At 66.2% G+C, this 56,338-nt stretch carries 54 protein-coding genes (1 of these 54 cut by a window edge); 39 read left to right on the top strand and 15 right to left on the bottom strand.

All coding sequences use genetic code 11. The features are described 5' to 3' along the window. Positions 1-1,535: the 3' end of an ATP-binding protein gene (locus U5775_RS25850; RefSeq protein WP_322060950.1), read on the top strand. The gene continues 3,178 nt to the left of window position 1, outside the view; only the last 1,535 of its 4,713 coding nucleotides appear in the window; its start codon lies beyond the left edge, outside the window; it ends in the stop codon at positions 1,533-1,535. Between the two features lie 212 nt (positions 1,536-1,747). On the opposite strand, the gene U5775_RS25845 is transcribed toward U5775_RS25850, so the two are convergent. Next, complete coding sequence (locus tag U5775_RS25845) at positions 1,748-2,689, bottom strand: LysR family transcriptional regulator (protein ID WP_322060949.1); 942 nt, start codon at positions 2,687-2,689, stop codon at positions 1,748-1,750. Between the two features lie 244 nt (positions 2,690-2,933). Between U5775_RS25845 and U5775_RS25840 the strand changes: the two genes are divergently transcribed. From U5775_RS25840 to U5775_RS25825, 4 genes are all read left to right on the top strand, one after another. Further along, positions 2,934-3,167: a hypothetical protein gene (locus U5775_RS25840; protein ID WP_322060948.1), complete on the top strand. Its 234-nt coding sequence runs from the start codon at positions 2,934-2,936 to the stop codon at positions 3,165-3,167. Further along, a complete protein-coding gene (locus tag U5775_RS25835; protein WP_322060947.1) occupies positions 3,164-4,300 on the top strand; it encodes a porin in 1,137 nt (378 codons plus the stop codon). Before U5775_RS25840 ends, U5775_RS25835 begins: the two co-directional genes overlap by 4 nt. A 267-nt stretch (positions 4,301-4,567) precedes the next feature. Further along, entirely contained in the window at positions 4,568-5,002 is a 435-nt protein-coding gene (locus U5775_RS25830; RefSeq protein ID WP_322060946.1) for a CHRD domain-containing protein, read from the top strand. A 61-nt stretch (positions 5,003-5,063) separates the two neighbouring features. After that, positions 5,064-6,098, top strand: coding sequence for an alpha/beta hydrolase (locus U5775_RS25825; protein WP_322060945.1), 1,035 nt, complete (start codon positions 5,064-5,066; stop codon positions 6,096-6,098). Here U5775_RS25825 and U5775_RS25820 read toward each other — a convergent pair. Next, positions 6,068-6,943 (bottom strand): EcsC family protein, encoded by an 876-nt coding sequence (locus U5775_RS25820; RefSeq protein ID WP_322060944.1) that lies wholly within the window; start codon positions 6,941-6,943, stop codon positions 6,068-6,070. The genes U5775_RS25825 and U5775_RS25820 overlap by 31 nt on opposite strands. Before the next feature lie 110 nt (positions 6,944-7,053). Between U5775_RS25820 and U5775_RS25815 the strand changes: the two genes are divergently transcribed. Together U5775_RS25815 and U5775_RS25810 are read left to right on the top strand one after the other, a co-directional pair. Then, complete coding sequence (locus U5775_RS25815; protein WP_322060943.1) at positions 7,054-8,649, top strand: MDR family MFS transporter; 1,596 nt, start codon at positions 7,054-7,056, stop codon at positions 8,647-8,649. Between the two features lie 124 nt (positions 8,650-8,773). Continuing rightward, complete coding sequence (locus tag U5775_RS25810) at positions 8,774-9,247, top strand: MarR family winged helix-turn-helix transcriptional regulator (protein ID WP_322060942.1); 474 nt, start codon at positions 8,774-8,776, stop codon at positions 9,245-9,247. Between the two features lie 108 nt (positions 9,248-9,355). Here U5775_RS25810 and U5775_RS25805 read toward each other — a convergent pair whose 3' ends face one another. Further along, a complete protein-coding gene (locus U5775_RS25805; RefSeq protein ID WP_322060941.1) occupies positions 9,356-10,663 on the bottom strand; it encodes an amino acid deaminase in 1,308 nt (435 codons plus the stop codon). A 180-nt stretch (positions 10,664-10,843) separates the two neighbouring features. Between U5775_RS25805 and U5775_RS25800 the strand changes: the two genes are divergently transcribed. The 3 genes from U5775_RS25800 (at position 10,844) to U5775_RS25790 (ending at position 13,844) form a co-directional block, all read left to right on the top strand. Next, positions 10,844-11,812 carry a MurR/RpiR family transcriptional regulator gene (locus U5775_RS25800; protein WP_322060940.1) on the top strand — a complete coding sequence of 323 codons (969 nt, stop codon included), beginning with the start codon at positions 10,844-10,846 and terminating at the stop codon, positions 11,810-11,812. 52 nt (positions 11,813-11,864) lie between these two features. Then, entirely contained in the window at positions 11,865-13,337 is a 1,473-nt protein-coding gene (locus U5775_RS25795) for a D-aminoacylase (protein ID WP_322060939.1), read from the top strand. 117 nt (positions 13,338-13,454) lie between these two features. Then, positions 13,455-13,844, top strand: coding sequence for a RidA family protein (locus tag U5775_RS25790; RefSeq protein WP_322060938.1), 390 nt, complete (start codon positions 13,455-13,457; stop codon positions 13,842-13,844). A gap of 78 nt (positions 13,845-13,922) precedes the next feature. Here the strand turns inward: U5775_RS25790 and U5775_RS25785 are convergent, their stop codons facing one another. Further along, positions 13,923-14,243, bottom strand: a complete 321-nt coding sequence (locus U5775_RS25785; protein WP_322060937.1) for a helix-turn-helix domain-containing protein — start codon at positions 14,241-14,243, stop codon at positions 13,923-13,925. Beyond that, positions 14,240-14,563 (bottom strand): type II toxin-antitoxin system RelE/ParE family toxin, encoded by a 324-nt coding sequence (locus U5775_RS25780; protein WP_415913652.1) that lies wholly within the window; start codon positions 14,561-14,563, stop codon positions 14,240-14,242. The genes U5775_RS25785 and U5775_RS25780 overlap by 4 nt, the downstream gene beginning before the upstream one ends. 507 nt (positions 14,564-15,070) lie before the next feature. Here U5775_RS25780 and U5775_RS25775 point away from each other — a divergent pair. The 11 genes from U5775_RS25775 (at position 15,071) to pyrF (ending at position 26,744) form a co-directional block, all read left to right on the top strand. Then, a complete protein-coding gene (locus U5775_RS25775) occupies positions 15,071-16,054 on the top strand; it encodes an IclR family transcriptional regulator (RefSeq protein WP_322060935.1) in 984 nt (327 codons plus the stop codon). Beyond that, the gene (locus U5775_RS25770) at positions 16,051-17,136 is read left to right on the top strand and encodes a 2-dehydro-3-deoxygalactonokinase (protein WP_322060934.1); all 1,086 of its coding nucleotides are present in this window, start codon (positions 16,051-16,053) and stop codon (positions 17,134-17,136) included. The genes U5775_RS25775 and U5775_RS25770 overlap by 4 nt, the downstream gene beginning before the upstream one ends. Before the next feature lie 74 nt (positions 17,137-17,210). Further along, the gene (locus U5775_RS25765) at positions 17,211-17,897 is read left to right on the top strand and encodes a 2-dehydro-3-deoxy-6-phosphogalactonate aldolase (RefSeq protein WP_322060933.1); all 687 of its coding nucleotides are present in this window, start codon (positions 17,211-17,213) and stop codon (positions 17,895-17,897) included. Further along, the gene (locus tag U5775_RS25760) at positions 17,894-18,685 is read left to right on the top strand and encodes an SDR family oxidoreductase (RefSeq protein WP_322060932.1); all 792 of its coding nucleotides are present in this window, start codon (positions 17,894-17,896) and stop codon (positions 18,683-18,685) included. Before U5775_RS25765 ends, U5775_RS25760 begins: the two co-directional genes overlap by 4 nt. A gap of 110 nt (positions 18,686-18,795) precedes the next feature. After that, positions 18,796-19,797 carry an arabinose ABC transporter substrate-binding protein gene (locus U5775_RS25755; protein WP_322060931.1) on the top strand — a complete coding sequence of 334 codons (1,002 nt, stop codon included), beginning with the start codon at positions 18,796-18,798 and terminating at the stop codon, positions 19,795-19,797. 139 nt (positions 19,798-19,936) lie between these two features. Then, complete coding sequence (gene araG, locus U5775_RS25750) at positions 19,937-21,448, top strand: L-arabinose ABC transporter ATP-binding protein AraG (RefSeq protein WP_322060930.1); 1,512 nt, start codon at positions 19,937-19,939, stop codon at positions 21,446-21,448. 23 nt (positions 21,449-21,471) lie between these two features. Then, a complete protein-coding gene (araH, locus tag U5775_RS25745; protein ID WP_322060929.1) occupies positions 21,472-22,509 on the top strand; it encodes an L-arabinose ABC transporter permease AraH in 1,038 nt (345 codons plus the stop codon). Between the two features lie 19 nt (positions 22,510-22,528). Further along, positions 22,529-23,353, top strand: coding sequence for an SDR family NAD(P)-dependent oxidoreductase (locus U5775_RS25740; RefSeq protein ID WP_322060928.1), 825 nt, complete (start codon positions 22,529-22,531; stop codon positions 23,351-23,353). Next, positions 23,350-24,264, top strand: a complete 915-nt coding sequence (locus U5775_RS25735) for an SMP-30/gluconolactonase/LRE family protein (protein ID WP_322060927.1) — start codon at positions 23,350-23,352, stop codon at positions 24,262-24,264. The genes U5775_RS25740 and U5775_RS25735 overlap by 4 nt, the downstream gene beginning before the upstream one ends. 322 nt (positions 24,265-24,586) lie before the next feature. Beyond that, positions 24,587-25,774: an aldose 1-epimerase gene (locus U5775_RS25730; protein ID WP_322060926.1), complete on the top strand. Its 1,188-nt coding sequence runs from the start codon at positions 24,587-24,589 to the stop codon at positions 25,772-25,774. Between the two features lie 154 nt (positions 25,775-25,928). Continuing rightward, positions 25,929-26,744 carry an orotidine-5'-phosphate decarboxylase gene (gene pyrF, locus U5775_RS25725; RefSeq protein ID WP_322060925.1) on the top strand — a complete coding sequence of 272 codons (816 nt, stop codon included), beginning with the start codon at positions 25,929-25,931 and terminating at the stop codon, positions 26,742-26,744. 474 nt (positions 26,745-27,218) lie between these two features. On the opposite strand, the gene U5775_RS25720 is transcribed toward pyrF, so the two are convergent. The 4 genes from U5775_RS25720 to thiL all read right to left on the bottom strand — a co-directional run bounded on the left by U5775_RS25720 (position 27,219) and on the right by thiL (position 30,156). Next, entirely contained in the window at positions 27,219-27,785 is a 567-nt protein-coding gene (locus tag U5775_RS25720; protein ID WP_322060924.1) for a cupin domain-containing protein, read from the bottom strand. Positions 27,786-27,883: 98 nt separating this feature from the next. Next, positions 27,884-28,384: a CinA family protein gene (locus tag U5775_RS25715; protein WP_322060923.1), complete on the bottom strand. Its 501-nt coding sequence runs from the start codon at positions 28,382-28,384 to the stop codon at positions 27,884-27,886. A gap of 112 nt (positions 28,385-28,496) precedes the next feature. Continuing rightward, the gene (locus U5775_RS25710) at positions 28,497-29,102 is read right to left on the bottom strand and encodes a phosphatidylglycerophosphatase A (protein WP_322060922.1); all 606 of its coding nucleotides are present in this window, start codon (positions 29,100-29,102) and stop codon (positions 28,497-28,499) included. Continuing rightward, the gene (thiL, locus tag U5775_RS25705) at positions 29,092-30,156 is read right to left on the bottom strand and encodes a thiamine-phosphate kinase (protein WP_322060921.1); all 1,065 of its coding nucleotides are present in this window, start codon (positions 30,154-30,156) and stop codon (positions 29,092-29,094) included. Before thiL ends, U5775_RS25710 begins: the two co-directional genes overlap by 11 nt. Before the next feature lie 185 nt (positions 30,157-30,341). Between thiL and U5775_RS25700 the strand changes: the two genes are divergently transcribed. From U5775_RS25700 to U5775_RS25690, 3 genes are all read left to right on the top strand, one after another. Next, positions 30,342-32,636 (top strand): NADP-dependent malic enzyme, encoded by a 2,295-nt coding sequence (locus U5775_RS25700; protein WP_322060920.1) that lies wholly within the window; start codon positions 30,342-30,344, stop codon positions 32,634-32,636. A gap of 470 nt (positions 32,637-33,106) precedes the next feature. Continuing rightward, complete coding sequence (locus U5775_RS25695; protein WP_322060919.1) at positions 33,107-33,451, top strand: ribonuclease; 345 nt, start codon at positions 33,107-33,109, stop codon at positions 33,449-33,451. Positions 33,452-33,467: 16 nt separating this feature from the next. Then, positions 33,468-34,025, top strand: coding sequence for a barstar family protein (locus tag U5775_RS25690; protein WP_322060918.1), 558 nt, complete (start codon positions 33,468-33,470; stop codon positions 34,023-34,025). Between the two features lie 149 nt (positions 34,026-34,174). On the opposite strand, the gene U5775_RS25685 is transcribed toward U5775_RS25690, so the two are convergent. Beyond that, entirely contained in the window at positions 34,175-34,915 is a 741-nt protein-coding gene (locus U5775_RS25685) for a 16S rRNA (uracil(1498)-N(3))-methyltransferase (RefSeq protein ID WP_322060917.1), read from the bottom strand. A 19-nt stretch (positions 34,916-34,934) separates the two neighbouring features. After that, positions 34,935-35,348: a VOC family protein gene (locus tag U5775_RS25680; RefSeq protein ID WP_322060916.1), complete on the bottom strand. Its 414-nt coding sequence runs from the start codon at positions 35,346-35,348 to the stop codon at positions 34,935-34,937. Positions 35,349-35,963: 615 nt separating this feature from the next. Here U5775_RS25680 and tkt point away from each other — a divergent pair. Together tkt and gap are read left to right on the top strand one after the other, a co-directional pair. Beyond that, a complete protein-coding gene (tkt, locus tag U5775_RS25675) occupies positions 35,964-38,000 on the top strand; it encodes a transketolase (protein WP_322060915.1) in 2,037 nt (678 codons plus the stop codon). 150 nt (positions 38,001-38,150) lie between these two features. Further along, positions 38,151-39,161 (top strand): type I glyceraldehyde-3-phosphate dehydrogenase, encoded by a 1,011-nt coding sequence (gene gap, locus U5775_RS25670; RefSeq protein WP_322060914.1) that lies wholly within the window; start codon positions 38,151-38,153, stop codon positions 39,159-39,161. 77 nt (positions 39,162-39,238) lie between these two features. On the opposite strand, the gene U5775_RS25665 is transcribed toward gap, so the two are convergent. Continuing rightward, positions 39,239-39,979, bottom strand: a complete 741-nt coding sequence (locus U5775_RS25665) for a FadR/GntR family transcriptional regulator (RefSeq protein ID WP_322060913.1) — start codon at positions 39,977-39,979, stop codon at positions 39,239-39,241. A gap of 253 nt (positions 39,980-40,232) precedes the next feature. Here U5775_RS25665 and U5775_RS25660 point away from each other — a divergent pair, with 253 nt between their 5' ends. The 3 genes from U5775_RS25660 (at position 40,233) to U5775_RS25650 (ending at position 43,243) form a co-directional block, all read left to right on the top strand. Then, a complete protein-coding gene (locus tag U5775_RS25660; protein WP_322060912.1) occupies positions 40,233-41,579 on the top strand; it encodes a C4-dicarboxylate transporter DctA in 1,347 nt (448 codons plus the stop codon). 108 nt (positions 41,580-41,687) lie between these two features. Next, on the top strand, positions 41,688-42,707 hold the full coding sequence (alc, locus tag U5775_RS25655) for an allantoicase (protein WP_322060911.1): 1,020 nt from the start codon (positions 41,688-41,690) through the stop codon (positions 42,705-42,707). Positions 42,708-42,721: 14 nt separating this feature from the next. Beyond that, a complete protein-coding gene (locus U5775_RS25650) occupies positions 42,722-43,243 on the top strand; it encodes an ureidoglycolate lyase (protein ID WP_322060910.1) in 522 nt (173 codons plus the stop codon). Positions 43,244-43,383: 140 nt separating this feature from the next. Here the strand turns inward: U5775_RS25650 and fur are convergent, their stop codons facing one another. Then, the gene (gene fur / locus U5775_RS25645; protein ID WP_028216204.1) at positions 43,384-43,812 is read right to left on the bottom strand and encodes a ferric iron uptake transcriptional regulator; all 429 of its coding nucleotides are present in this window, start codon (positions 43,810-43,812) and stop codon (positions 43,384-43,386) included. Positions 43,813-43,947: 135 nt separating this feature from the next. On the opposite strand from fur, the gene bamE reads away from it, so the two are divergent. Beyond that, positions 43,948-44,874 carry an outer membrane protein assembly factor BamE gene (gene bamE / locus U5775_RS25640; protein ID WP_322060909.1) on the top strand — a complete coding sequence of 309 codons (927 nt, stop codon included), beginning with the start codon at positions 43,948-43,950 and terminating at the stop codon, positions 44,872-44,874. A gap of 51 nt (positions 44,875-44,925) precedes the next feature. Here the strand turns inward: bamE and U5775_RS25635 are convergent, their stop codons facing one another. Next, positions 44,926-45,120, bottom strand: a complete 195-nt coding sequence (locus U5775_RS25635) for a hypothetical protein (protein WP_322060908.1) — start codon at positions 45,118-45,120, stop codon at positions 44,926-44,928. A 105-nt stretch (positions 45,121-45,225) separates the two neighbouring features. On the opposite strand from U5775_RS25635, the gene dapB reads away from it, so the two are divergent. From dapB to U5775_RS25595, 8 genes are all read left to right on the top strand, one after another. Then, complete coding sequence (gene dapB, locus U5775_RS25630; protein ID WP_322060907.1) at positions 45,226-46,023, top strand: 4-hydroxy-tetrahydrodipicolinate reductase; 798 nt, start codon at positions 45,226-45,228, stop codon at positions 46,021-46,023. A gap of 98 nt (positions 46,024-46,121) precedes the next feature. Then, complete coding sequence (locus U5775_RS25625; protein ID WP_322060906.1) at positions 46,122-46,856, top strand: MotA/TolQ/ExbB proton channel family protein; 735 nt, start codon at positions 46,122-46,124, stop codon at positions 46,854-46,856. Positions 46,857-46,906: 50 nt separating this feature from the next. Continuing rightward, positions 46,907-47,341 (top strand): biopolymer transporter ExbD, encoded by a 435-nt coding sequence (locus U5775_RS25620; protein WP_322060905.1) that lies wholly within the window; start codon positions 46,907-46,909, stop codon positions 47,339-47,341. A 245-nt stretch (positions 47,342-47,586) separates the two neighbouring features. Beyond that, on the top strand, positions 47,587-50,181 hold the full coding sequence (gene leuS, locus U5775_RS25615; protein WP_322060904.1) for a leucine--tRNA ligase: 2,595 nt from the start codon (positions 47,587-47,589) through the stop codon (positions 50,179-50,181). A gap of 85 nt (positions 50,182-50,266) precedes the next feature. Further along, a complete protein-coding gene (gene lptE / locus U5775_RS25610) occupies positions 50,267-50,818 on the top strand; it encodes an LPS assembly lipoprotein LptE (RefSeq protein ID WP_322060903.1) in 552 nt (183 codons plus the stop codon). 33 nt (positions 50,819-50,851) lie between these two features. Next, positions 50,852-52,072 carry a DNA polymerase III subunit delta gene (gene holA / locus U5775_RS25605; protein ID WP_322060902.1) on the top strand — a complete coding sequence of 407 codons (1,221 nt, stop codon included), beginning with the start codon at positions 50,852-50,854 and terminating at the stop codon, positions 52,070-52,072. Positions 52,073-52,306: 234 nt separating this feature from the next. Beyond that, positions 52,307-53,578, top strand: a complete 1,272-nt coding sequence (locus U5775_RS25600; RefSeq protein WP_322060901.1) for a glutamate-5-semialdehyde dehydrogenase — start codon at positions 52,307-52,309, stop codon at positions 53,576-53,578. 122 nt (positions 53,579-53,700) lie between these two features. Further along, positions 53,701-54,117 carry a CopD family protein gene (locus tag U5775_RS25595; RefSeq protein WP_322060900.1) on the top strand — a complete coding sequence of 139 codons (417 nt, stop codon included), beginning with the start codon at positions 53,701-53,703 and terminating at the stop codon, positions 54,115-54,117. Positions 54,118-54,248: 131 nt separating this feature from the next. Here the strand turns inward: U5775_RS25595 and U5775_RS25590 are convergent, their stop codons facing one another. Then, entirely contained in the window at positions 54,249-54,695 is a 447-nt protein-coding gene (locus U5775_RS25590; protein WP_322060899.1) for a nuclear transport factor 2 family protein, read from the bottom strand. Positions 54,696-55,577: 882 nt separating this feature from the next. On the opposite strand from U5775_RS25590, the gene U5775_RS25585 reads away from it, so the two are divergent. Beyond that, the coding region (locus U5775_RS25585) for an ESPR-type extended signal peptide-containing protein (RefSeq protein WP_322060898.1) at positions 55,578-56,338 on the top strand (761 nt) is incomplete at its 3' end.

Raw genomic sequence — 56,338 nt, 5'->3', positions numbered from 1 at the left:
CGCGCCAGCGCGTCGCGATCACGGTGGCCGACACGGGCATCGGCATCGCACCCGAGGCGCAGGCCCAGTTGTTCGAGCCTTTCGTGCAGGCGGAGACGTCCACGACGCGGCGCTTCGGCGGCACGGGACTCGGCCTGACGATCAGCCGCAAGCTCGCGGCCTTGATGGGCGGCGCGCTCGAACTACGCAGCGAAGTCGGCAAAGGCACGCGTCTCACGCTGCATATCGAATTGCCGCTCGAAGCGCGGGCCGGTCACGCGAACGCCCTGCGCGGCAAGCGCGCGCTCGTGGTCTGCGACGATGCCCGCGTGGCTGGCGCGCTCATGCACTTCGGCGTGTCGCTCGGCATGAAGATGACGCGCCTGGAGTCCGGTCCGTCGTGCGTGCGGGCCGCGATGCGCACGCTGGCGGCGCACGGCGGCGTCGATCTCGTGTTCGTTGCCGAAGCGCTCGCGGGCGCGCTCGACGGGCATGGCGTGCCGGTCATCCGCCTGACCGAAAATCCCAAGCCGAGCGGCTACCGGGTCGTAGAGAGCGGCGTGCGCGTGAGCGTCAATCCGCTTTCGTGGCGCGGTCTGGGCGCGGCTTGTGCGATGGCGCTCACCGGTCTGCCCGCGGTCGCGGCGCGGCCCGCGTTTGCGACGGAAGCCGCGCTCGCGGCGCCCGATCGCGACAAGGAGCGCGCGGCGGGACGGCTGATTCTCGTCGCCGAGGATCACCCCGTGAATCAGGAGCTGATCCGCCATCAGCTCGCGCTGCTCGGCTTCGCGTGCGACGTGGTCGGCGACGGCGCGCAGGCGCTCGAGGCGCTGGCGAGGGAGCGTTATGGCTGCCTGATCACCGATTGTCATATGCCGAACGTATCGGGCTATGACCTCGCGCGGCGCGTGCGCGAAATCGAAGCGGCCGAGGCGCGCCAGAAGGGCAAGGCTACGGGCGCCGCGCCGCGCTTGCCGATTCTCGGCATTACGGCGAATACGGCGCCCGAAAATTTGCGGCTGTGCCGCGAGGCAGGTATGGACGAGTGTCTCATCAAGCCCACGCGCGTCGCGACGCTGCGTGATCAGCTCGCGCGCTGGTTCGGCGCGGAGAACGCGCTTCGCAGCGCGCAGGAGCCGGCGCTGCCGGGCCCGCGCGCCGGCGCCGCGGTGCGTAACGATGTGGCGCCGGACGACGCCGGCGAGGCGGGTGCGGGCGATCCGCTCGACCTCGCGCACATGATCCAGGTGTGGGGCAGCGAGGCGACGGTGAAGGCGCTGCTAGGGTCGTTCGTCAGTGCGATGCGCGACGATCTGGATGCGCTGCCGGAACTGCTGGACGAGATCGATATCGGACGCCTGCGCGAATGGCACCACCGGCTCGCGGGTGCGGTGGGCGTGCTGCATTATCCGGCACTGTTCGCGGTGCTCGAAACCTGGCGCAGTCATATGAACAGTCACACGCCGGAGCAATTGCGCGAGGAAGGGTTCGCGCTCATCCGCACCTGCCGTGCGATGCTCGACGGCATCGAGAAGCAGGCCGCGCTGCTGGCCTGAAGGTGAAGGGCGCGCGTTTTACACGTTCTTTTACGCGTTCCGTTTCGATGTACCGATGCCGAACGCGAAGCTGGCAGTTTTGCCAGAAATGCGCGGCAAAAAAAACGCGGCCGAAGCCGCGTTCAAGGTTGGAGACCCTTCGATGAAGAGTCACTTCTCGCAGAACGAAGCATAGTTCGCACGCCGCGAGAAATCGAGATAAAAACGATCAATTAACTATTACCGGATATACCGATAATCGTCTGGCGAGAAATATCCTGATTGCGGAACCAGTCGACCGTGAAATCGACGAACGAGCGCGTCTTCGCGGGCACATGGCGTCGGCCCGGATAGACCAGCGAGAGCTCTTTGTCGGCGTCGCGAATTTCATAATCGGCGAGCACGCGCACGAGCGCCCCCTGCGCCAGATCGGCGGCTACCTGGCTCGCCGGCAGGATCGTGATGCCCATGCCTGCGAGCGCCGCCTGACGCAGCATCACCGCGTTATTGACGGCATAGGCCGGCTCGATGCGCACGAGTTCGCGCACGCCCTCGGCGCTTGCGAAATGCCATTCGCTGCCGTGAATGTCGGCGGACGGCGCAAGCAACGTGTGCTGCGCGAGTTCGGCCGGATGCCCTGGCGCGCATTGCGCCTCGAGATAGGCCGGCGACGCCACCGCGACCGGCGCGACGGTAACGAGCGGACGGCGGATCAACGTGCCGCCGCTCACCTGGCGCGGCGCCACGATGCCCACGTCGAAGCCTTCTTCGATGAGGTCGACGGGGCGGTGCAGCAGCGTGAGCGCGAGCCGGACCTGTGAGAATGCGGCGAGATACTGCTTGAGCAGCGGCGTGAGGCCGTGCAGCGAGAACGACGCATGCGCCACGACGCGCAGTGTGCCCGAGGGCACCGACACGCCGTGTGCGATCTGCGTTTCGACGCGCTCCAGATCTTCGAGCATATGCCGGCACGCCTGCGCGTATGCACCTCCTGCTTCGGTCAACGAAATGCTGCGCGTATTGCGGTTGATGAGACGCGCATGAAGATGCGCCTCGAGCAGCGCGACATAGCGCGTGACGACGGCATTCGAGAGATTGAGGCTCGTGGCGGCGCGACCGAAGGAGCCGTGTTCGGCGACGCTCACGAACACGCGCATCGCCTGAAGCTGATTCATTGTTTTGGGCTGCATCGACATGGGACGGACGGGGTTTGCAGCGTTGGCGCGATGTTTGTTTGCGCACAGACAAGGCTCGGAGCAGGACTGCCGCGCGAGCGTTGCAGGATAGTACCGACAGGAGATAGCCCCTCGGAATGAGACTGTTCCTAAACCGCTGTTTGTCTCGAATTAATGGTGTTGCCTCACGGCAACGCTATATCGGGATAGTGCCCAGTCGTCGCGCTTGTGCGCGAATTTGAGATTGAGCGAACGCTTTGACGGTCAAGCGATTGCGGCGCAGGTCACGACAGTATTCGACTTCTTCGAAAAAGCTTTTGCCCTGGTGCGGGATGGCTGCTCTAAAAGTGATGCCCATAAACTTTGGCCTGCGTATCAATGCGGCGCCGGGTTTGCGGCGCTGAATGATCAAGCGAGCCGGCGCGATGCCGGCGGCGCCACTTTTGCCGAAAGGCTTTGCATCGAAGGAAGCATATGAAAAAGAGTCTGGCTATCGCGGCCGCAGTCACCGCGACATTTGCATCGGCGTCGTACGCGCAAAGCAGCGTGACGCTCTACGGTATCGTTGACGCCGGTATCACCTACACCACCAACATCGCCAGAATCGACGACAGTGGCAACGTGGTCGGCAACAATCGTTTCGGCATGACGAGCGGCAATGTCCAGGCGAGCCGTTGGGGCCTGCGCGGCGCTGAGGATCTGGGCGGCGGTCTGAAGGCGATCTTCACCCTCGAAAGCGGTTTCGACGTCACGAACGGCCAGCAGAATGGCGGCCTGTTCAACCGCCAATCGTACGTCGGCCTGACGCAAGACCAGTACGGTACGCTCACGTTTGGTCGCCAGTTCGACTCCGTGATCGACTACGTCGGCCCGCTCACCGCGGTCGGCACGTGGGGTGGCACCTACATGGCGCACGTGATGGACAACGACAACGGCAACGGCACGTTCTCGCTGAACAACGCGGTCAAGTACACGAGCCCGAACCTCTCGGGCTTCCAGTTCGGCGGTGCCTACGCGTTCTCGAACCAGGCTGGCGGGTTCGCCAACAACCGGGCGTACAGCGCCGGTATGGGTTACTCGAACTCCGGTCTGCGTCTGGGCCTGGCCTATTTGCAGGCACAGGGCATGAACAATAACCCGACCGGCGGTGCGGTGACGAACGACCAGTTCGGCGCGCGTCAGCGTGAGCGCGTGTGGGGCGGCGGTGCGAGCTACACCTGGGGCCCGGCAGTGGCCGGCGTGGTGTTCACGCAAACGCGTCTGTACGGTCTGAGCGACGGTTACTCACTGCGCTATAACAACATCGAAGCCAATGTGCACTACAACCTGACGCCGGCACTCGGCCTCGGCGCAATGTACACGTACACCAACTCCAACGGCTCGCTGCTCGCCGCCGAAGGTGGTGGCCGTACCGCGCACTGGAACCAGTTCGGTCTGCAAGCCGACTACTCGCTCTCGAAGCGTACCGACGTCTACCTCGAAGGCGTGGGCGTGTGGGGCGCAGGCCAGGCCGCAGTGGGCATGACCGAAGTGGGCTACACGTCGACGGGCGGTGTTTCGTCGTCGAAGAACCAGGGCATCATTACGACGGGTATCCGTCACCGCTTCTAATGACGCAGGCGGTCCGGCTTAAGGCCGGGCCGTGAAGCCCGTCAGGAAGCAATCAAGAAGTGAAGTAGTAGAAGGTAGTACTTGGGTTAAGAGCGCCGCTCGCGGCGCTCTTTTTTTCGTCCGTCACTTTTCTGTGCCGGATGGTTCCCCCGAGCTTTCGCTGCCGCGGGTAATGCCGCATCGGACGCTTTTATCGGATTTGCTCTAGCATGTGACGAGGCGGCTGTCGCCGGGTGGTACAGCACGTCACAACAAAGGAGAACTCCCATGAAAGCGCTTCGTCCGCTGCAGTTTGCTCTCGCTCTGTGTGTCCTCGCTTCTAGTGCCGCATTCGCCGACACTGTCGCGCTGAAGGCCGATCTCGAACCTTCCAGCGAAGTCCCGCCGCGCGTGAGCCAGGGGCACGGCATGCTCAATGCGACGTTCGATACGTCCACGAAATCGCTGAACTGGACCATCACTTACGAAGGCCTGTCGACTCCGGTGACGGCCGCGCATTTCCACGGCCCCGCGCCGGTTGGCCAGAACGCAGGTGTGCAAGTGCCGATTCCGAAGGGTGAACTCGCCAGTCCGATCAAGGGTTCCGCGACGCTCAACGAAAAGCAGGTCACCGATCTGATGGCCGGCCAGTGGTATTTCAACATTCATACGCAGCAGAACCCGTCGGGCGAGATTCGCGGACAGGTGCTGCCGGCGAATTGAGTACCCGGAGCGCCCGGAGCCCACGCCGGGTTGTGCGCCGCCGCGCGAGGAGCCATGCCTCATGAGTCTGCAAGGCAGGTTGATCTGCTGGTTCTTGCGCCGCCGCTTTCTTCCGGCGACGCGCGGCCCCGTCGATGTCGCACGCGTGCGCGCGCAAACCGAAAAGCGCGTGTGGCTGCCTCCCGTACCCAAGGGCTGGCAATTGCGCGAGCAATATCGCGCCGCTGGCGCTCCCGATGCGCCCGGCGCTCCACCGGGTGGCGAATGGCTCGTGCGCGAGGGCGGGGCGCCGCGCACGATCCTCTATCTGCATGGCGGCGGCTACTACTTCTGCTCGCCGAAGACGCACCGCGCCATCACGTTTGGCCTCGCCACGCGCGCCGAGGCCGACCTCTTCTCGCTCGACTATCGTCTTGCGCCCGAGCATCCGTTTCCTGCGGCGCTCGACGACGCGCTGGCCGCCTACCGGCGCCTGCTGGCCGACGGCGCGCGTGCGCAGTCGCTCGTGATCGCGGGCGATTCGGCCGGGGGCGGGCTTGCGCTGGCCACGCTCGTCGCGTTGCGTGACGCCGGCGATCCGCTGCCGGCCGGCGCGGTGCTCTATTCGCCGTGGACCGACCTCGCGGTCACGGGCGCATCGATTCGCGAAAACGACGGGCGCGACCCGATGTTTTGCGGCGACGTGTTCGCGCGCATTGCACCGCTCTATCTGGGCGACGCGAGCGCGACCGATCCCTATGTCTCTCCGCTTTACGCCGATTTCCATGGCTTGCCGCCGCTCTTCATGCTGGCGGGCAGCACCGAGACGTTGCTCGACGATACGCGTCGGGTCGCGGAGCGCGCGCGGGCGGCCGGCGTGAGCGTCGAATGCACGATAGGGCGCGATCTGCCGCACATCTGGCCGATTTATGCGCCATTCATGCCCGAGGCGCGGCGCGCGCTCGACGACTCCGCGCGCTTCGTGGAGCGTGTGACGATGGCCGACGACACCGCCCGCGCGCAGAAGTCCATCCACGGGCAAGCGGGGCCCGGGCCCGATGCACCGTCAAGCGCAGTTCAATCGGCTCAATCGAGCGCAACGTCGATCCCGTCATAGGCCGCGTGCACCGCGGCCTCGCCGTAGCGGCGCTCGAGCTTGCGCACGGTGAAATGGCCGTGCGCGACGTTCTGGAAGTGATCGATGAATACCGTGTTCACCATGGCGCCAAGCACCGCGCCGATGGCCGGAATCGACTTCGCGGCCACCTGCTCGCTCACCTGCACGGAAAAGCGCGTGGCCACGGTCTGCATGAGCTTGAGCAACGCGGTCGAACCGTGCGCGGCGAAACCCTTGGTCGCCATCTCCGACGACGCCTTCGAGACCGCCTGGGCAAGCGCGCCGCGCACGATGAAGTAGCCGAAGTCGGCTTCGTCGTCGTCGGCCGAGCGTCCGCCCATGCCGAATACGGTCAGGCATTGGAGCTGGACGTCGGCGCTCGTGAGGTCTTCGCCTTCGCTGCGCGCGATGTCGCAGATCGAGCGGAACATCAGCGTCGTCGTGACGGGCAGCTCGACCGGCAGCGCGAACAGGCCGAACGCGCCGCCCGCCGCGCCCGTCGTGGCGACCGCGAACTTGTGCAGCAGGTTGCTTGGCCTCGCGACCGGCTTCGCGCCGGGTTTCTGCTGTGCGCCGGCCACCGCCGTATCCCCGGCGGTCTCCAGCGCGTCTTCGCCCTGTTTGCCGAGCGTCTTGAGCGCAAGCTGCAGGCATTTGCGCAGCGCCGCCTGGGTGGCGTCGTTGACCTTGTCGTTCGCCACGGCGGGGAGCTTCGCGATCAGTTTCTCGACCGGCGCGCCCACGATCGCGGCGAGCTTCATGCCGAGCGGCGGCGTTTCCAGCTCATATTTCGCACGCTTGAGCGCGGCCAGATCGGCTTCGGAAAAATCGGAATATGGCCCCATAAATCTCCCGGGAAAACGGTGCGGCAAGCGCCGCTCGACGCCCAGTGTAGAGGATCGCCTCGTGCTATGATGTCGATTCTTTGACGCATCAATCATTGCAGGATCAAAAAATGGCCGTCCATACTGCCGCCCATCACTCAAGCGGGCAGGTGCTGCCGTTCCGGGAGTCGCTGATGGCGATGCTCGGCATCTCCTTTGTGACCATGCTGGTTGCGCTGGACCAGACTGTCGTCGGCACCGCGTTGCCGACCATCGTCGCTGAATTGCGCGGCTTCGAGCTCTACGCGTGGGTCGCCACGTCCTATCTGCTGACCTCGGTAATCACCGTCCCCATTTTCGGGCGCCTCGGCGACTACTACGGGCGCAAGCCGTTCGTGATTGCGTCGATCGTCGTGTTCACGGGCGCCTCGGTGCTGTGCGGCGCGGCCAACAGCATGATGTTCCTCGTGCTCGCGCGCGGCTTGCAGGGCATCGGCGGCGGCATGCTGGTGGGCACCGCGTTCGCCTGCATCCCCGATCTCTTTCCCGATTCGGTCGTGCGCCTCAAATGGCAGGTGCTGATGAGCTCGGCGTTCGGCATCGCCAATGCGGTAGGGCCTTCGCTCGGCGGCTTTCTCACGCAGTATTGCGGCTGGCGCTCGGTGTTCTACGTGAACCTGCCGGTCGGGCTGCTTTCGCTCGTCTTCGTCTGGCGCTATCTGCCGCACCTGCGCCACGTCACGCACAAGGAGCGCATGCGCCTCGACTGGCCCGGCGCGCTGCTCATCGCCGTGACGCTCGGCAGCCTGCAGTTGTTCGTCGAGCGGTTGCCGGAGCATGGCGTGACGTTTTCCGCGCTCGGTCTGCTCGCGCTGGCCGCCGCTGCCGGCTGGGCGCTGTGGCACTGGGAGCGGCGCTGCCCGCAGGCGATCCTGCCCGTCGACATGTTCCGCAACGCGAGCCTCAATGCGCTCTTCACGCTGGCGGTGCTGGGCGGCTTCACGATGTTCTCGCTGCTGTTCTATGCGCCGTTGCTGTTCCAGGGCGGCTTCGGCATGACGCCGAACGAGGCGGGCATGGTCATCACGCCGCTCGTGGTGTTCATCACGATCGGCAGCATCGCGAACGGGCGCATCGTTTCGCGCATTCGCAACCCGAACCGGATGCTCTACATCGGCAATTCGATGCTCGCGTTCGCGTGCTTCGCCGTTGCGCTCGCTTCGCACAACACGCCGCACACGCTGCTGATGGCGTTCATGATCGTGGGCGGCCTCGGGCTCGGCTTCGTGATGCCGAACCTCACCGTATTCGCGCAGCAGACCGCGGGCCGCGAGCATCTGGGCATCGCCACGGCGCTGCTGCAGTCGCTGCGCATGATCGGCGGGATGATCGGCACGGCGCTGACCGGCACGATGGTCACGCAGCTTTATACGAGCGGCGTGCAAAAGGCGCTGGACGCCGACCACGCGACGCACTGGTTCGCCCAGCTCTCCGATCCGCAGATTCTCATCAATCGCGATGCGCAGCACACGCTCGTTGGCGAACTCGTGAGGGCCGGGCACAATGGCGCGCCGTTGCTGGAAGCGGCGCGCGAGGCGCTGGTGGGCGCGATCCATCTGGGCATTGCGGTGGCCGCGACCATCGCGCTCGTGTCGATCTGGCAGACGCGGCGCGTGCCGCCCATCAAGCTGCAGCGCAAGGTCGAGCCCGTGATTCACGCCGATTGAGCGCGAGGGCCGCGGCAGCAGCCCGATAGATACGACGGGCGGAAAGCGGCGGAACGAGGAAGAAGAAGGCAGCGCGGCGCGCAAGGCCCGTTGCCAGAGACAGGAAGACAGGCAGGAACACAGCATGGAAACACAGGACCGCATCGCCATCGTCCAGCAGTTCGGACGCACTTATCGCGCGTTCATGTCGGCGTTCGAGGCGCAGGTGGGGCATCCGTTGCCGCGCTGGCGCATTCTGCTTGCGCTGCACGACCAGGACGGCGCGTCGTCGCAGAAGCGGCTCGTCGAGCGCCTGCGCGTGGACCCTGGCGCGCTCACGCGGCAACTGAAGCCGCTGGAGGCGCTCGGCTGGATCGCGCGCAGCGCCGACGCGCGCGACAACCGCATCACCAATGTCCAGCTCACGCGGGCGGGGCGCGAGGCCGTCGAGGCGGGCCTGCCGCGACGCAACGCGTTCCTGAACCAGACGATGTCGCTGCCCGACGACGCGCTCACGGCGCTTTCAGGGGCATTGCGGATGATGGAGGAGCGCATTGGCCTCGCGGTGGCCGCGCAAGCCGAAGCGGCCGCGAGCACGGAAGCGAAGGAAGGCGCGTAAGGAAACGCGCGTAAGGCGACCGAAAAAGAACGCCGATAAAAATACGGCCAGGCTGCAAGGGCCTGGCCGTCGTACATTCCCTCTGCCGTCTGTCGAACGGCCAAGCGATCAGAAGAACGTTTCGATCACTTCCGTCACGCGATACTGCCCGTCGACCATCAGCACCTGGCGCCACTTGTCGAAGGTGAGGCAGGGGTGCGAGATGTCGAAGCCGATCATGTCGCCGACCTTGATGTCCGCGCCGGCCGGGATCTGCAGATAGGCGTGCTGATCCATCATCTGGAAAATCTCCCAGCCCTCGCTTGCGGCGATCTCGCGCGGCTCGCTTTTGCCGCCATTGCTACTGTCACCACCGTCGCTCGAAGGGCGATAGTGGCGCGTCGGCTCCGGAAAGCCCGCGTCGAACGCGGCGTCGCGCTTGCCGAAACCGACGATCGCGCGGCCCGGCTCCGGAATCGACTGCACATAGGCCCAGAGCTGCAGCGCCGGCAGCAGCGCCACGCCCATCTCGCGCGCGACCGGATTGCGCGTGAGGATCTGCGACTGCGCCTGCTTGTAGACGCCCACGTCGTGCGTGAGGTAGCAGCCGGGGCGCAGTACCACGTCGATCGCGCCCGCCTGCGTGGCCTTCGCGAACTCCTCGGCCACCACGTCGTACCACGCCGATCCCGCGCCCGAGAGCAGCGCGGGCGAGCGCGAGAAGCGGCCCGCGGCGGCGAGTTCTTCGGTGACGTTGAGCGCGTCGCGCAGGAAGGTGCGCACCTCGCTTTCTTCCTTGAGGATGCCCTCGTAGATCTCCACGCCCGCGAGCTTGAGCGAGTCGGGATAGCACGCGATTGCGTCGAGCACGGCGCGGCGCGTGTCCGCGTCGCGCACGCCGGTACGCCCGCGCGGCACGCCCAGTTCGAGCAGCACCTGCAGCGTGCGCTTCGAGGCGCGGAAGAATTCGCCCAGTTGCTCGACGCCTTCCACCGAGTCCACGAGACAGAAGAATTCGAAGTCGGGGTCGCTCAGCAGCTCGGCGATGATCGCCATGTTCCGGCGGCCCACGAGCTGATTCGCCATCAGCACGCGCGAGATGCCGCCGCGATACGCGGCGCGCGTCTGATGCGCCGTGGCGAGCGTGATGCCCCACGCGCCCGTTTCGATCTGGCGGCGAAACAGCTGCGGCGCCATCGTGGTCTTGCCGTGCGGCGCGAGCTTCACGCCGTAGCGCGTGACGAAATCCTGCATCCACTTGAGGTTGTGCTCGACGCGGTCCGCGTAGAGCACGGCGGCCGGCAGGCTCACGTCCTCGGCGAGCAGATTCCATTCGAGGCGCGCTGCGTCGCCTAGCGGCACGCTCGCGCCCGGCAGGTTGCCGAGGCCCTTGCTGTTCGGGTCGATCGTCGCACTCTGATAGTTTGTAACTTTCATTTCCGTTCGCTCCATACTCTCCATTGCGCCTCTATACTGCGGACATGGCAGGCTCGGCGTTGACTCGGAGATAGTACACAAAGTACCATCTGTTCGGGAAATGTTATTTATTAACAAAGCTTCGCCGTTGGTTCATCCACCCGTTCACCCGCTTACTGCCCTGAGCCCTGCGCGCCCTTCATGAATTCCGCCGCCGAACCGGGACGTTTCGATATCGTTGCCCGCATCGCGCAATGCGTGCCGGATCTGCGTCCGGCCGAGCGCGACGTGGCCGCCCTGATTCTCGACGACCTCGCCGCCGCCGCGCGCGCGAGCATCGGCGAGCTGGCGCGGCGCGCGGGCGTGAGCGTGGCGTCGGTCACGCGCTTCGCGAAGGCGGTGGGCTGCCACGACGTGCGCGAGCTCAAGCTGCGGCTCGCCCAGGCCGCTGCCGTGGGCGAGCGCTTCTTGCGCGCGGCGCCGCAAGACGGCGGCGATGGCCCGCAGACCGGCAAGGGCAAGCGCGGCAAGCGCCGCGCTGAAAGCGCCTCGGTGCCTTCGGATGATGCGCTCGCCACGCGCGTCTACGACGAAATCCATGCCGCGCTCGCACGCAATCACGAGCTGCTGCGCCAGGCGCCGCTCGCCGAGGCCGCCGCCGCGCTGCGAGAGGCGCGCATGATCTACGTGTTCGGCATGGGCGGCGGCTCCAGCGCGCTCGCCGACGAAATGCGCTTTCGCCTCGTGCGGCTCGGCCGGCCCGTCGCGTCGTATCAGGACAGCCTGCTGCAGCGCATGGTCGCGAGCACGCTCTCGCCCGATTGCGTGGTCGTCGCGCTTTCGGTAACAGGTCGCGTGCCCGAGCTGCTCGATGCGTGCCGCATCGCGCGCGATTACGGCGCGAAGCTCGTCACGCTCACGGCGCCGGCGTCGCCGCTCGCCGCGCTCGCCGACTGGCTCGTGCCGATCGTCGCGAGCGAGACCGATTTCATTTACAAGCCTTCGTCATCGCGTTACGCGATGATGATGGCGCTCGACGTGCTCGTGACGGAGCTCGCGCTCGCGCAGCCCGAAGCGAGCCGCGAGTTGCTGCGCCGCATGAAGCTCACGCTCGACACGCATCGCGGGATTGCCGGGCGCGGCGGCGCGCGCCAACCGCTCGGCGATTGACAACTTTGGATGAGACCGGAGCATGCGTTCCGGATCGACAGGAGAACAAGCCATGCATTCGCATCCGGAAGCTGCCGACACCCTGATCATCGGCGCCACGCTCTACGACGGCACGGGCGCGCCGGGCGTCGAGCGCGACGTCGCGTTGCGCGACGGGCGCATCGCCGCCATCGGCAATCTGTCGAACTGGCTCGCGGAGGAAGTGATCGAGGCCAACGGGCGCGCGCTCGCGCCGGGCTTCATCGACGTTCATACGCACGACGACACGCACGTGATCCGCTCGCCGCAGATGCTGCCCAAGATCAGCCAGGGCGTGACGACGGTGGTCGTCGGCAATTGCGGGATCAGCGTTTCGCCGGTGTCGCTCAGGGGCGATCCGCCCGACCCGATGAATCTGCTCGGCGAGCGCGAGGCGTTCCAGTACCCGACCTTCGCGGCCTACGTGGACGCCGTGAACGGCGCGAAGCCCGCGGTGAACGTGGGCGCGCTGATCGGCCATACGGCGCTGCGCAACAACCACATGGACGATCTCAAGCGCGCCGCCACCGGCGACGAGATCGCGGCAATGCGCGCGCAGCTCGAAGAGGCGCTCGCGCATGGCGCGCTGGGGCTCTCCACGGGGCTCGCCTATGGCAACGCCTTTGCGGCGTCGACCGAGGAAGTCGCCTCGCTCGCCGAGCCGCTCGCCGCCGCCGGCGCGCTCTACACGACGCACATGCGCACCGAGTTCGACGCCATCCTCGAGGCCATGGAGGAGGCGTACCAGATCGGCAAGCACGCGCGCGTGCCGGTCGTCATTTCGCATCTGAAGTGCGCGGGCCCGTCGAACTGGGGGCGCAGCACGGAAGTGCTCGCGTCGCTCGAAGGCGCGCGCAAGTATCAGCCCGTGGGCTGCGACTGCTATCCGTACAGCCGCAGCTCGTCCACGCTCGACCTCAAGCAGGTGACGGGCGACATCGACATCACGATCACGTGGTCGACGCCGCATCCCGAGCAGGCGGGCAAGCTCATCAAGGACATCGCCGCCGAATGGGGCGTCTCGCAGCAGGAGGCGGGCAAGCGTCTGCAGCCGGCGGGCGCGGTCTATCACAACATGTCCGAGGACGACGTGCGCCGCATCCTCTCGCATCCCGCGACGATGGTGGGCTCGGACGGCCTGCCGAACGATCCGCTGCCGCATCCGCGCCTGTGGGGCGCGTTCCCGCGCGTGCTCGGCCATTACGCGCGCGACGTGGCGCTGCTGCCGCTCGAAGAGGCGGTGCGCAAGATGACGGGTTTGTCGGCGCGGCGCTTCGGCCTCGCGCAGCGCGGCGAGGTGCATGTGGGCTGGCACGCCGATCTCGTGCTGTTCGACCCCGCGAAGGTGCGCGACGCGGCGACCTTCGAGAAGCCGCAGCAGGTGGCCGAGGGCATCGACGCGGTATGGGTGAACGGCGTGCTCTCGTATCGCGACGGTCAGCCGACGGGCGAGCGCGCGGGACACTTCGTCGCGCGAGGCACGCGCGATGCACAACAGGCGTTCTAGCGTTCCCGATTCGGTAACCCAGGTTTTTCAGGCACACACACAACGACCCCAGGCGTGCGCGGTATCGGACACTAGTCGCGAAGCCGCATGCGCCGCACGAACTCAAAGGAGCAAACGATGAAACGAATTGGAGCGGAAGGCGGTAAGGGCCAGGGCGGACAACATCTGCCGTTCGCGCGCGCGGTGGAAGCCGACGGCTGGCTGTACGTCTCGGGCCAGACGCCGATGGAAGGCGGCGAGGTGATCCACGGCGGCATCGTCGAGCAATCGCACAAGGCCATCCAGAATCTTTTCGCCATCCTGAAGGAAGCCGGCTACGGCGCGGAGCACGTGGTGCGCTGTGGCGTATGGCTCGACGACGCGCGCGACTTCCAGTCGTTCAACAAGGTGTTCCGCGAATACTTCGGCGAGCATCCGCCGGCACGCGCCTGCGTGCAGTCGAGCATGGTGGTGGACTGCAAGGTCGAGGTCGATTGCGTCGCGTATAAGGCGCCGGCCGGGAAGTAAAGGCTGAGGGTTCATGCAAGGGCGCACGCGAGCGCCTTGCGAACGTGGCGAGGAAAGTGACGAGAAGCGGCTGCCGGATTATCTGGCGGCCGTTTCCTTATTGGTGTCGCCGCCGCGCGGCGGCCCCTGCGTGATGCGCAGTTCGATCTTCATGCCGGCGGCCACGGCCATGTTGATGAGCGAGTCGAGCGAGAACAGTTCGATCTTGCCGCGCACGAGGTCGGATACGCGCGGTTGCGTTACGCCGAAAAGCTGGGCTGCCCGGGCCTGGCTCATCTTGTTGCGCTTGATGTATTCCTCGAGTGCGATCATCAGATCGCTGCGCAACGTCATGTTTTGGGCGGCCTCGGGCGTGTCTTCGAGGGCATCCCAGACACTGTCGAATTGCTGAGTCTTCACGGTTCGGATTCCTGTGTTTGGGCAGCGCGGTAACGCTGCCTCGCGAGGGAAAGATCGGTAAACGCCGTCTTTTCCGTTGTCTTCCTGAAGCAGTGCAGCACGTGGATCGTATTGCGAATGCGCGCCACATAGAGCACGCGAAACGCGCCGCGCTCGTCGCGAATGCGAATCTCGCGCGCACCCTGACCCACGGGATTCATGGGCTTCCAGTCGTGCGGATCGAGTCCGTGCTGGACGCGGCGCAATTGACGCTCCGCTTCGCGCCGTGCCTTTTCGGGAAACCGCTTGAGGTCGGCTAACGCACTGCCGCAGAACTCCACCGGCTTCACATTGCTGAGATTATATAAAATTTTATATGCCCTCCAAGGAGTTGAGCCGCCCGGCGAGCGCCGGGAATGACATGGCTCAAGTCTCTGAATGGACGGGTGTTTGCGCCCCCGATTTCATCAAGTCCCAGCGCGTTTCCGGGCATCGCTGGCCATCCGGTCAGGGGCCTGAATTCCCAATATTTGAGCGACCCAATCACATATTGGAGATCGCGGAAAAACCGCCCTACAATCCGATCCATCCGACATGACCCGCCGGGCGCTCCCAAACAGCGCGCCCGAGCGCAAGTCGGCATAGCCCAGACAAAAGCCCGCGGCCGCGCAAATCGCGCGATGCGACGGGCAAAAATCGGAGACGCCAGCCATGTTCCAGCCCGCGAAGTGCGCGGCCTCGTGCCGTCCGTCGTCATGCGCGAAGCGCACCTGTGCATTGCGAACCATGGCCCGCCCGCTGTCGCTCGACGTTGTGCGTCTATTCCCGTCTTTCTGAGCGGCCTCGCCATGAACAAAGCGATGTCCCCGAATCTCGCCGAGCGCTTCCCGGGCGCCGAAGACACCCCCGCCGCCGGATCGTCCGAAGCCGCCGCAAGCGCTCCGGCAGCGCCCGCCGCCGGCCACGCGCAACCGCAGACCAAATCGCGCGCCGGCGCCGACGAGATCGTCGGCCTGCCGGGCGCGCTGCTCGACGGCTCGGCGCAGGCCGGCACGCAGACGCTCCTGCGCGGTCTCGCGATCCTCGAAGCCGCCGCCGCCGGCGTGCGCGATCTGCGTTCGTTCGGCGCCGTGCTCGGCACGACGCGCAGCACCACGCACCGGCTCGTTTCGAGCCTCGTGCAGGCGCGCTATCTGCGCCAGGTGCAGGGCGGTTATCTGCTCGGCCCGAAGCTCATCGAACTGGGCACGATCGCGCTCGAGCAGATGCCGCTCACGGCCGTTGCGCGCGCGCACCTCGAAGCGCTCGCCGAGGCGACGCTCGACACGATTCACCTGGGCGTGCGCGACGGCGACGACGTGCTCTACATCGACAAGATCCCCGGCCAGCGCGGCCTCGAAATGCGTTCGCGCGTGGGGCACCGCATGCCGCTCGCGTCCACGGGCATCGGCAAGGCGATGATGCTCGACCTCGCGCCGCAGTCCTGGCGCGACTTGTTCGAGGCGTCGCGGCGCGCGCTAGCGGGCGTGAGTTTCCGTCCCGATCACAACCTCGAGCCCGACACCTTCCTCAAGCGCATGGCCACCTATTCGGCCGGCGGCTACACGTTCGATCTCGAGGAGAACGAAATTTCGATCCGCTGCGTGGCCGCGCCGGTGCGCGACGCGTCGGGGGCGATCGTGGCGGCGCTTTCGGTGGCGAGCACGATTCCCTACATGCCGCTCGAACGCATGGACGAACTGATTCCGGTCGTGCAGCGCGAGGCGCGCGCGATCTCGCAGGAACTCGGCTGGCGTGTGCCGCAGCCCGCCACGCGCAGGATTCGCCGATGACCTTGCGCACGACCGCCTCACATCGCGAACGGAGCAAGCCCGATGCAGCCAGGGCGAAGCGCGCCGTGCTCATCGCGCTCGACTGGGGCACGACTTCGCTGCGCGCGTACCTGTTCGATGCGGCGGGCGAGGTGCTCGATACGCGCATCTCGACGGCCGGGATCATGAACTTGCCGGTGCCGGCCGAAGAGGGCGGCTTCGACGCCGCATTCGACGAGGCCTGCGGCGTGTGGCTCCGCGCGGGTGCGCTGCCGGTGCTCGCGGCGGGCATGGTCGGCAGCGCGCAGGGCTGGGTGCAGGCGCCATATGTGGAAACGCCCGCGGGCGAAGACGCGCTCGTGGCCGGCATCGTCAAGGTGCGCGCGGCGTGTGGCGTGGAGCTGGCCGTCGTGCCGGGCGTGCTGGAGCCGGGCGCGCTGCCCAACGTCATGCGCGGCGAGGAAACGCAGATCTTCGGTGCCCTCGGTGTACCCGGTGCGCAAGCCGATGCGGACGCGGCCTCCGCGACCCAGCCGGCGGGGCAGGCAGCAAACCCGGCAGCGAACCAGACAGCGCTGATCGGCCTGCCCGGCACGCACGCGAAATGGGTCGTGGTGGAGGGCTCGCGCATCGCGCGCTTCTATACCTTCATGACGGGCGAGGTCTACGCCGCGCTCACGGCGCACACGATCCTCGGCCGCACGATGAAGCGGCCCGTCGCGCCCGATACGGCGGCGTTCCTGCGCGGCGTGACGGTGGCGCGCGAACACGGCTGCGCGGGCGTGCTCGCGACCGCGTTCAGCACGCGCACGCTGGGCCTCACCGACCAGCTGGCCGCCGACGAGCAACCCGACTATCTCTCAGGTCTCCTGATCGGTCATGAGCTGGCGGGGCTCGAAGCGGTGCTCTCGCGGCGCGACGTGGATCTGACGGCCTGCGCGCCGCAGCTGATCGGCGCCGATGCGCTCTGCGAGCGCTATCGGCTCGCGCTCGCGCAGTTCGGCTGCGGCGGTGCGCAGATCGTGCGCCAGGCGACCGAGCGCGGCCTGTGGCGCATTGCGGTGCGCGCGGGCCTCGTGATCGGCGCGGATCAGACGGTGTGAGCAGGGTATGAGCGGCGGCGTGACCGGCGCAAAGCACGCAAAACACGCAGAACGCAAACCACAGGACTAGCACGATGGAACCCGAGTTGAATTTGCCTGCCCCGTACACGCCTCATGCGGGCTTCATGACCGCGTTCGGCGCTTGCCCGATGATCGCGATCATGCGCGGCATCAAGCCCGCCGAGGCCGCCGACCATGGCCGCGCGCTCTACGAGGCGGGCTTCAGGGTCATCGAGGTGCCGCTCAATTCGCCGTCGCCGCTCGAGAGCATCGCGGCGCTGCGCGCGGCGCTGCCCGCCGACGTCCTGATCGGCGCGGGCACCGTGCTCACGACGGAGCGCGTGCGCGACGTCAAGGCAGCGGGCGGCGAAGTGATCGTGATGCCGCACGCGGACACCGAGGTGATTCTCGCGGCCAAACTCCAGGGCCTGGCCTGTGTGCCGGGCGTGGCGACACCGACCGAAGCGTTCGCCGCACTCAAATGCGGCGCCGACGCGCTCAAGATGTTCCCCGCCGAGCAACTGGGCCCGGCAGTGACGAAGGCGTGGCGCGCCGTGATTCCCGGCGCCGTGCCGCTCTTGCCCGTGGGCGGCGTGAAGCCCGACAACATGGGGCCGCAACTGGCGGCGGGCGCGAGCGGGTTCGGCCTTGGCTCCGCGCTCTACAAGCCGGGTCAGGACGTGGCGGCCACGCGCGCGAACGCGCTCGCGTTCATCGCGGGCTGGAGCGCGACGCAAAGCGCGCAAGGAGCGAAAGCGTGAATCGTCTCGCGGGCAAGGTCGCACTCGTGACGGGCGCGGGACGCGGCATCGGCGCCGCGATCGCGCGCGCGTTCGCGGCCGAAGACGCGGCGGTCGTGATCGCCGAGCTCGATATTGCGAGCGCGCAGGTGACGGCGCGCGAAATCGCCGAATCGATCGGTAACGGGGTCGGCGCCGCGAAGGTGCTCGCCGTGCAAACCGACGTCACGCAAGCCGCGTCGGTGCAAGCCGCCGTGGCCGAGGCCGAGCGCGCGTTCGGTCCCGTCGACGTGCTCGTGAACAACGCCGGCATCAACGTGTTCGCCGATCCGCTCACGATGAGCGACGACGACTGGCGCCGCTGCTTCGCCGTCGATCTGGACGGCGTCTGGAACGGCTGCCGCGCCGTGCTGCCGGGCATGGTCGAGCGCCGCGCGGGCAGCATCGTGAATATCGCCTCGACGCACGCGTTCCAGATCATTCCGGGCTGCTTCCCGTACCCGGTCGCCAAGCACGGCGTGATCGGCCTCACGCGCGCGCTCGGCATCGAGTACGCGCCGAAGAACGTGCGCGTGAACGCGATCGCGCCGGGCTACATCGAGACGCAGCTCACGCACGACTGGTGGAACGCGCAGCCCGACCCCGAGGCGGCGCGACGTGCGACGCTCGAATTGCCGCCGATGAAGCGCATCGGCCGCCCCGAGGAGGTCGCGATGACGGCCGTGTTCCTCGCATCGGACGAGGCGCCGTTCATCAACGCGAGCTGCATCACGATCGATGGCGGGCGCACGGCGCTCCATCACGAATAGATAAGGCAAGAACACGCAGCACTTTCGCCGCAGCGCTGGCCGCGCGCGGGCGGATGAAGAAAAAGCGGCCGCCACCTTCCCGTGACTGAAGAAGACAGGAGACTGACACCATGCAACGCAGGATTTTCCTCACGCTGTTGGCCGCCGCGACTACCGCCGTGCTGGCCCAAGCGCCCGTCGCCCAGGCCGCCGACCAGGTCAAGATCGGCTTTCTCGTGAAGCAGCCCGAGGAGCCGTGGTTCCAGGACGAATGGAAGTTCGCCGAGATGGCCGCCAAGAAGGACGGCTTCACGCTCGTGAAGATCGGCGCGCCTTCGGGCGAGAAGGTCATGAGCGCGATCGACAACCTCGCCGCGCAAAAGGCCCAGGGCTTCATCATCTGCACGCCTGACGTGAAGCTCGGACCGGGCATCGTCGCCAAGGCCAAAGCCGACAAGCTCAAGATGATGACCGTGGACGACCGTCTCGTCGACGGCGCGGGCAAGCCGATCGAGTCCGTGCCGCACATGGGCATCTCCGCCTACAACATCGGCAAGCAGGTGGGCGACGGCATTGCCGCCGAGATCAAGAAGCGCGGCTGGGACATGAAGGACGTGGGCGCCATCGACGTGACCTACGAGCAACTGCCGACCGCGCACGACCGCACGACGGGCGCGACCGACGCGCTCGTGGCCGCGGGCTTCCCGAAGGCGAACATCGTTGCCGCGCCGCAGGCCAAGACCGACACGGAAAACGCCTTCAACGCCGCCAACATCGCGCTCACCAAGAACCCGCAGTTCAAGCACTGGGTGGCGTACGGCCTGAACGACGAAGCCGTGCTGGGCGCCGTGCGCGCCGCAGAAGGCCGCGGCTTCAAGGCCGACAACATGATCGGCATCGGCATCGGCGGCTCGGACTCGGCGTTGAACGAGTTCAAGAAGCCGGAACCGACGGGCTTCTACGGCACCGTCATCATCAGCCCGAAGCGTCATGGCGAGGAAACGTCGGAGCTCATGTACGCGTGGATCACGCAAGGCAAGGAGCCGCCGATGCTCACGCTCACGACCGGCATGCTCGCGACGCGTGACAACGTGAACCAGGTGCGCGAGCAGATGGGTCTCGCCGCGAAGTAACGGCGCGACAGCCCTGCTTGAAAGTTGGGATGGAAGCGGTTTGAAGTGTTTCCCGCTGCAAGGCGGCCCGGTGCGCGAGTCATGCATGAATGAAGCGCGCGCCGGCCGCGCGCGGCGAATCGAATGAGAGGAAACCGAAGTGTCAGCGACACTGCGTTTTGACAATATCGGCAAGGTGTTTCCCGGCGTGCGCGCGCTCGACGGCGTGTCGTTCGACGTGCACGCGGGCGAAGTGCATGGCTTGATGGGCGAGAACGGCGCGGGCAAGTCCACGCTGCTCAAGATACTCGGCGGCGAATATCAGCCGGACTCGGGCCGCATTTTGATGGACGGCAACGAGGTGCGCTTCGCCGATGCGGCGGCGTCGATCGGCGCGGGCATCGCCGTGATTCACCAGGAGCTGCAATACGTGCCCGACCTCACGGTCGCCGAGAATCTGCTGCTGGGCGCGCTGCCCAATGCGCTCGGCTGGGTCAAGCGCGGGCAGGCGCGCAAGTTCGTGCGCGAGCGTCTTACCGCGATGGGCGTGGATCTCGATCCGGCCGCGAAGCTGCGCAAGCTCTCCATCGCGCAGCGCCAGATGGTGGAAATCTGCAAGGCGCTGCTGCGCAACGCGCGAGTGATCGCGCTCGACGAGCCCACGAGCTCGCTCTCGCACCGCGAGACCGAAGTGCTCTTCAAGCTCGTGCGCGAGCTGCGCGCCGACAACCGCGCGCTCATCTACATCTCGCACCGCATGGACGAGATCTACGAGCTCTGCGGCGCCTGCACGATCTTCCGCGACGGCCGCAAGATCGCCTCGCACGAGCAGCTCGCCGATGTGAAGCGCGCGACGCTCGTAGCCGAAATGGTGGGCCGCGAGATCAGTGACATCTACAACTACGCGCCGCGCGAGCACGGCAAGGTGCGCTTCGCGGTGCGCGGCGTGGAAGGCCATCCGCTCGCGCAGCCGGCGAGCTTCGAGGTGAAGGCGGGCGAGATCGTCGGCTTCTTCGGGCTCGTGGGCGCGGGCCGCAGCGAGCTCATGCAATTGATCTACGGCACGCACAAGCGGCGCGCAGGCGAGATCGAGCTCGACGGCAAGCCGATCCGCGTGAAGAGCGCGAGCGACGCGATTCGCCAGGGCATCGTGCTGTGCCCCGAAGATCGCAAGGAGCAAGGTATCGTTGCGATGGCAACGGTTTCGGAGAACATCAACATCAGTTGCCGCCGCCACTTCCTGCGCGCGGGCATGTTTCTCGATCGCAAGAAAGAAGCGGAAACGGCGGACCGCTTCATCAAGCTCCTGAAGATCAAGACGCCGAGCCGCCGCCAGAAGATCCGCTTTCTCTCGGGCGGCAACCAGCAGAAAGCGATTCTTTCGCGCTGGCTCGCGGAGCCCGACCTGAAGGTCGTGATTCTCGACGAGCCCACGCGCGGCATCGACGTCGGCGCGAAGCACGAGATCTATAACGTGATCTACCAGCTCGCGGCGCGCGGCTGCGCGATCGTGATGGTGTCATCGGAATTGCCGGAGGTGCTTGGCGTGTCGGACCGCATCGTGGTCATGCGCGAAGGCCGCATTTCCGGAGAGTTGCCGCGCAGCGCGGCGAGCGAACACGCGGTGCTGGACCTGGCGCTGCCGCAAGGCACGCAGGCGTTGGCCGCATGAGTGGACGGGGAGGAGTGACTGAAATGCAAGCCAGAGAGAACCTGGCGGCCGACGCCGCCGACGCAGCGAAGAGCGTGGCGCAAAGCGCCGCCGACGCGCTGATTCCCAAGACCAGCGACAAGCAGAAGTGGTGGCAGCAGATCACCGAATACAGCCTGATCGTGATCTTCGTGGTCATGTTCATCGTGATGTCGCTGACCGTCGATCATTTCTTCTCGATCGAGAACATGCTCGGCCTCGCGCTGTCGGTCTCGCAGATCGGCATGGTGGCCTGCACGATGATGTTCTGTCTCGCCTCGCGCGACTTCGACCTTTCGGTGGGCTCGACCGTCGCGTTCGCGGGCGTGCTCTGCGCGATGGTGCTCAACGCCACGAACAATACGTTCATTGCGATCGTCGCCGCCGTGGCCGCGGGCGCCGCGATCGGCTTCGTGAACGGCGCGGTGATCGCGTATCTGCGCATCAACGCGCTGATCACCACGCTCGCCACCATGGAAATCGTGCGCGGCTTGGGCTTCATCGTCTCGCACGGCCAGGCCGTGGGCGTCTCGTCGGACACCTTCATCGCCATGGGCACCGCGTCGTTCTTCGGCGTGCAGTTGCCGATCTGGGTCACGCTCGTCTGCTTCATCGTGTTCGGCGTGATGCTCAATCAGACCGTGTACGGGCGCAATACGCTCGCGATCGGTGGCAATCCGGAAGCGTCGCGGCTCGCCGGCATCAAGGTCGAGCGCACGCGCGTCTGGATCTTCCTGATCCAGGGCGCGGTGACGGCGCTCGCGGGCGTGATCCTCGCGTCGCGCATCACCTCGGGTCAGCCGAATGCGGCCGAAGGTTTCGAGCTGAACGTGATTTCGGCGTGCGTACTCGGCGGTGTCTCGCTGCTGGGCGGCCGCGCGACGATCTCGGGCGTGGTGATCGGCGTGCTCATCATGGGCACGGTCGAGAACGTGATGAACCTGCTCAATATCGACGCGTTCTATCAGTACCTCGTGCGCGGCGCGATCCTGCTCGCGGCGGTGCTGCTCGACCAGTTGAAGAACCGCGGTGCGCGCGATTGAAGATGAGGAGCCTTTGACGATGTCGTCTTCCGCCAATACGCCTGCCGACGCAACAGCGCGCCACGCGCATGAAAGCTACGCGCGCTACCCGAGCCTCGCGGGCCGCGTGGTGCTGATCACGGGCGGCGCGACCGGCATCGGCGCGTCGTTCGTCGAGCACTTCGCCGCGCAGGGCGCGCGCGTGGGCTTTCTCGACGTCGACGCGAGCGCGGGCACGGCGCTCGCCGATTCGCTCGGCCGCTTTTCCCAAAACCCGCGTCACAAGCCCGTGTTCGTGTCGTGCGATGTCACCGATATCGCCGCGTTGCGTGCCGCCGTCGCCGACCTGAAGGCGGCGCTCGGTCCCATCGAGGTGCTCGTGAACAACGCCGCGAACGACCGCCGCCACACGCTTGCGGAAATCACGCCGGAGTCGTTCGACGCGGGCGTCGCCGTGAACCTGCGGCATCAGCTCTTTGCCGCGCAGGCCGTGGCGGAGGACATGAAGTCCGCGCGCGCGGGTTCGATCATCAATCTGGGATCGATCAGCTGGATGCTCAAGCAGGCGGACTTGCCGGTCTACACGATGTGCAAGTCGGCGGTCCAGGGCCTCACGCGCGGGCTCGCGAAGGAACTGGGGCAGTACGGCATCCGCGTGAATTCGCTGGTGCCGGGCTGGGTGATGACCGGGAAGCAGCGGCGCCTGTGGCTCACCGACGAGGGGCGCGAGGCCATCAAGCGCGGGCAGTGCATCGACGCCGAGCTGCTGCCTGAAGATCTCGCGCGCATGGCGCTCTTTCTCGCGGCCGACGACAGCCGCATGATCACCGCGCAGGACATCGTGGTGGATGGAGGCTGGGCATGAGCGCAAACGAGGGCGGAGCGAACGAAGCGGTGGCCGAACTGCTCGTGCACGCCAAATGCGAGCTGGGCGAAGGCGCGACCTGGTGCGCGCGCAGCGGCCGGCTCTACTGGACCGATATCGAAGGCAAGCGGCTCTCGCGCTACGACACGCGCGACGGCAAGCACACGACGTGGGACATGCCCGAACGCCTCGCGTGCTTCGCGCTCTGTGAGGACGAACGCACCTTGCTGCTGGGCCTGGAATCGCGGCTCGCCTTCTTCGACCTGGAAACGGGCGCGATCGACTCCATCGTCGAGGTCGAGCCGGGCGTGCCCACGCGCCTCAATGACGGACGCTGCGACCGCCAGGGCCGCTTCGTGTTCGGCACGAAGTACGAGGGCGCGCCAATGCAGGCGATCGGCGGCTTCTACCGCCTCAATCACGACCTCACGCTCGAACGTCTGCCGCTGCCCGCGCCCGCGATCTCGAACAGCATTGCGTTCAGCCCGGACGGCTCGACCATGTATTACTGCGATTCGCCCACGCGCGAGATATGCGCATGCGATTACGGCGCCGATGGAACGATTGCAAACGAGCGCAGCTTCGTTGTCCTGACTGACGAGAACGGCGTGCCGGACGGCTCGACTGTCGATGCCGAAGACGGCCTCTGGAACGCGCAATGGGGCGGCGAACGCGTGGTGCGCTACGCCGCCGATGGCCGCGAGACCGAGCGCGTAAAGATTCCCACAGCGCAGCCAAGCTGCGTTACGCTCGGCGGTGCGTTGCTGGACACGCTTTATGTCACGAGCGCGCGTGCGGAAATGAACGAGGCAGAACTCGCACGCGAGCCGCATGCTGGCGGCGTATTCGCGGTCCGGATCGGCCGCGTGGGCCTTGCGGAGCCGCTGTTTCAGGGGCGTCGGCCCGCTTGAGGCCGGGTATTAAGCGTTGCCTGAAAGACTTCGGGATTCACTCGCGGGACGGCTCGTGCGTGCCGTCCCGCGATCATCGCGCCCGCCGCGCGAGACAGCGCACGCGACAACCGGACGGATAGTCGTTGTTCTTCGGCAACAGATGCAGTCGATCGGTAGTGCGCAGTTGGCCTTGCCAGTACGAACAGAAGGAGAAGGGCGAACACAAGAAGCGGCCGCAGGCCCGTGCGCGAGCGAATAAAAGCGGGCGCACGAAGTCGCAAGGCCACCGGTGAGCCGCCTTTTGCGGCGGCAATCAAACATGCCTCTCGAGGAGCATCTTATGAGCGTCGCGAATTCCGCTGTGCGTCAACCCACCCGTTCCAGCGTCTCTGCCGGCGCGCCCGCCGCCGCCGTGCCGAGGGCAGCCGATTCATCGCCGTCGTCCGTCTCCCCCGCCGCCGCGCGCCGCGCGCGGCTCGAAGCCGCCACCCATCCCGTGCTGCCGGGGCCGAGCACCTCGGCGGTCGCGATCGGCGCGGCGCGTACCGGCGACGTGGCCTGCGTGACGCTCGCGAACGCGTATCTGAGGCTCGACGTCGCGCCCCAACTGGGCGGCGGAATCACGCGTTTCGACTGGCGCAGCGAAGGCGCGCTCGAACCCGTGTTCCGGCGCTGCGAGCGCGTGAGCGCGCGCATGGACCCGAACGAGCTCGCCTGCTACCCGCTGCTGCCGTATTCGAATCGCATCGGCGAGGGGCGCTTTCACTTTGGCGGACGCGACGTCAAAGTGCCGTGCAATCGCGCGGGCGAGCCGCTGCCGATTCACGGCGACGGATGGCTCGCGCCGTGGACCGTCGAAGACGCCGACCACGAGCGCGTGCGTCTCGTGCTCGACCGCAGCGGCGGCGAACCTTATGCGTACCGCGCCGTGCTCACCTATGCGCTCGACGGCGCGACGCTCGCGATGACGCTCGAAGTGGAGAACACGGGCCACGAGGCGCTGCCGTTCGGCCTTGGCATGCACCCGTTCCTGGCGCGCGACGCGAGCACCGAGCTTTCCGCGCCCGCGAGCGGCCTGTGGCTCGCGGGCGCCGACTGGCTGCCCGTGCGCCACGTGCCCGCGCCGCCCGCGTGGCAGTTCGGCGTGGCGTATCCGCTGCCGGCGCAGATGGTCAACCACGCCTTCAGCGGCTGGAGCGGCCGCGCGGCCGTGGTCTGGGAGCGCCGCCGGCTCTCGCTCTCGATCTGCGCGAACACCGACTATTACGTGCTCTACACGCCGCCCGGCGAGCGCTTTTTCTGCTTCGAGCCCGTCGATCATCCGATCAACGCGGTCAATCTCGAAGGCGGCGGCGGGGCGCATGGCATGACCGTGCTGGGCCATGGCGAGCGGCTCGTGCGCGCGTTCAGCTTCACGGTTGAGCGCATGGACATCCGCGCGGCGGCGAAGCCGCACCGCGAGGGCACGCGCGGGCGGGCCGGGGCGCGCGGCGCGAAGGGCGCGCGTGGGCGGCGGCAGGCGGGGTGAAGGGGTTCGCGAGCGCGTTCGCGGCTTGGCGCGAGGTGGGCGCTTCAGAAGGACACCGACGGGGCCCGGAAGGAGCGCCGACGGCCAAGCCGGGTAAAATACGCGCCGTTTTCCTCTGTTCCTTCTCCTCAGCGGCTCGCCGCGGGCACTCATCATGACTTCCTTCACCCAGACCCTCGACGCCGCCTGGCAGCGCACCGGCTCGCTGCTGTGCGTCGGCCTCGACCCCGAGCCCACGAAATTCCCGGCCGCGCTGGCGGGCCGAAGCGACGCAATCTTCGAATTCTGCCGCGACATCGTCGACGCCACGGCGCCCTATGCGTGCTCGTTCAAGCCGCAGATCGCCTATTTCGCCGCGCACCGCGCCGAAGACCAGCTCGAAGCGCTGATCGCGCATATCCACGAGAAGCATCCGGGCCTGCCCGTGATCCTCGACGCCAAGCGCGGCGACATCGGCAGCACCGCCGAGCAGTACGCGCGTGAAGCCTTTGAGCGCTTCAAGGCCGACGCCGTGACGGTCAATCCCTATATGGGCTACGACTCCATCGAGCCGTGGCTCGCGCACGAGGGCAAGGGCGTGATCGTGCTGTGCCGCACGTCGAACCCCGGCGGCTCCGACCTGCAATTCCTGACCACCGATGGCAAGCCGCTCTACCAGGTGGTCGCGTCGCTCGCGGCGCAGAAGTGGAACGCGAGCGGCGAGCTCGGCCTCGTGGTGGGCGCGACGTTCCCGAAGGAAATCGAGACGGTGCGCGCGCTCGTCGGCGACATGCCGCTCCTGATTCCCGGCATCGGCGCGCAAGGCGGCGATGTCGAGTCGACCGTGAAGGCGGGCCGCACGGCCAACGGCACGGGCATGCTCATCAACTCATCGCGCGCGATCATCTACGCGAGCAAGGGCGAGGATTACGCGCAGGCGGCTGCAACGGCCGCCGAAGCGACGCGCGACAAGATCAACGCGTATCGCTGATGCTGTCGCGGTCCGGTGCCCAGGGCGCCGGACCGCCTGAATGTCTCGGACCGAAATCTGTATTTACGCGCCACAAATTAAGACATTTCCCTGTCGTTCTTAAATAATTAAGAACATTCTTATTCGCCCTCCGATGCTCCGTCAGTAACATCGCTATCAATGGCTGGCGAGATGTCGGAAGGACTCCGAAATTCCTCCACTGACTAGTCGCGGTTCTGGCATCTGTGCTGCACGGCGGCCGGTGCGCGACTACCGTGGCTCGCGACGACGAGCGCGCAGATCGTTCAGGCAAACGTTTTTAGTCGACGAATGGAGACCGTCGCCACTCAGGCGGCGGTACGCAGAACACGCTGTAGGGAGCGTGTCGCGGAGGGTCGGAGTGACCTTCCGCATTTGGCAGGGCCTTGGCGGCGCATCCTTGAATCAGGATCGCCGCTTCTTTTTTGTGCGGCGCCCGGCGGCAAAGCGCGGGGCTCAGTCTTTCTTCGCGGCCGCGACCATGGGCTGCTTGCCGAACAGCTCGATGATCGCCCGATGCAGCGGATAGCGTTCGGCGAGCGCATTCGCATCCGCAATCTCGAATTCGCTGAACTCGAACCCCGGCGCGACCGTGCAGCCCACGAGCGCATACGTGGACGGATCGCAGCAGCGTGCCGCGAACCAGTGTCCCGCGGGCACCACCGCCTGAAAAACCGTGCCCGGATGGTCGAGCGCATGGCCGAGCTTGCGCGTGGAGAGGACGCCGCGGTCGTCGATCGAATGGATCTCGACGGGCGCGCCCGCATAGAAGTGCCAGAGTTCGTCGGAGCGGATGCGGTGCCACGCCGAATAGGCGCCGTTCGCGAGCAGGAAGTAGATCGCGGTCGAGGCCGTGCGCGGGCCTTCGGTGGCCGGTGCGCCGTCGCGGCGGATCAGCTTGTCCGAACGGTAGGTTTCGCTGTAATAGCCGCCTTCGGGATGCGGTTCGAGCCCGAAGCGGCGGATCAACTCGTCGACGGCGCTGGCGGTGCCCGCCGGATCGGCTAGTCTGGTGGTGGTCATGGTTCGGCCTCCTTGTCCTTGTGGATCGCACGAAGCTGTCAGGTTCCGGTAGGGTAGGTCATCTCCGGACGCCCGGCGCTTAAGGAGGCCGGACGCCCTTAGCGTTCCTTTTCGTCGATCAGGGCCAGCAGCCCGCGCAACGCGTGCGCGGCGGCCTGCACGCGGATCTGCTCGCGATCGCCCTTGAAGACCAGCGTTTCGACGCTCGTATGCAGCCGGTTGCTCCAGCCGAACGACACCATGCCGACCGGCTTTTCCGGCGTGCCGCCCCCCGGACCGGCAACGCCCGTGATGGCGAGCGAAACTTGTGCCCGGCTGTTGCGCAACGCGCCTTCGGCCATCGCGCGCGCGACCGGCTCGCTCACGGCGCCGTGCTTCTCGATGAGCTCGGCGGGCACGCCGATCATCTCCGTCTTCGCCTGGTTCGAATAGGTGACGAAGCCACGCTCGAACCAGCCGCTGCTGCCCGAAATATCGGTGATCGCCGCGGCGACCATGCCGCCGGTGCAGGACTCGGCGGTGGCGAGCATGAGCCGGGCGTCGCGCAGCTTGTTGCCGGCGCGGATGGCGAGTTGATGAACGACCGAATCGGTAGGCATGGCGGCGGGTCCGTGGCGGGGTGTTCTTGTGCGGTGGGGGTGGAGTGCTTTGCGGAGCGTGGCGGCGTGGCTGTGTGGCTGTGTGGCTGTGTGGCTCTGGCTTGCGCGGCGCTCAGACCGACATGCGCCAGAGCGCGACCACGAGCAGCGTGAAGAACGCGGCAACGAGGTCGTCGAGCATGATGCCGAAGCCGCCCTTGAAGCGGCGCTCGAAATAGCGGATCGGCGGCGGCTTCACCATGTCGAACAGGCGAAAGACGATGAACGCCCAGAGTTTGCCCATGAAGTCGATGGGCGTGATCATCAGCAGCACGAGCCAGAACGCAATGATCTCGTCCCAGACGATGGCCGAAGGGTCTTCGCTGCGCAGCATTTTCGCGGTGAAACCGGTGATGCCGATGCCCGCGAGATAGCCCACGATGATCAGCAGGCCCCAGTCGAGCACTGTGAAGTAGCGGTTGAGCACCTCGAAGGCCGCCCATGCGAACAGCGTGCCGGCCGTGCCTGGCGCGAGCCGCGAGAGTCCCGAGCCGAAGCCGAGCGAGATGATGTGCAGCGGATGCGTGAGCATGAACGGCGCATCGGCGCGGCGCGGGCCCTTGGGGGCGGCGTTCGCGGCACTCGTGGCGGTTGTGCCGTTCGTGCCGGCGGAGGCCGGAGCGGGCTGGCCGGCCGTCGCGAGTTTGTCGGCGGGCGAGGGCGTGGGGTCAGTCTGCATGAAAGTGATCGAAGCCTTGCAACGTCAGGTTGAGCGGCGCACCGGAGGCGTCGCGCCACGCGATGGCTGGCCACGCCGGCTCGCTGCCCGGGATGGCCGCGGGCGTGCCAGGCGTTCCATGCGACGAGGGGCGTGCGGCCGTATCGAGAATATCGGGAGCAGTGATTGTACCGATGCGCGTCACGCGCACGCCCGCCTGTTGCGCGGCTGCCTCGACGGCTCCGCGCTGCGCTTGCGCCGCCGTGAAACAGAGTTCGTAGTCGTCGCCCCCCGCGAGCGCGCACTGCAACTGCAGTTCGCGCGGCAGGCGCGCGAGCGCTTCGGAGAGCGGCAGCGCATCCACGTCGATCTCGGCATTCACATGGGAGCGCTCGAGGATGTGCCGCAGGTCGCCCGCGAGTCCGTCGGAGACGTCCAGCGCCGCGCGCGCAATGCCGGCGAGCGCGAGGCCGAGCGCGACGCGCGGCTCGGGGTATTCGAGCGCACGGCGGAAATGGGCGGCGTCGGCGTGCTCGATCCGCGCTTGCGGCCACTCCCCGCGCAGCACGGCCAGGCCCGCGCGCGCGTCGCCGGGCGTGCCCGAGACCCAGATGTCGTCGCCGGGCTGGGCCGCATCGCGCCGAAGCGCGGTGTCGTGCCGAACCGAGCCGAACACGGTGATGCACAGATTGAGCGGCCCGGCCGTGGTGTCGCCGCCGATCAGTTCGCAGCCGTGCCGGTCGGCCAGCTCGAAAAGCCCGCGGCTGAACGCTTCGAGCCAGTCTTCGCGCGGTTTCGGCAGCGCGAACGCGAGCGTGAAGCCGAGCGGCGCGGCGCCCATCGCCGCGAGGTCGGAGAGATTCACGGCGAGCGCCTTGTGGCCGAGCGCATGGGGATCGACGTCGGGCAGAAAGTGACGGCCCTCCACGAGCATGTCCGTGGAGACGGCGAGCGTCTCGCCGGCGGCGGGCGCGATGAGCGCGCAGTCGTCGCCGATGCCGAGCGCGGCGCGGCGCGTGTTCGTACGTGCGCGTTGCGCGAAATAACGGTCGATCAGGGAGAACTCGGAAAGCATGACGAAAGGTCTATGTCGAATGACTCGGGTGGTCCGGCGCGAGCCGCGCCGGAGGGGCGTTCCCCTCATCCAGGTCGCGGCAGCTGCGCCCGAACTGAAAAGAATGCGGTTGGGGATTGGCGCTACAATGCGTCGAAATCCGCGTTTGAATTGCCATTCTAATCCGCACCCACGGCCTGCCACTCATGTCGAATTCATCCACGAACAAGCTTCGCGAAGCTGCCCTCGACTATCACGAATTTCCTGCACCGGGGAAGATCGCGATCGCGCCGACCAAGCAGATGATCAACCAGCGCGACCTCTCGCTCGCGTACTCGCCGGGGGTTGCGTTCGCGTGCGAGGCGATCGTCGAGAATCCGCTGAACGCCGCGCGCTTCACGGCGCGCAGCAATCTCGTGGGCGTGGTGTCGAACGGCACGGCCGTGCTCGGCCTCGGCAATATCGGGCCGCTCGCCTCCAAGCCGGTCATGGAAGGCAAGGCGGTGCTGTTCAAGAAGTTCGCGGGCATCGACGTGTTCGACATCGAGCTCAACGAGTCGGACCCGCACAAGCTCGTGGACGTGATCGCCGCGCTCGAACCCACGTTCGGCGGCATCAATCTGGAAGACATCAAGGCGCCGGAGTGCTTCATCGTCGAGCGCGAAGCCCGCAAGCGCATGAAGATTCCGGTCTTCCACGACGACCAGCACGGCACCGCCATCGTCGTGGCGGCGGCGTTCACCAACGGCCTGAAGGTCGTGGGCAAGGACATCAAGAAGGTGAAGCTCGTGGCGTCGGGCGCGGGCGCGGCGGCGCTGGCCTGCCTCGACCTGCTCGTCGACCTCGGCCTGCCGCTAGAGAACATTTATGTGACCGACCTCGCGGGCGTGGTCTACAAGGGCCGCACCGAGCTGATGGACCCGGACAAGGAGCGCTTCGCCCGCGAAACCGAAGCGCGCACGCTCGCCGAAGTGATCGAAGGCGCCGACATTTTCCTCGGCCTCTCGGCCGGCGGGGTGCTCAAGCAGGACATGGTCAAGCAGATGGCCGAAAAGCCACTGATTCTCGCGCTCGCCAATCCCACGCCGGAAATCCTGCCGGAGCTCGCGCTCGAAGTGCGTCCGGACGCCGTGCTCGCCACGGGCCGCACGGACTACCCGAACCAGGTGAACAACGTCTTGTGCTTCCCGTTCATCTTCCGCGGCGCGCTCGACGTGGGCGCGACCACCATCACGCGCGAGATGGAAATCGCCGCCGTGAATGCCATTGCGGAACTCGCGCGCCAGGAGCAGAGCGACGTCGTGGCCACGGCCTACGGCATCCAGGATCTGCAATTCGGGCCTGAATACCTGATTCCGAAGCCGTTCGATCCGCGCCTCATCGTGAAGATCGCGCCCGCGGTCGCCAAGGCGGCGATGGATTCGGGCGTGGCGACCCGGCCGATCGAGGACATGGACGCCTACGTGCAGCATCTGCAGCAGTTCGTCTATCACAGCGGCACGACCATGAAGCCGATCTTCCAGCTCGCGCGTGCGGCGGATCCGGAGAAGAAGCGCATCGTGTTTGCCGAGGGTGAGGAGGAGCGCATCCTGCGCGCGGTGCAGATCGTCGTCGACGAAAAGCTCGCGAAGCCCATCCTGATCGGCCGCCCGGCGGTGATCGAGCAGCGCATCGCGCGCTACGGCCTGCGCCTGGTCGCGGGCCAGGACTATACGGTGGTCAACACCGACCACGACGAGCGCTATCGCGACTTCTGGCAGGCCTACGCCAAGCTCATGGCGCGCAGGGGCATCACGGCGCAGATGGCCAAGATCGAAATGCGCCGCCGCACCACGCTGATCGGCGCGATGCTCGTGGAGCGGGGCGAGGCCGACGGCATGATCTGCGGCACGGTCAGCACGACGCACCGCCATCTGCACTTCATCGACCAGGTGATCGGCAAGAAAGCGGGCTGCAACGTCTATGCGGCGATGAACGCGCTGGTGCTGCCGAACCGCCAGATTTTCGTGGTCGACACGCACGTGAACGTCGACCCGACGCCGGAGCAGCTCGCCGAAATCACCATCATGGCCGCGGAAGAAGTGCGCCGCTTCGGCATCGAGCCGAAGGTCGCGCTGTGCTCGCATTCGAACTTCGGCTCGAGCCTCGCGCCTTCGGCGCAGAAGATGCGCGATCTGCTCGAAATCCTCAAGGAGCGCGCGCCGGACCTCCAGGTGGACGGCGAGATGCACGGCGACGTCGCGCTCGACGCGAACCTGCGCCGCGAGATCCTGCCGGAGTCGACGCTCGAAGGCGACGCGAACCTGCTCGTCATGCCGAACATCGATGCGGCGAACATTTCGTACAACCTGTTGAAGACGGCGGCGGGCAACAACATCGCCATCGGACCGATCCTGCTCGGCGCGGCGAGGCCCGTGCACGTGCTGACGGCTTCGGCCACGGTGCGCCGGATCGTTAATATGACCGCGCTGCTTGTCGCGGATGTGAACGCTACGCGTTAAGCGATGCGCTAACTAACGCATCAATCGACGCGTTAGTTAAATCGCTCCAGTCAGGTCCATGTCTCATACCGGCGGCGGCGTCCGCCGCCGGTCCCTCCGCCGTGCTCCAGGTTCAATGCCTGACGTCGTACCGGCACCGTTTTCTTTCTTGTAAAATTTACCGATTTGCCGCTTTTGCGCGGTCAAGCGTTGTGCGCCATTGCCGGGGCAAGATTGCTTCCGGTGACCATTAGCGATACCCTTACACCTTTCATGGTCGTCGAACGCGTGATCCGAGAGGCGGAAATCCGTAGATGGTACGTATAGGACTGCCTGACGAAATCACAGCGGAAATCACGGCGCAAGACGGTGGCGCATTGGCCCGATCGGCAAATGCAAGTCATTGTTCTGGCGAGCGTTCTGCAAGGCGTTCGAGCGGTATCCGTTGTTGGGCTTCGGCTGCGTCAGGTTTTTTTCTGGCGGCAGCGTTCGTGTTCCCGCAAGGCGCCGCGGCGCGCAACCAGGCGCCGGACGATGCCGGCGCGCCGGTTAGTACCGTGAGCGTGGGCGAGTTGCCGCGTGAAGCGGTCAATACGCTCAGTCTGATTGCCGATGGCGGGCCTTATCCGTTCGAGAAGGACGGCGTCGTATTCGGCAATTACGAGCGGCAGTTGCCGCGGCATCGGCGTGGCTACTATCACGAATACACCGTCCCGACGCCCCGTGCGCACAATCGTGGCGCGCGGCGCATCGTCTGCGGCGGTGCGCTCAGACGCACGGACAACTGCTATTACACCGACGACCACTACGCAAGTTTTAGACGAATTGTTGAATGACACCGGGAAAAGCGGCATGAGCGATAACACTTACGCGCACGACCCGCGGGTCGCGAGCGATCTGTTCGCGTCCGGCGAGGGCAACCTGTTCCAGCGCGTCATGCAGATGCATCACGACGACCAGCAGCGCGAGGCCGCGCGCAGGGGCGAGGCGAATTCATCGAACGAGGAGGCCATGGACCTGTTTGCGACCGTCAGGCCGAATATCGTCCAGTCGATCCGTGCGTTCCGCGTGCAGGATCTCGCCGACGAGGCGCAGCGGCTGCAGCAGCATTTCCTCTACGCGTTTTGCGCCAATGCGCAGACCAAGCAGGAAGTGCTCGAAACCATTGCCACATCGTTTCTGTTTCCGAAGCATTTCGGCAAGAACTACGATGGTTTGTACGACTGCCTGACCGATCTGGTGCAGAAGGCCGGCGAGCAGCCCGGCTTCGTGATCGTGCTCGATGGTCTGCCGATCGCGCAGAAGTTCGACAAGGACGGGCGCGAGACGCTGCTCGACGTGTTCCGCGAAGCTTCGGAGTACTGGGCTGAGCGCAAGGTGCCGTTCCGCGTTTTTTATTCGTTCGCCTGAGCGATTGCGGGACGCCGTGGCTTGACCCTTGAGCGCCGTCGCATTCTTGCGACAAAAAAACGCAGACCTGCCGCATGACGACATGCGGCGGGCCTTGTCATTTTTACCTGCCTTGCGCCGTTCTTCGCGCGATCCCTTTGCGCAGACCTTTACCAGCCGCCCCAGCGCGCGGCCAGTGCCGCGAGCACGGCGATGCCGGCCGTCTCGGTGCGCAGGATGCGCGGCCCGAGCCCCACGGCGATGAAGCCGTGCTCGAGCGCCGCGGCTTCTTCCGGCGATGAAAAACCGCCTTCGGGGCCCACCAGCACGGTGATCTCGCCTTGTGGCGGGGTGTGCGGCAAGGCGGCAAACGAGACGTTCGCGCGCGGCGAAAGGAGCACGCGCAACTCGCCTTCGCCCGGCGTCTTGGGCAGCGAGCCGAGCCAGGTGCCGATCTCGCGCGTGGCGGCGACTTCGGGCATGCGGTTGCGTCCGCACTGCTCGCACGACGCCTGCACGATGCGCTGCCAGTGAACCTGGCGGCGCACGGCGCGCTCGCCCACGAGGCGCACGACGCTGCGCGAGGTCGTGAGCGGCACGAAGTTCGTCGCGCCCAGCTCGACCGCCTTTTCGATCAGCCAGTCCATCTTGTCGCTGCCGGCGATGCCTTGCGCGAGCGTGAGCCGGTACGGCGGCTCGGTTTCGAGATCGCGGAACGCTCCGACGCGCACCTGGGTGTCGCGGCGTTCCATGGCGATGATCTCGGCGCTGAATTCACCTCCCATGCCGTTGAACAGCACAATCGTGTCGCCGGGCTGCAGGCGCAGCACCTGAACGTGTCGCGTCACTTCATCGGGAAGCGTGAAGACGTCGCCGGACTGCAAGGAATTTCCGACGAAAAAACGGGGCATAAGACAGGTTCTCATTGCTTCATGACAGATGGCGAGCAAGCGCCCAGCGGTAGCCGTCGAGGTCTTCGACCTGAGCAAAACGGTCACCCCAGAACTGGTCCTGCGGCTCGCTCAACGATTTCGCGCCAGCGACCAGCGCTCGCGCATACACCGCGTCGACATCGTCGACGTAAAGGTAAAAGGATTGGGGGGCGATCGCGTCCGAGCTCTTCGGCGTGCGCGCTGTCGAACCGAATGCGCCCTCCGGCGCGAACATTACGATCAACTGGTCGTGATAGGTCATTTCCACGTGCATCACCGCGCCGTCGTCCTCCACGCTGTCGCGCACCGCAAAGCCGAAAGCCGCCCGGAAAAATTCAATCGTGGCGCGCGCGTCACGCACCGTCAGATAGGGCGTTAGCCACGGCACGCCTGCGGGGCGGGGTGGGGTCATCGGATATCTCCAGGTTCGGGTTTCGGGCGAGGCGGAGGCTGGACGGCTGGTCTGGGGGCGTCTGATACCCAAAAAACATAGGGAACCCCGCGATTCTCCAACGTCGCGCCTCCTAAAGCTGTAGGACTTGGCCTAGTTTAATCTTGGCCCAACCGGGGCGCCGCCAGGAATGGAAACCGGCCCACGGGCGGCCAAGGCCAGGCAAAAGATTGGGTTTAAATCGGGACGGATAACCGAAAAAATAGGGCAATAGCCGCATTATACGGTCGCCAAGGCGGCCCGCCGCGGCCCGGTGCCGCGCGCCAGCGCGAGTTCCGAGGATGGACGTGCGCGTGCCGGGCGCGGCGAATGCCAATCGCGCTTCGGTGCACCGCGGTTTCCGGCCCGACCCTGGTGCCGGAAAGGTCCTGCAGCCAGGGAAAGTCCCCACGATCTGCTAGAATATCGCCCTTTGCAGCCCTGTCCGTTTGCTCTGGCCGTTTGCGTCTTCCTGGCGCCGCATCGCGCGCCGCAGCGAACATTTCTGCCGAGCCTCCGGAACCGTACGCTGCTGCGCGAGCACTGTTGAACACAGCCGCCCAAGCCGCTTTTTGCACTCGTTCCCCCGGACTCGACATGACGACCTCGTCCTCTCCCGCTACCACCCAGTTGATGGCCAACGCGATCCGCGCGCTGTCCATGGACGCCGTTCAGCAAGCGAACTCCGGTCACCCCGGCATGCCCATGGGCATGGCCGAGATCGCCGTCGCGCTGTGGTCGCGTCATCTGCGCCATAACCCGACCAACCCGCACTGGAGCGATCGCGACCGTTTCGTGCTCTCGAACGGCCACGGTTCGATGCTGCTGTACTCGCTGCTGCATCTGACCGGCTACGACCTGCCGATGGCGGAGCTCAAGAACTTCCGTCAGCTCCACTCGAAGACGCCGGGCCACCCCGAGTACGGCATCACGCCGGGCGTCGAGACCACCACGGGGCCGCTCGGCCAGGGTCTCGCGAACGCGGTCGGCATGGCGCTGGCCGAGGCGCTGCTCGCCGCCGAGTTCAACAAGGCCGATGCGAAGATCGTCGATCACCACACCTACGTGTTCGTCGGCGACGGCTGCCTGATGGAAGGCATCTCGCACGAAGCCTGCTCGCTCGCCGGCACGCTCAAGCTGAACAAGCTGATCGCGTTCTACGACGACAACGGCATCTCGATCGACGGCGACGTCGTCAACTGGTTCCACGACAACACGCCCGAGCGCTTCGAAGCCTACGGCTGGAACGTGATCCCGCACGTGGACGGCCATGACGTGGACGCCGTCGACGCGGCCATCCAGAAGGCCAAGGCCTCGGACAAGCCCACGCTGATCTGCTGCAAGACCATCATCGGCAAGGGCGCGCCCACCAAGCAGGGCGGCCACGACGTGCACGGCGCGGCGCTCGGCGCCGAAGAAATCGCCAAGTGGCGCGAAGCCGCGGGCTGGAAGTGGGAGCCGTTCACGCTGCCGCAGGAAGTCTACGCAGACTGGGACGCCAAGGAAGCCGGCGCGAAGTTCGAAGCCGCATGGAACGAATCGTTCGCGGCGTACCGGTCGAAGTACCCGGCCGAAGCCGCCGAGTTCGAGCGGCGCATGGCCGGCAAGCTGCCCGCCGACTGGGCGCAGCAGGCCGCGGCAATCGTCGCCGGTGCCGATTCGCGCAAGGAAACCGTCGCCACGCGCAAGGCCTCGCAGCAAGCCATCGAAGGGCTCGCCGCGGTGCTGCCCGAGCTGCTCGGCGGCTCGGCCGACCTGACCGGCTCGAACCTCACCAACTGGAAGGCCTCCAAGCCCGTGCGCGCGGCCAGGGAAGGCGAGACCGGCATCCAGTGGGGCAACCACATCAACTACGGCGTGCGCGAGTTCGGCATGAGCGCGGCGCTCAACGGCATCACGCTGCACGGCGGCTACAAGGCGTTCGGCGGCACCTTCCTGACGTTCTCGGACTACAGCCGCAACGCGCTGCGCGTGGCCGCGCTGATGAAGTGCCCGTCGATCTTCGTGTTCACGCACGACTCGATCGGCCTCGGTGAAGACGGCCCGACGCACCAGTCGATCGAGCAGGTCGCGAGCCTGCGCCTGATCCCGAATATGACGCTCTGGCGTCCGGCCGACACCGTTGAAACGGCGGTGGCCTGGACCGAGTCGATCACGCATCACGGCCCGTCGTCGCTGGTGTTCAGCCGCCAGAACCTGCAGTTCAACGAGCGCACCGACGCCCAGATCGCCAACATCGCGAAGGGCGGCTACGTGCTCAAGGACTGGAACGACGACATCCCGAGCCGCAAGATCATCCTGATCGCCACGGGCTCGGAAGTCGAACTGGCGATGAAGGCCGTCGAGCCGCTGCAGCGCGAAGGCATTGGCGCGCGCGTGGTGTCCATGCCGTCCACGAACGTGTTCGACCGCCAGGACGCCGAGTACAAGGAACGCGTGCTGCCCAAGGGCGTGCGCCGCGTGGCGATCGAAGCGGGCGTGACCGACTTCTGGCGCAAGTACGTGGGCCTCGAAGGCGGCGTAGTCGGCATCGACACGTTCGGCGAATCGGCCCCGGCTGGCGTGCTGTTCAAGCACTTCGGCTTCACGGTCGATCACGTCGTCGCGACGGCCAAGGCCGCGCTCGACAACTAAGTTTTGCTCACGGGGCCGCCTTGCGCGGGCCTGTTGTTTTCCGGATTGTTTTACGGAATTCGTTGTGCGCGTTCCGCCATGCCGCCCCAGCGCGGCGGGCCGCGCCAGCCGCACCGGTATCAGGATTTTTCAGCCCTCAGGAGATAAACCATGACCATTCGCGTCGCTATCAACGGCTACGGCCGCATCGGCCGTAACACGCTTCGCGCGTTCTACGAGAACGGCAAGAAGCACGACATCCAGATCGTTGCGATCAACGACCTGGGTGACGCGAAGACCAACGCGCATCTGACGCAATACGACACGGCGCACGGCAAGTTCCCGGGCGTTGTGACGGTGGACGGCGAGTACCTCGTCGTGAACGGCGACAAGATCCGCGTGCTGGCCAACCGCAACCCGGCCGAGCTGCCGTGGGGCGAGCTGGGCGTCGACGTCGTGATGGAATGCACGGGCTTCTTCACGACCAAGGAAAAGGCCAGCGCCCACCTGAAGGGCGGCGCGAAGAAGGTGATCATCTCGGCGCCGGGCGGCAAGGACGTCGACGCGACGATCGTCTACGGCGTGAACCACAACGTGCTGAAGGCATCGGACACGGTCATCTCGAACGCATCGTGCACGACCAACTGTCTGGCGCCGCTGGTCAAGCCGCTGAACGACAAAATCGGCCTCGAAACCGGCCTGATGACCACGATCCACGCGTACACGAACGACCAGGTCCTGACCGACGTCTACCACGAAGACCTGCGCCGCGCGCGCTCGGCCACGCACAGCCAGATCCCGACGAAGACGGGCGCCGCATCGGCGGTCGGCCTCGTGCTCCCGGAACTGAACGGCAAGCTCGATGGCTACGCGATCCGCGTCCCGACCATCAACGTGTCGATCGTCGATCTGTCGTTCATCGCCAAGCGCGACACGACGGTCGAAGAAGTCAACGCCATCATGAAGGAAGCTTCGGAAGGCGCGCTCAAGGGCATCCTCGGCTACAACGAAGCGCCGCTGGTTTCGGTCGACTTCAACCACAACCCGGCATCGTCGACGTTCGACGCCACGCTCACGAAGGTCTCGGGCCGTCTCGTGAAGGTGTCGAGCTGGTACGACAACGAGTGGGGCTTCTCGAACCGCATGCTGGACACGGCGGTTGCTTTCGCGAACGCGAAGTAAGCACCGCTGCGTTGCCGGGCCTCGCAGCCCGGCAAGTGCCACCAAAAACCGCCCCTCGGGGCGGTTTTTTTTCGACCTTATTTTTCGGCGACGACGATGTCCGGCGTTGAGGTGGACGAAGCGGCGGGCGAGGGCGGCGTCGGGAAATAGACACCCGCGCGCTGGGCCGCGCTGGCGATATGCGCCTCGATGGCCGCGCCTGCGGCCCCGCTGTCGCGCGCCTTGAGCGCCGCGACGATCAGCCCGTGCTCGCGGTGCGTGGAGAGCACGAGCTCGCGCCGGTAGAACGGCATGCGCTGGCTTTCCTTCATGATGTCGGCGCTGCTGCGCAGGATCGATTCGATCGCCGCATTGCCCGCGAGACTCACGATGCGCATGTGGAATTCGAAGTCCAGTTGCGCGGCCTCGTCGAGCTCGTCGCAGGCGAGCGCCTCGTGCAGCGTGTCCGTGTTGTGCTCGAGCCAGGCCACGTCGGCGTCGCCGATCGCGAGCGCCGCCATGCGCGCGGCGAAGCCTTCGAGCGCATAGCGCATCTGGTAGGTGTCGGGCAGCGACGACTGATCGGCGAAGCGCCACGGGTGCGCGCTCGTGGCCTGTGCGCTCGTCACGTACACGCCTTTGCCCGCGCGAATCGAGAGCATGCCGAGCGCTTCGAGCGTCGAGAGCGCCTCGCGCAGCGACGCGCGGCTGATCGCCAGCTCCTCGGAGAGCTGCCGCTGCGCGGGCAGCAGGCTGCCGACCGGGTACAGGCCGCCTTCGATCCGTTCGCGGATCGTGGCGATGGCGGCGTCGGTGACGGTATGCGGAAGGTTCTTCATCGGATGGCGCGGATGCCCACGTGGTCTGACCTGTATTGTAGTCCGGCGCGGTGCACCCGTATGGTGCGCCGCATCAAAGCCCTGCTGGTGCGGGCGCGGCGGTAGGTCATGCAGGTCGGTGAACTGGTCAGACCGCGCAAGGGTAAACACCGCACGCCATTTCCTTGACTCCACTATATCGGCTTTCTACTATTTGCCATAACGGTACTGGTCAGACCAGTAAGAACAGTTGCTTGCCCCCAAGGAGACAGTCGTGAGGAAGTTCTTCAATTCGCTGTTTGGTCGCGTGGTAATTGCCCTCGTGCTGGGTATCGTAGTCGGCGCGATATTTCCCCACTTCGCCCAGTCACTGCGGCCGCTCGGCGACGGCTTTCTCAAGCTCATCAAGATGGTGATCGGCCCGATCGTGTTCTGCGTGGTCGTGAGCGGCATGGCGCACGCGGGCGATCTGAAGAAGGTGGGCCGCGTCGGCTTGAAGTCGGTGATCTACTTCGAGGCGATGACAACCGTTGCGCTCGTGATCGGCGCCGTGCTCGCGTATCTCACGCGTCCGGGCGCCGGCATGAACGTGGACCTGCATTCGCTCGACGCGGCCTCGCTCGCGACCTACACCGAGCACGCCAAGAGCCTCAAGGACACCGCCGCCTTCCTGCTGAAGATCATTCCCGACACCGCGTTCGACGCGTTCGCGAAGGGTGACATCCTGCAGATCCTCGTGTTTTCGGTGCTGTTCGGCAGCGCGCTTTCGCTGCTCGGCCCGAAGGCGCAGCGCGTGAACGTCATCATCGACGAGCTCTCGCAAGTGTTCTTCCGCGTGATGGGCTTCATCATCAAGCTCGCGCCGCTCGGCGTACTCGGCGCGATCGCGTTCACGACCGGCACCTACGGCGTGGCCTCGCTCAAGCAGCTCGGCTTCCTCGTGATCGTGTTCTACGCGAGCTGCGCGGTGTTCGTCGTGATCGTGCTCGGCATCGTGATGCGGCTGGCGGGCTTCAGCATCTTCAAGCTGATCCGCTATCTGCGTGAAGAGCTCTCGATCGTGCTCGGCACCGCGTCGTCGGACGCCGTGCTCCCGCAGATCATGCGCAAGCTCGAATGGATGGGCGTGAAGGACTCCACCGTGGGCCTCGTGATCCCGACCGGCTATTCGTTCAACCTCGACGGCTTCTCGATCTACCTCACGCTCGCCGTGATCTTCATCGCGCAGGCCACCAACACGCCGCTTTCGATTCACGACCTGATCGTGGTGGTGCTCGTGTCGCTCATCACGTCCAAGGGCGCGCACGGCATTCCCGGCTCGGCGATCGTGATTCTCGCCGCCACGCTCTCCGCGATTCCCGCCATCCCCGTGCTCGGCCTCGTGCTGATCCTGCCCGTGGACTGGTTCGTCGGCATCGCCCGCGCGCTCACTAACCTGATCGGCAACTGCGTCGCCACGGTGGTGGTCGCCGTCTGGGAGCGCGACATCGACCGGGCGCGCGCCAAACGCGTGCTGAACTTCGAGCCGGGCTACCTGTACGTGCCGGCGGGCGAGGGCGACGAAGCCGGCGCCCACGCGGACGACACCGCGCTCGGCGGCAAGCCCGCACACGCGCTCTGAATTCCTTGCGCCGCCCGCCTGGCCTTGGCCGGCGCGGGCGGCGCTCGACGAGATACGCGGCATCCGCCCCGTCCGTCGCCTTCCTTCGCTGAACTGAACGACATCATCATGGCCATTCCGACACTCGACCCCAACGCCCCCGCGTTCACGCGCCGCTACATGAATCTCGCCGATCCGCGCCTCGGTGCGCGCGCGCTCCATGCGAGCGACGAGTTCTTCGCGCCGAAGGAGCGCATGCTCGACCCGCAGCCCGCGGTGTTCATCCCCGGCAAATACGACGACCACGGCAAATGGATGGACGGCTGGGAAACGCGCCGCAAGCGCACGACGGGCCACGACTTCTGCGTGGTGCGGCTCGCGCGCCCCGGCGTGATCTATGGCGTCGATCTCGACACGAGCCACTTCACGGGTAATTTCCCGCCCGCGGCATCGATCGAGGCCTGCTATGTGGAAGGCGCCGAAGTCGACGCGCCCGGCGAGGACGCGGACTGGCAGACCCTCGTTCCCGCGACCACGCTGCAGGGCAACCAGCATCACTACGTGGCCGTGCACGATGCGCGCGCGTTCACGCATCTGCGCGTGAATCTCTATCCGGACGGTGGCCTCGCGCGGCTGCGCGTGTACGGCCAGCCGAAGCGCGCGTGGAACGACGCGGAGCGCGGCAGCCTCGTGGACCTCGCGGCGATCGAGAATGGCGCGTATCTCGTCGCGGCGAACAATCAGCACTTCGGGATGGCGTCGAACATCCTGATGCCGGGGCGCGGCGTGAACATGGGCGACGGCTGGGAAACGCGCCGCCGTCGCGAGCCCGGCAACGACTGGGCCATCGTGGCGCTCGCGCGGCCTGGCATCATCCGCAAGATCGAAGTCGATACGGCGCACTTCAAGGGCAACTATCCCGACCGCTGCTCGCTGCAGGCGGCCACCGTGACGGGCGGCACCGACGATTCGCTTGTTACTCAGGCGATGTTCTGGCCCGAGCTGCTCGGCGAGCAGAAGCTGCAGATGGACACGCAGCACGTTTTCGAGAGCGGGATCGCGGCGCTCGGCCCGGTCACGCACGTGCGCTTGAATATCTTCCCGGACGGCGGCGTCTCGCGCCTGCGTCTGTGGGGCGAACTGGCCTGAAGCGAGGAGCACGCATGAAAACCCTGCAAACCCTGCGCATGGAACCCTTGACGCGCGAGGCCTTCGCGCCATTCGGCGACGTGATCGAGCTCGACGGCGCACGCCATTTCCCGATCAACGGCGGCACGACCGAGCGCTTTCACGATCTGGCGTCGATCGACGTGACGGAGGCCGGCGGCCGGGCCATTGTCAGCGTATTTCGCGCGCAGCCGCGCGCGTGGCCTGTCGAGATCGAGATGATGGAGCGGCATCCGCTCGGCAGCCAGGCATTCGTGCCGCTCGGCGACGTGCGTTATGCCGTGGTCGTGGCGCCCGCGGGCGAGCTCGATCCGGCGCAACTGCGCGCGTTCTGGGTCGAGAGCGGACAGGGCGTCAATTATGCGAAAGGCGTCTGGCACCACCCGCTCCTGGCGTTCGATCGCGTGAGCGACTTTCTCGTGGTCGATCGTGGCGGCCAGCAGCCCAATTGCGATGAGGTTGCGCTGGACGGCCGCTGGCGGCTCGTGCACGCGCATGAGCCGGTCGTACCTGCCTGACGCCTGGTCTGGCGCCCCGGCTGCGCGCGCTTCCCGAATTAGTGTCTCGAACGGAAACTCAAACGAAAACGCCACGGCAGGCTTGCCGTGGCGTTTTCACTTTTGGCGCCTACGCCGGGGGCACCCAGCGCGCTGCCCGCTCAGTGTTTCCGGTGCGGGCAATTTTCCTTCGTGCACGCGCCGTACAGCGCGAGTGCGTGCTCCTGGAGCTTGAAGCCACGTTCGTTGGCAATTGACTGCTGGCGCTTTTCGATTTCGGGGTCGAAGAATTCTTCGACGAGGCCGCAATCGAGGCAGACGAGGTGGTCGTGGTGGCTACCTTCGTTGAGCTCGAAGACGGCCTTGCCCGATTCGAAGTTGCTGCGCGTGAGCAGGCCCGCCTGCTCGAACTGCGTGAGCACCCGGTAGACCGTGGCGAGGCCGATGTCGAGCTCCTCGTTCAGCAGGTTGCGATACACGTCTTCGGCGGTGAGGTGACGCACGGGGCTATGCTGAAAAATCTCCAGGATCTTCAGGCGAGGCAGCGTCGCCTTGAGGCCGATGTTCTTGAGATCGGTTGGATTGGTCATGACGATAAGTCCCTGGAGTACAATGCTGGGTTCTTATGTTAATGGGTTTTTGCCGTTCCGGGCATTTTCGGCGGAACTCGACCGAACGTCTACAGAATACGCGCGGCTTCGCGACAAGCCCGCACGGTGAGGGAAATGATTCCAGAATTCACAACGATCGGCCGCCGCCTGAGCGGCCGCCGCGTGGCGTGCACCCTGCTGGCTGCGGCCGCGTTCGCGACGCTCGCCGGCTGCGGTACTTACGACAGCGTGACGCAGCGCATTGCTCAGAGCATTACGCCGTACCGCATCACCATCGTGCAGGGCAACTTCGTCTCGGCCGAGGCCGCCGCGCAGATGCGCGTGGGCATGTCGCGCGCCGAGGTCAAGCAACTGCTCGGCACGCCGCTCCTGACCGACATGTTCCACGCGAACCGCTGGGACTACGTCTTCTACTTCAAGCGCGGCTCGACCGCCGTGGTCCAGCAGCGTGACTTCGTCGTGATGTTCGACGGCGACCGCGTGACGAGCTGGTCGGGCGGCGAAGACCTGCCGTCGAATCTCGAATTGCTCGCCGAAATCGATGGCGATAAATCGGGCAAGAAGACCGCGGCCGTAGCGGCCGCGCCGGCTTCGGGCGCGTCGGCGCCTGCCGCCGCGCAGGCCTCGGCTTCGAGCGCCACGGGGCCGACCGTCGGCGACACGGCGCGCACGCCGTCCTCGGAGCTCGGCACCGCCACGTCGCAATTGCCGCTCGACGCGAACGCGCAGGCCGCCGCCGCCGCGAACCGCGCCACCGAAGCCGTGCAGACGCCCTCGGGCCTGACGCCGTCGGTGCGATCGGGCACGCCGACCTCGTCGGCGCTGCCGCCGGGCGTGGGCACGATGCCGTCGCAGATCCAGCTGCACCGTCAGCCGCCGCCGCAGATCCAGGGCGTGCCGCAGACCAACCCCGTTGGACCGGCACCGGGCGCGCAGGGCACCGGCGACACCGAAACGACCCCGCTGCCGCCGTCGCAGAATGCGCCGCTCACCGCGCCTCCGCAGACGCCGGCGAGCCCGAATGCGGCGTCGGGCGGCTGATCGCGCTGTCGCTTTCGCACGAGACATCCGCGAGTGGGTCGGCGAACCGGTTCACTTTCGGGCAGATTCGTTCCGGCTGATGTTCCGGTTGATGTCCCGGTCGATGTCCGACTGATACTCACAGGGCCTGGCGCCGGGCGCCAGGCGTTTCATCGGCGGCTTCGGGCCGCCGCGTTTTTTGGCAGCGTCTTTCCGCGTCCGCCCGGCGGCCGTCTGGCCATCCCGTTTGGCCAGTTTGGCCATCATCTATCGGCTTTGGCTGGCGGGCTGCGGGTCTCACGTTTGCCTTAACCCACTGGTATCGGACCGGAGTCCGCGCCCCGCGCCCGCTCCGGATCGACAGGAAAAGCCATGAAAATCGCAATCGCCGGGGCATCGGGCCGCATGGGCCGCATGCTCATCGAAACCGTCCTGAATTCCCCCGACGTCACGCTTTCGGGCGCGCTCGTGCGCCCGGGCTCGGCCGCCATCGGCCAGGACGCCGGTGCGTTCCTCGGCAAGGAAACGGGCGTGCGCATCACCGACGACATCGAGCAGGTTTTCGCGCAAAGCGACTGCCTGATCGATTTCACGCGTCCCGAGGGCACGCTCGTCCATCTGGAGGCCGCGCAGCGCCACGGCGTGAAGATGGTGATCGGCACGACGGGCTTCGACGCCCAGCAAAAGGCGCAGCTCGGCGCCGCCGCGCAGAAGGTCGGCATCGTGTTCGCGGCCAATATGAGCGTGGGCGTGAACGTCACGCTCAAGCTGCTCGAATACGCGGCGCGCTTTTTCGAGACCGGCTACGACATCGAGATCATCGAGGCGCACCATCGCCACAAGGTCGACGCGCCCTCGGGCACCGCGCTTGCGATGGGCGAAGCCGTGGCGCGCGCGCTCGGGCGCGATCTCGACGACTGCGCCGTCTACGGCCGCAACGGCGTGACCGGCGAGCGCGATCCGTCGACGATCGGCTTTTCGGCGATTCGCGGCGGCGACATCGTGGGCGACCACACCGTGCTGTTCGCGGGCATCGGCGAACGTATCGAGATCACGCACAAGTCGTCGAGCCGCCTGTCCTACGCGCAGGGCAGCGTGCGCGCTGCGCGCTTTCTGCAGGACAAGGCCACGGGCCTGTACGATATGCAAGACGTGCTCGGCTTGCGCTGAGCGTCGTCTCCGGGCCGGGCGCCGCGCCGGGCCTGCTGGCGCCGGGTCGCGGATCGGCCCACAGGGGATACCAGGCTACACGAGGCAAGCGAGGTTCAATGGCAGCGAGTACCGGAGTCATCCATTATTTGCAGACGAGCGACGCCGTCACGCACGCCGTAGCGTGGGTGCTGCTGGCCATGTCGATCGCGAGCTGGTGCTTTCTGCTGGTGAAGAGCTGGGTGCTCGTGCGCGCGAAGCGCCAGGGGCCCCGCGCGGTCGCGCAGTTCTGGCAGGCGCATTCGCTTGCCGACGGCGTGAGCGCGATGCGTGCGCTCGACCGCGAGCGCGTGTTCCTGCCGCTCGCCGAGGCCGCGCTCGCGTGCGCCGAGGCCGATGCGCCGGGCGTGCTGCTCGCGCGCGTGGACCGGGGCGAGCGCGTGCTGCGGGCGTTGCGCGGCGCGCTGCAGGCGTCGCAGCGGCGGCTCGAATTCGGGCAGGTGCTGCTGGCGTCGGTGGGCAGCACGGCGCCGTTCGTCGGGCTGCTCGGCACGGTCTGGGGCATCTACCATGCGCTCGGCAGCATCGCCGCGAGTGGCCAGGCGATGATCGAGAACGTGGCCGGCCCGGTGGGCGAGGCGCTGATCATGACGGCGTTCGGCCTCGTCGTGGCGATTCCCGCGGTGCTCGCCTATAACGTGCTCGGCCGTCTCGCGCGCCAGATCGGCGACGATCTCGACGGCTTCGCGCACGATCTGCATGCCTGGGCCTGCGCGCCCGAAGGCGCGGCGCCGCGCCGCGATGGCACGCAGCAGGGCGCGCCGCGCGAAGGCGTGCGCGCCGGCTCGTACTGAGCGCGCACCGGCCGCACGGACTGACCGGCAACCCGCGAGGAACCACACACATGGCATTCGGCGGACTCGAGAAGAAACGCGATTCGGCGCCGATGGCCGATATCAACATGACGCCGCTCATCGACGTCATGCTCGTGCTGCTTGTCATCTTCATCATCACCGCGCCGCTTTTCACGCACGCCATCCGGCTCGATCTGCCGCAAGTCGCGGCCGAGCCCGTGCAGCAGACGCCGCAGACCGTCACGCTTTCCATCGATGCCGCGGGCAAGCTCTACTGGAACGCCGAGCCCCTCTCGCTCGACGCGTTGCGCGCGCGCTTCAACGCCGCGGGCAAGGCGCCCGAGGCGCAGCAGCCCGAGCTGCAACTGCGCGCCGCGCGCGAGACGCGCTACGAAGTCATCGCCCAGGTCATGGGCGCCGCGCAGCAGGCGGGACTCGCGCGCATTGGCTTCGTGACCGAGCCGCCGCCTCCCGGCCAGCACTGAACGGGCGTTGCCCCGTTGCACCGGCAGACCGCCAAATCCCGCCACACGAAACGGCGGCGGAAAGCGCGGCCAACTCGACGGTATAATCACCGTTTCCCTGTAAAAAAGCCGGGCTGCAGAAGCTGCCGCAGCCAGTGAGCATCGCGCCCGGGCTGCTGCCCGAGCCGCGCACGACCGGCCCGGCAGTACCCAGGTAGCAGCCAACCCGGCAGAATCCGCCCGAATCCGCGTTTCCCATCCACACCATGCTCGAAAAATACGTTCCCTCCGACGTCGAATCCGCCGCGCAAGGCGAATGGCGCGCCAGCGACGCTTACCGGACGGCCGAAACGGCCGGCAAGCCCAAGTTCTACTGCGTCTCGATGCTGCCGTATCCGTCGGGCAAGCTGCACATGGGCCACGTGCGGAACTACACGATCAACGACGTGATGTACCGCTATCTGCGCATGAACGGCTACAACACGTTGATGCCGATGGGCTGGGACGCGTTCGGCATGCCCGCCGAGAACGCGGCGATGGCCAACCACGTGCCGCCCGCGAAGTGGACCTACGACAACATCGAGTACATGAAGGGCCAGATGCAGTCGATGGGTCTCGCGATCGACTGGTCGCGCGAAATCGCCACCTGCAAGCCCGACTACTACAAGTGGAACCAGTGGTTCTTCCTGAAGATGCTGGAGAAGGGCATCGCCTACAAGAAGACCGGCACGGTGAACTGGGATCCGGTCGATCAGACCGTGCTCGCGAACGAGCAGGTGATCGACGGCCGCGGCTGGCGCTCGGGCGCGCTCGTGGAAAAGCGCGAAATCCCGATGTACTACCTGCGCATCACGCAGTACGCCGATGAGCTGCTGAACGACCTCGAAGGCCTCGGCTGGCCCGAGCGCGTCAAGATCATGCAGCAGAACTGGATCGGCAAGAGCTTCGGCGTGAACTTCGGCTTCCCGTACGAGCTCGACGGCGAGAAGAAGCTGCTGCGCGTGTTCACCACGCGCGCCGACACCATCATGGGCGTGACCTTCTGCGCGATCGCGGCCGAGCACCCGCTCGCCACGCGTCTTGCGCAGGACAAGCCGGAACTGCTGCCGTTCATCGACGAATGCAAGCGCGGCGGCGTGGCCGAAGCGGATATGGCGACGATGGAGAAGAAGGGCGTCGACACGGGCTTCACGGTCACGCACCCGATCACGAACGAGCAAGTGCCGGTGTGGATCGGCAATTACGTGCTGATGAGCTATGGCGAAGGCGCGGTGATGGGCGTGCCGGGCCACGACGAGCGCGATTTCGCGTTCGCGAAGAAGTACGATCTGCCGATCAAGCAGGTGATCGCCGCCGAAGGCGAGACCTATTCGCTCGACGGCTGGCAGGAGTGGTACGGCGACAAGGAGCGCGCGGTCTGCATCAACAGTGGCAAGTTCGATGGCTTGGGCTATACCCAGGCCGTGGACGCGGTCGCGGCCGACCTCAAGGCGCACGGCTTTGGCGACAAGCAGGTAACGTGGCGTCTGCGCGACTGGGGCATCTCGCGCCAGCGCTACTGGGGCACGCCGATCCCCATCATCCATTGCCCGAGCTGCGGCGACGTGCCGGTGCCCGAGCAGGATCTGCCGGTCGTGCTGCCCGAAGGCCTCGTGCCGGACGGCACGGGCAACCCGCTCGCGAAGTCCGAAGCGTTCCTGAACTGCAAGTGCCCGACGTGCGGCGCCGACGCGAAGCGCGAAACCGACACGATGGACACCTTCGTCGACTCGTCGTGGTACTTCTACCGCTACGCGGCGCCCGATGCGAAGAACATGGTCGACGAGCGCACCGACTACTGGATGCCGATGGACCAGTACATCGGCGGCATCGAGCACGCCATTCTTCACCTGTTGTACTCGCGCTTCTGGGCGAAGGTCTCGCGCGACCTCGGCCTCGTGAAGTTCGGCGAGCCCGCGAAGAACCTGCTCACGCAGGGCATGGTGCTCAACGAAACCTTCTATCGCGAAGACGCGTCGGGCAAGAAGACCTGGTACAACCCGGCCGACGTGACCGTCGTGCACGACGACAAGGGCCGCCCGACCGGCGCGACGCTCAATAGCGACGGCCAGGCCGTGGTGCTCGGTGGCGTCGAGAAGATGTCGAAGTCGAAGAACAACGGCGTCGACCCGCAGGTGCTGATCGACCAGTACGGCGCGGATACGGCGCGTCTCTTCACGATGTTCGCCGCACCGCCCGAGCAGCAGCTCGAATGGTCGGGCGCGGGCGTGGAAGGCGCGAGCCGCTTCCTGCGCCGCGTGTGGACCTTCGGCTACGCGAACGCCGAGGCGATCCGGTCGCGCGCATCGTTCGACGCCGCCGCGCTCACCGACGTCGAGAAGGCGCTGCGCCGCGAAGTCTACGGCGTGCTCAAGCAGGCCGACTTCGACTATCAGCGTCTGCAGTACAACACCGTCGTTTCGGCGGCGATGAAGATGCTCAACGCCATCGACGGCGCGAAGGAAGCGGGCGCGGGCGTGCAGCGCGAGACCTTCGGCGTGCTGCTGCGCGTGCTCTATCCGGTCGTGCCGCACCTCACGTTCGAGCTCTGGAAGGCGCTCGGTTATGCCGACGAATACGGCACGCTGCTCGACGCGCCCTGGCCCAAGGTCGACGAAAAGGCGCTCGAGCAGGCCGAGATCGAGCTCGTGCTGCAGGTGAACGGCAAGGTGCGCGGCGCGGTGACGGTTGCGAAGGATGCCGGCAAGGACGCGATCGAAGCCGCCGCGCTCGCTCACGAGATGTTCGCGAAGTTCGCCGAAGGGCGCGCGCCGAAGAAGATCATCGTCGTGCCGGGCCGTCTCGTGAACGTCGTGGTCTGACATGACGTGCTGGCACATCACGTGCTGGCGGCGGCGCGCGATCGACGCATCGTGCACCGCCGCCGTTCTGAACCAGGGAGTCCAGGTGATTCGCAGATCGTTCCTGTTACTGGCGGGCAGCGCGCTGATGCTTTCGGCGTGCGGGTTCCAGCTGCGTGGCGAACAGAACTACGCGTTCAAGCGCCTCGCCGTCGTGGGCGCATCGGCGCCCGTGACGGCGCGTCTGACGCGCATGATCGAAGGCGGCAGCGATTCGGTCGTGGTCGACTCGGCCGCCAATGCCGACGCGGTGCTGCGCGTGAGCGAGTCGCGCAGCTTCAGCACCCTCACGCTGAATTCGTACGGCGTGGTCGAGGAATATCAGGTCAATTATTCGCTGAACTACACGCTCACGGCGCAGGACGGCTCGCCGCTGATCCAGCCGAGCACCATCGCGCTGAACCGCGCGATGACCTATAGCGACCAGTATTCGACCGCGAAGGTCTCCGAATCCGATCTGCTTTTCGCCGACATGCAGAGCGACGCCGTCGACCAGCTCACGCGCCGTCTCGCGGTCCTGAAGACGCTGCATCCCACGCCGGGCCAGGTCGTGCCGGGCGTTTCGCCGCGCGCGCCGCTGCCGCCGCCGCCGCTGTGATGCGCGTCTCGTCCACCTTCTAAAGCGCTCTCCATGCAACTGCGACTGGACGCCCTCGAGCCGCACCTCGCCAAAGGCATGGCGGGTCTGTACGTCGTCTATGGCGACGAGCATCTGCTCGCCCAGGAAGCGTGCGACCGCATTCGCGCGAGCGCGCGCGCCGCGGGCTTTACCGACCGCTCGGTGTTCACGGTCGAGCGCGGCTTCGACTGGAGTTCGCTGCTGGGCGCGAGCCAGTCGATGTCGTTGTTCGGCGATCGCCAACTGGTGGAGTTGCGCATTCCGTCGGGCAAGCCCGGCAAGGAAGGCGCGGATGCGCTCAAGACGCTCGCCGCATCGGCCAAAGCGGCCGCGAATCCCGACGTGCTCACGCTCGTCACGCTGCCGCGCCTCGACGCGGCCACGCAAAAATCCGCGTGGTTCACGGCGTTGGCGGACAGCGGCGTGGCGATCAAGATCGACCCGGTCGAACGTGCGGCGCTGCCGAACTGGATCGGGCAGCGCCTGGCCCAGCAGGGCCAGCGCGTCGCGCCCGGCGAGGACGGACGGCGCGCGCTGCAATTCGTCGCGGAGCGCGTGGAAGGCAACCTGCTCGCGGCGCATCAGGAAATCCAGAAGCTCGGGCTGCTTTATCCCGAAGGCGTGCTGAGCTTCGAGCAGATTCACGACGCCGTGCTCAATGTCGCGCGCTACGACGTCTTCAAGCTCAACGAAGCGATGCTTACCGGCGATGTCGGGCGCCTCGCGCGCATGCTCGACGGGTTGCAGGGCGAGGGCGAGGCTTCGGTGCTGGTGCTGTGGGCTGTCGTCGAAGAGGTCCGCACGCTATTGCGCGTCAAGCGCGGCGTGGCGGCGGGCAAGCCGCTCGCGATGCTGCTGCGCGAGAACCGCGTTTGGGGGCCGCGCGAGCGGCTCATCGGGCCGGCGCTCTCGCGGCTGACCGAGGCGACGCTCGAACGCGGCCTCGCGCTCGCGGCGCGCCTCGACCGCCAGGTGAAGGGGCTTTCGGGGCAATCGCGCAGCGACTGGCGCGATGCGCTGCCGCCCGATGCCTGGGACGGTCTGTTCGAACTGGCGATGACCGTGGCCGCGCCGCGCGAGAGCGGCGCGCCGGCGCGCCCGGCTTCGCCCGCGCGCGGCGCCGGCGCTTCGGGGCACGCGCAACCAGGCCGGCCGGCTTCGAGCCCAGCCGCGGCGGCAGCGGCCGCCGCCGCCCGACCGCGCACCGCAGGGCCGGGGCGCAGGCCAGGCTAGTTGTGCTGGCCGGGCTCGTTCTCCGGCACCTGCTATCGGCATCGCCAGTGGGCGTCTCACGCGGCATGCGCGAGCCCCGCGAATGCATCGCCAGCGCGCCGCAAGTGTGCTGCAAGCGCGCCCGCCGCCAGGGCGCGCGCAGCAAAGCCGGCCCGCTGGCCTTAAAATCGACCTAACCTGAACCGCGCAGCCTCACACCGCATCGACCGGGCGCGCTGCATCACGACAGAAACCATGGATATCGACCAGTACATGACCGACCTCGGACGCCGCGCCCGCAAGGCTTCGCGCGCGATGGCCCGAGCCTCGACGGCCGCAAAGAACGCCGCGCTCGAAGCCGTCGCGCAGGCGATCGAACGCGAGAAGCAGCAACTGAAGGACGCCAACGCCCGCGACCTCGCGCGCGCGAAGGAGAAGGGCCACGACGCGGCGTTCATCGACCGCCTCACGCTCTCGGACAAGGCGCTCAAGACCATGGTGGAAGGCCTGCGCCAGGTGACGGCGCTGCCCGACCCGATCGGCGAGATCAGCAACCTCAAGTTCCGCCCGAGCGGCATCCAGGTCGGCCAGATGCGCGTGCCGCTCGGCGTGATCGGCATCATCTACGAATCGCGTCCGAACGTGACCATCGACGCCGCGGCGCTGTGCCTGAAGTCGGGCAACGCCACCATCCTGCGCGGCGGCTCCGAGGCGCTCGAGTGCAACACGGCGCTCGCGAAGCTGATCGGCGAGGGGCTCTCGGCGGCGGGTCTGCCGCAGGACGCGGTGCAGGTGGTGGAAACCGCCGACCGCGCGGCGGTCGGCAAGCTCATCACCATGACGGAATTCGTGGACGTGATCGTGCCGCGCGGCGGCAAGAGCCTGATCGAGCGCCTGATGGCCGAAGCGCGCGTGCCGATGATCAAGCACCTCGACGGCATCTGCCACGTCTACGTGGACGATCGCGCCGATCTCGCGAAGGCGCTCACCGTCTGCGACAACGCCAAGACGCACCGCTACGGCACCTGCAACACGATGGAGACGCTGCTGGTCGCGCGCGGCATCGCGCACGAGGTGCTGCCGCCGCTGGGCCGCCTCTATCGCGACAAGGACGTGGAGCTGCGCGTGGACGCGGCCGCGCGCGCGATTCTCGCGGACGCGAACGTCGGCCCGCTCGTCGACGCGACCGAGGAAGACTGGCGCACCGAGTACCTCGCGCCGGTGCTGGCGGTCAAGATCGTCGAGAACCTCGATCAGGCCGTCGAGCACATCAACCATTACGGCTCGCACCACACCGACGCCATCGTTACCGAAGACCACGACCGCGCGATGCGCTTCCTGCGCGAAGTGGATTCGGCGAGCGTGATGGTGAACGCCTCGACGCGTTTCGCCGACGGCTTCGAGTTCGGTCTCGGCGCGGAGATCGGCATTTCCAACGACAAGCTGCACGCGCGCGGCCCGGTCGGCCTCGAAGGGCTGACTTCGCTGAAGTACGTGGTGCTCGGTCACGGCGAAGGCCGGCAATAAGTCGGCGATAGTCGGACGCAAGTCGGCAACAGGCCCATCCGGGGGCGGCGCAGCGCAATCGTGCTGCCTCGTCCCGCTCTCAACAATCCGCACTGCTACGCGAAGAACAAGAAGGACTGCCGATGCTCTGGGTCAAGACGTTTCACATCGTTCTGATTGCTTCATGGTTCGCGGGGCTGTTCTACCTGCCGCGCATCTTCGTGAATCTGGCGATGGAAACGGAGCCCGCGGCCGTCAAGCGACTGCTCATCATGGCGCGCAAGCTCTATCGCTTCATGACGATGATCGCCGTGCCCGCGCTGCTGTGCGGGCTGTGGCTATGGCTCGTGGTGGGGATCGGGCGCGGCCAGGGATGGATCCACGCGAAAGTGGGCGTCGTGGTGCTGCTGATTGCGTACCACGCGTATTGCGGCCGCCTGCTCAAGACCTTCGAACGCGGCGAGAACCGCCGCTCGGACAAGTGGTATCGCATGTTCAACGAGCTCCCGGTGCTCGGCATGCTGGCCGCGGTGGCGCTCGTCGTCATCAAGCCCTTCTGATACTCGCCGGCTTCAATCCTCTTCCATCGCCTTCCTGACGGGGCTGCCCGTCGATCCGGAACTGGCACATCAGCTTCCGGCTGGAGCCAGCGCTGCGGCGCGAATTCTGACGGCCCGCGCAAGCCGGCTGCTCAGATGCCGCCCGATTCCTTGCGGCGCATGCGCGCGCCCACGACGCGCCAGCCGTCCTCACGCTTTATGAACACGTCGGCAAAGCGATATTCGATCGCGCGATAGCCCTGCGCGGGCGTATAGCGGTTAATGCCCGTGACGACGGCCAGATCGCCGAGCACCTGCACGCGCATATCCTCCAGCACCTGCGAGCCACCCGGCGGCAGCGCAGCGGCGGCGAGCAGGTCGCGCTTCGAGCGATGCGTGCCATCAGGCAGGACTTCGAAGAATTTATCGTCGAGCAGGTCGTTGAGCATGGAGCGGTCGCCGGTGGCGGCCGCCTGGGTCCATTGGTGTTCGAGCATCTGCAGCTGGATGGCTTCGTTCGTGACGGGCGTGCTGGGGACGGAGGCGAAAGCGGTGGTGGCTGCAAGGCCCACGGCAGCGAAGGCGAACAGATGTTTCATGACGTTTCCTGTGTTGATCCAGCGAACCCGACGGTTCGCAAAGACGGGAAACGATCGAGTGATGGCCGGCTGTGGCAGATAAAGCAGCCGCTGCGCTTGATGGCCGCACGTGATGCCGCGCAGTTGGGTTGGCGTTTCCCTACGCAAAAAGTCTATTTATCTGACTCATTGTCGGATATAGGAAAAATCTCAAAACTTCCCCTGCAAGAGAACCTGTCAGCGCGTGGACAGGAAATGGGGTGGCGTCGTGGGGTCGCAGCAAGGAACAGCGGAACTTCAAATCATGCGCGATACCCACTGCCGAATGGTTGTAGAGGGATTTTGAGCGCAATTGGGCGAAATTGATGGCGAAATTTTGAATGTGAATGTCTGGGGACGAGGTTTCATGTAGGAATCTACCTGACAAATAATCGGAAATATCTTTTTGAGTTGCGGTATTAATATGCACTGCACCTTTTTGTTATTCAGTAAAATCTGTAATACAGGGCATGCTTCACCGGCTGGCGGGCACAATAATTTCGCATTATTTACATAGAAGAAGATGCTTGATATTTCTATGAAGTCCCTTGTCGGCTTGGGTTGCGGCACGTCGTGACGACTTGTCTGTTTCGGAGTTCTCTTATTTTCACTGTATGTAGTGGTTAATAGAGTGACGACTTGTTACTGCCTCTTCGGGCTATTGGTCGGCTCCGCTGAATTTTCTCAGTTAATTCTGTCGGCGCCGATCTCTTGCCGTTTATTTAGAAGCCGCTTTTTATATTTGAATGCGGATTTTCAGGCTCAAGAGGATTGCGTCCGGTCGATTTTCCCATTGGGACGCAATGTGCCTGCGCGAAGCTTGCGGGTGCCAGGGGGTCGTCTTTAACCACGCTAAGGCAAAGAATGAACAAGACTTACAGGTCCATCTGGAACAAACATACGGGGACGTACGTCGCGGCAGCGGAAACGACCCGCACTCGTAGCAAGGGCGCCCAGGGCAGCTCGGTTGCTGCGGCCGCCGCCGCTGTCACGTCGCTCCTCGCAGTGGGCGGCATGCTGCCGAATACGGCGTTCGCCTCCGCCACGGGTCACGGCGCATGCGCGAACGGGGCCACCGTTGGCGGGCCTGTCAGCAACGGGGATTGCACGAACACCGGCGGCAACAGCTCGGTGGCGATCGGTTCTGGTTCGGCCCAGGGAACTGGCAGCGGCGCCCTGATGTTCCCGACGATCACCAGTCCCAGCCTCTCGGACGACAATGGTCTCCTTCGAATCACGAACGTGGCGTCGACCGACGCTGCCACCGTCGGCCAGCCGGGTAACCCGGCGGTGACCACGCTGGCGGCTGTCAGTAGCCCGGCAAGCAATACGCAGACCGGCCTGCAGGCGGTGAATAGCCAGCTCGGTGCGGTCAGTGCGGTATCGGATTCGACGAATAATCCCTGGATCGATGTTGCGGGTCCGGCCGACGGCAGCCAGCCCGCGTACGCCACGCCGCTTACCGGGAGCGTGGCAATTGGACAGGCTGCGACGGCGACTGTCGGCGCGGGCGTTGCGATCGGTGCAAGCGCAGTGTCGACGGGAACGGGCGCGGTGTCCGTCGGTAGTGGTTCGACGGCGAGCGGCAACGGATCATTCGCGATGGGGACTGCCACGCTAGCTAG

The organism is Paraburkholderia sp. J63, assembly GCF_905220245.1.
Classification (GTDB): Bacteria; Pseudomonadota; Gammaproteobacteria; order Burkholderiales; family Burkholderiaceae; genus Paraburkholderia.
Note: the sequence above shows the minus strand (reverse complement) of the source record. Positions and strands in the feature narration are given on the sequence as shown.

What these genes read in the sequence shown, in the direction of transcription:
- U5775_RS25845 (WP_322060949.1), bottom strand. Translation starts at nt 2,689, where the DNA reads ATGAATCAGCTTCAGGCGATGCGCGTGTTCGTGAGCGTCGCCGAACAC.
- U5775_RS25835 (WP_322060947.1), top strand. Translation starts at nt 3,164, where the DNA reads ATGAAAAAGAGTCTGGCTATCGCGGCCGCAGTCACCGCGACATTTGCA.
- U5775_RS25830 (WP_322060946.1), top strand. Translation starts at nt 4,568, where the DNA reads ATGAAAGCGCTTCGTCCGCTGCAGTTTGCTCTCGCTCTGTGTGTCCTC.
- U5775_RS25825 (WP_322060945.1), top strand. Translation starts at nt 5,064, where the DNA reads ATGAGTCTGCAAGGCAGGTTGATCTGCTGGTTCTTGCGCCGCCGCTTT.
- U5775_RS25820 (WP_322060944.1), bottom strand. Translation starts at nt 6,943, where the DNA reads ATGGGGCCATATTCCGATTTTTCCGAAGCCGATCTGGCCGCGCTCAAG.
- U5775_RS25815 (WP_322060943.1), top strand. Translation starts at nt 7,054, where the DNA reads ATGGCCGTCCATACTGCCGCCCATCACTCAAGCGGGCAGGTGCTGCCG.
- U5775_RS25810 (WP_322060942.1), top strand. Translation starts at nt 8,774, where the DNA reads ATGGAAACACAGGACCGCATCGCCATCGTCCAGCAGTTCGGACGCACT.
- U5775_RS25805 (WP_322060941.1), bottom strand. Translation starts at nt 10,663, where the DNA reads ATGAAAGTTACAAACTATCAGAGTGCGACGATCGACCCGAACAGCAAG.
- U5775_RS25800 (WP_322060940.1), top strand. Translation starts at nt 10,844, where the DNA reads ATGAATTCCGCCGCCGAACCGGGACGTTTCGATATCGTTGCCCGCATC.
- U5775_RS25795 (WP_322060939.1), top strand. Translation starts at nt 11,865, where the DNA reads ATGCATTCGCATCCGGAAGCTGCCGACACCCTGATCATCGGCGCCACG.
- U5775_RS25790 (WP_322060938.1), top strand. Translation starts at nt 13,455, where the DNA reads ATGAAACGAATTGGAGCGGAAGGCGGTAAGGGCCAGGGCGGACAACAT.
- U5775_RS25775 (WP_322060935.1), top strand. Translation starts at nt 15,071, where the DNA reads ATGAACAAAGCGATGTCCCCGAATCTCGCCGAGCGCTTCCCGGGCGCC.
- U5775_RS25770 (WP_322060934.1), top strand. Translation starts at nt 16,051, where the DNA reads ATGACCTTGCGCACGACCGCCTCACATCGCGAACGGAGCAAGCCCGAT.
- U5775_RS25765 (WP_322060933.1), top strand. Translation starts at nt 17,211, where the DNA reads ATGGAACCCGAGTTGAATTTGCCTGCCCCGTACACGCCTCATGCGGGC.
- U5775_RS25755 (WP_322060931.1), top strand. Translation starts at nt 18,796, where the DNA reads ATGCAACGCAGGATTTTCCTCACGCTGTTGGCCGCCGCGACTACCGCC.
- araH (WP_322060929.1), top strand. Translation starts at nt 21,472, where the DNA reads ATGCAAGCCAGAGAGAACCTGGCGGCCGACGCCGCCGACGCAGCGAAG.
- U5775_RS25740 (WP_322060928.1), top strand. Translation starts at nt 22,529, where the DNA reads ATGTCGTCTTCCGCCAATACGCCTGCCGACGCAACAGCGCGCCACGCG.
- U5775_RS25735 (WP_322060927.1), top strand. Translation starts at nt 23,350, where the DNA reads ATGAGCGCAAACGAGGGCGGAGCGAACGAAGCGGTGGCCGAACTGCTC.
- U5775_RS25730 (WP_322060926.1), top strand. Translation starts at nt 24,587, where the DNA reads ATGAGCGTCGCGAATTCCGCTGTGCGTCAACCCACCCGTTCCAGCGTC.
- pyrF (WP_322060925.1), top strand. Translation starts at nt 25,929, where the DNA reads ATGACTTCCTTCACCCAGACCCTCGACGCCGCCTGGCAGCGCACCGGC.
- U5775_RS25720 (WP_322060924.1), bottom strand. Translation starts at nt 27,785, where the DNA reads ATGACCACCACCAGACTAGCCGATCCGGCGGGCACCGCCAGCGCCGTC.
- U5775_RS25715 (WP_322060923.1), bottom strand. Translation starts at nt 28,384, where the DNA reads ATGCCTACCGATTCGGTCGTTCATCAACTCGCCATCCGCGCCGGCAAC.
- U5775_RS25710 (WP_322060922.1), bottom strand. Translation starts at nt 29,102, where the DNA reads ATGCAGACTGACCCCACGCCCTCGCCCGCCGACAAACTCGCGACGGCC.
- thiL (WP_322060921.1), bottom strand. Translation starts at nt 30,156, where the DNA reads ATGCTTTCCGAGTTCTCCCTGATCGACCGTTATTTCGCGCAACGCGCA.
- U5775_RS25700 (WP_322060920.1), top strand. Translation starts at nt 30,342, where the DNA reads ATGTCGAATTCATCCACGAACAAGCTTCGCGAAGCTGCCCTCGACTAT.
- U5775_RS25690 (WP_322060918.1), top strand. Translation starts at nt 33,468, where the DNA reads ATGAGCGATAACACTTACGCGCACGACCCGCGGGTCGCGAGCGATCTG.
- U5775_RS25685 (WP_322060917.1), bottom strand. Translation starts at nt 34,915, where the DNA reads ATGCCCCGTTTTTTCGTCGGAAATTCCTTGCAGTCCGGCGACGTCTTC.
- U5775_RS25680 (WP_322060916.1), bottom strand. Translation starts at nt 35,348, where the DNA reads ATGACCCCACCCCGCCCCGCAGGCGTGCCGTGGCTAACGCCCTATCTG.
- tkt (WP_322060915.1), top strand. Translation starts at nt 35,964, where the DNA reads ATGACGACCTCGTCCTCTCCCGCTACCACCCAGTTGATGGCCAACGCG.
- gap (WP_322060914.1), top strand. Translation starts at nt 38,151, where the DNA reads ATGACCATTCGCGTCGCTATCAACGGCTACGGCCGCATCGGCCGTAAC.
- U5775_RS25665 (WP_322060913.1), bottom strand. Translation starts at nt 39,979, where the DNA reads ATGAAGAACCTTCCGCATACCGTCACCGACGCCGCCATCGCCACGATC.
- alc (WP_322060911.1), top strand. Translation starts at nt 41,688, where the DNA reads ATGGCCATTCCGACACTCGACCCCAACGCCCCCGCGTTCACGCGCCGC.
- U5775_RS25650 (WP_322060910.1), top strand. Translation starts at nt 42,722, where the DNA reads ATGAAAACCCTGCAAACCCTGCGCATGGAACCCTTGACGCGCGAGGCC.
- fur (WP_028216204.1), bottom strand. Translation starts at nt 43,812, where the DNA reads ATGACCAATCCAACCGATCTCAAGAACATCGGCCTCAAGGCGACGCTG.
- bamE (WP_322060909.1), top strand. Translation starts at nt 43,948, where the DNA reads ATGATTCCAGAATTCACAACGATCGGCCGCCGCCTGAGCGGCCGCCGC.
- U5775_RS25635 (WP_322060908.1), bottom strand. Translation starts at nt 45,120, where the DNA reads ATGATGGCCAAACTGGCCAAACGGGATGGCCAGACGGCCGCCGGGCGG.
- dapB (WP_322060907.1), top strand. Translation starts at nt 45,226, where the DNA reads ATGAAAATCGCAATCGCCGGGGCATCGGGCCGCATGGGCCGCATGCTC.
- U5775_RS25625 (WP_322060906.1), top strand. Translation starts at nt 46,122, where the DNA reads ATGGCAGCGAGTACCGGAGTCATCCATTATTTGCAGACGAGCGACGCC.
- U5775_RS25620 (WP_322060905.1), top strand. Translation starts at nt 46,907, where the DNA reads ATGGCATTCGGCGGACTCGAGAAGAAACGCGATTCGGCGCCGATGGCC.
- leuS (WP_322060904.1), top strand. Translation starts at nt 47,587, where the DNA reads ATGCTCGAAAAATACGTTCCCTCCGACGTCGAATCCGCCGCGCAAGGC.
- holA (WP_322060902.1), top strand. Translation starts at nt 50,852, where the DNA reads ATGCAACTGCGACTGGACGCCCTCGAGCCGCACCTCGCCAAAGGCATG.
- U5775_RS25600 (WP_322060901.1), top strand. Translation starts at nt 52,307, where the DNA reads ATGGATATCGACCAGTACATGACCGACCTCGGACGCCGCGCCCGCAAG.
- U5775_RS25595 (WP_322060900.1), top strand. Translation starts at nt 53,701, where the DNA reads ATGCTCTGGGTCAAGACGTTTCACATCGTTCTGATTGCTTCATGGTTC.
- U5775_RS25590 (WP_322060899.1), bottom strand. Translation starts at nt 54,695, where the DNA reads ATGAAACATCTGTTCGCCTTCGCTGCCGTGGGCCTTGCAGCCACCACC.